Source organism: Candidatus Hodarchaeum mangrovi (genome assembly GCF_975850365.1).
Genome location: NZ_CDLCQJ010000066.1, coordinates 1 through 40,721 on the forward strand (window position 1 = coordinate 1; position 40,721 = coordinate 40,721).

42 protein-coding genes are annotated in these 40,721 nt (G+C 32.4%); 21 read left to right on the forward strand and 21 right to left on the reverse strand.

All coding sequences use genetic code 11. From position 1 onward, the window contains the following. The coding region (locus ACWVCY_RS06500) for a hypothetical protein (protein WP_455141310.1) at positions 1-723 on the reverse strand (723 nt) is incomplete at its 3' end. Between the two features lie 71 nt (positions 724-794). On the opposite strand from ACWVCY_RS06500, the gene ACWVCY_RS06505 reads away from it, so the two are divergent. Beyond that, positions 795-2,201: a hypothetical protein gene (locus ACWVCY_RS06505; RefSeq protein ID WP_455141312.1), complete on the forward strand. Its 1,407-nt coding sequence runs from the start codon at positions 795-797 to the stop codon at positions 2,199-2,201. Positions 2,202-2,222: 21 nt separating this feature from the next. Here ACWVCY_RS06505 and ACWVCY_RS06510 read toward each other — a convergent pair whose 3' ends face one another. The 4 genes from ACWVCY_RS06510 to ACWVCY_RS06525 form a co-directional block, all read right to left on the reverse strand. Then, entirely contained in the window at positions 2,223-2,972 is a 750-nt protein-coding gene (locus ACWVCY_RS06510) for a ParA family protein (RefSeq protein WP_455141314.1), read from the reverse strand. A 23-nt stretch (positions 2,973-2,995) separates the two neighbouring features. Then, entirely contained in the window at positions 2,996-3,529 is a 534-nt protein-coding gene (locus tag ACWVCY_RS06515; RefSeq protein ID WP_455141316.1) for a hypothetical protein, read from the reverse strand. A gap of 330 nt (positions 3,530-3,859) precedes the next feature. Next, complete coding sequence (locus ACWVCY_RS06520; RefSeq protein ID WP_455141318.1) at positions 3,860-4,243, reverse strand: YybH family protein; 384 nt, start codon at positions 4,241-4,243, stop codon at positions 3,860-3,862. A 115-nt stretch (positions 4,244-4,358) separates the two neighbouring features. Continuing rightward, positions 4,359-5,891, reverse strand: coding sequence for a hypothetical protein (locus tag ACWVCY_RS06525; RefSeq protein ID WP_455141319.1), 1,533 nt, complete (start codon positions 5,889-5,891; stop codon positions 4,359-4,361). 438 nt (positions 5,892-6,329) lie between these two features. Here ACWVCY_RS06525 and ACWVCY_RS06530 point away from each other — a divergent pair, with 438 nt between their 5' ends. Beyond that, complete coding sequence (locus ACWVCY_RS06530) at positions 6,330-6,824, forward strand: DinB family protein (RefSeq protein ID WP_455141320.1); 495 nt, start codon at positions 6,330-6,332, stop codon at positions 6,822-6,824. A gap of 121 nt (positions 6,825-6,945) precedes the next feature. On the opposite strand, the gene ACWVCY_RS06535 is transcribed toward ACWVCY_RS06530, so the two are convergent. The 4 genes from ACWVCY_RS06535 to ACWVCY_RS06550 all read right to left on the reverse strand — a co-directional run bounded on the left by ACWVCY_RS06535 (position 6,946) and on the right by ACWVCY_RS06550 (position 11,195). Next, on the reverse strand, positions 6,946-7,758 hold the full coding sequence (locus tag ACWVCY_RS06535; protein WP_455141322.1) for a mechanosensitive ion channel domain-containing protein: 813 nt from the start codon (positions 7,756-7,758) through the stop codon (positions 6,946-6,948). Beyond that, entirely contained in the window at positions 7,755-8,366 is a 612-nt protein-coding gene (locus ACWVCY_RS06540) for a mechanosensitive ion channel family protein (RefSeq protein ID WP_455141384.1), read from the reverse strand. Before ACWVCY_RS06540 ends, ACWVCY_RS06535 begins: the two co-directional genes overlap by 4 nt. A 586-nt stretch (positions 8,367-8,952) precedes the next feature. After that, positions 8,953-10,746, reverse strand: a complete 1,794-nt coding sequence (locus tag ACWVCY_RS06545) for an aldehyde ferredoxin oxidoreductase N-terminal domain-containing protein (RefSeq protein WP_455141323.1) — start codon at positions 10,744-10,746, stop codon at positions 8,953-8,955. A gap of 11 nt (positions 10,747-10,757) precedes the next feature. Further along, a complete protein-coding gene (locus tag ACWVCY_RS06550) occupies positions 10,758-11,195 on the reverse strand; it encodes a 4Fe-4S dicluster domain-containing protein (RefSeq protein ID WP_455141325.1) in 438 nt (145 codons plus the stop codon). Positions 11,196-11,384: 189 nt separating this feature from the next. Here ACWVCY_RS06550 and corA point away from each other — a divergent pair, with 189 nt between their 5' ends. Beyond that, positions 11,385-12,491, forward strand: coding sequence for a magnesium/cobalt transporter CorA (gene corA / locus ACWVCY_RS06555; RefSeq protein WP_455141327.1), 1,107 nt, complete (start codon positions 11,385-11,387; stop codon positions 12,489-12,491). On the opposite strand, the gene ACWVCY_RS06560 is transcribed toward corA, so the two are convergent. Both ACWVCY_RS06560 and ACWVCY_RS06565 read right to left on the reverse strand, forming a co-directional pair. Next, the gene (locus tag ACWVCY_RS06560) at positions 12,488-13,414 is read right to left on the reverse strand and encodes a mechanosensitive ion channel family protein (RefSeq protein WP_455141328.1); all 927 of its coding nucleotides are present in this window, start codon (positions 13,412-13,414) and stop codon (positions 12,488-12,490) included. The genes corA and ACWVCY_RS06560 overlap by 4 nt on opposite strands. A gap of 111 nt (positions 13,415-13,525) precedes the next feature. Next, positions 13,526-14,080 (reverse strand): DUF308 domain-containing protein, encoded by a 555-nt coding sequence (locus ACWVCY_RS06565; protein ID WP_455141330.1) that lies wholly within the window; start codon positions 14,078-14,080, stop codon positions 13,526-13,528. A 155-nt stretch (positions 14,081-14,235) separates the two neighbouring features. Between ACWVCY_RS06565 and ACWVCY_RS06570 the strand changes: the two genes are divergently transcribed. From ACWVCY_RS06570 to ACWVCY_RS06580, 3 genes are all read left to right on the forward strand, one after another. Beyond that, the gene (locus ACWVCY_RS06570) at positions 14,236-14,433 is read left to right on the forward strand and encodes a hypothetical protein (RefSeq protein ID WP_455141331.1); all 198 of its coding nucleotides are present in this window, start codon (positions 14,236-14,238) and stop codon (positions 14,431-14,433) included. A 95-nt stretch (positions 14,434-14,528) separates the two neighbouring features. Beyond that, on the forward strand, positions 14,529-15,557 hold the full coding sequence (locus ACWVCY_RS06575; RefSeq protein ID WP_455141333.1) for a potassium channel family protein: 1,029 nt from the start codon (positions 14,529-14,531) through the stop codon (positions 15,555-15,557). An 86-nt stretch (positions 15,558-15,643) separates the two neighbouring features. After that, on the forward strand, positions 15,644-16,519 hold the full coding sequence (locus ACWVCY_RS06580) for a hypothetical protein (RefSeq protein WP_455141335.1): 876 nt from the start codon (positions 15,644-15,646) through the stop codon (positions 16,517-16,519). Between the two features lie 49 nt (positions 16,520-16,568). Here the strand turns inward: ACWVCY_RS06580 and ACWVCY_RS06585 are convergent, their stop codons facing one another. Together ACWVCY_RS06585 and ACWVCY_RS06590 are read right to left on the reverse strand one after the other, a co-directional pair. Next, complete coding sequence (locus ACWVCY_RS06585; RefSeq protein WP_455141337.1) at positions 16,569-16,898, reverse strand: Hsp20/alpha crystallin family protein; 330 nt, start codon at positions 16,896-16,898, stop codon at positions 16,569-16,571. A 104-nt stretch (positions 16,899-17,002) separates the two neighbouring features. Beyond that, positions 17,003-17,668 (reverse strand): hypothetical protein, encoded by a 666-nt coding sequence (locus tag ACWVCY_RS06590; protein WP_455141338.1) that lies wholly within the window; start codon positions 17,666-17,668, stop codon positions 17,003-17,005. A gap of 90 nt (positions 17,669-17,758) precedes the next feature. Between ACWVCY_RS06590 and ACWVCY_RS06595 the strand changes: the two genes are divergently transcribed. The 3 genes from ACWVCY_RS06595 to ACWVCY_RS06605 are packed head-to-tail and all read left to right on the forward strand — an operon-like array spanning position 17,759 to position 19,509. Continuing rightward, entirely contained in the window at positions 17,759-18,754 is a 996-nt protein-coding gene (locus tag ACWVCY_RS06595) for an NAD-dependent epimerase/dehydratase family protein (protein ID WP_455141340.1), read from the forward strand. Continuing rightward, positions 18,751-18,975, forward strand: coding sequence for a hypothetical protein (locus ACWVCY_RS06600; RefSeq protein WP_455141342.1), 225 nt, complete (start codon positions 18,751-18,753; stop codon positions 18,973-18,975). Before ACWVCY_RS06595 ends, ACWVCY_RS06600 begins: the two co-directional genes overlap by 4 nt. A gap of 39 nt (positions 18,976-19,014) precedes the next feature. After that, complete coding sequence (locus ACWVCY_RS06605) at positions 19,015-19,509, forward strand: DinB family protein (RefSeq protein WP_455141344.1); 495 nt, start codon at positions 19,015-19,017, stop codon at positions 19,507-19,509. Positions 19,510-20,065: 556 nt separating this feature from the next. Here ACWVCY_RS06605 and citF read toward each other — a convergent pair. Then, entirely contained in the window at positions 20,066-21,610 is a 1,545-nt protein-coding gene (gene citF / locus ACWVCY_RS06610) for a citrate lyase subunit alpha (RefSeq protein ID WP_455141346.1), read from the reverse strand. 195 nt (positions 21,611-21,805) lie between these two features. On the opposite strand from citF, the gene ACWVCY_RS06615 reads away from it, so the two are divergent. Genes ACWVCY_RS06615 through ACWVCY_RS06625 form a run of 3 tightly spaced genes read left to right on the forward strand, consistent with a single transcriptional unit; the run spans position 21,806 to position 23,841 of the window. After that, a complete protein-coding gene (locus ACWVCY_RS06615; protein WP_455141348.1) occupies positions 21,806-22,369 on the forward strand; it encodes an HD domain-containing protein in 564 nt (187 codons plus the stop codon). Between the two features lie 21 nt (positions 22,370-22,390). After that, positions 22,391-23,527 (forward strand): isocitrate/isopropylmalate dehydrogenase family protein, encoded by a 1,137-nt coding sequence (locus ACWVCY_RS06620; protein ID WP_455141350.1) that lies wholly within the window; start codon positions 22,391-22,393, stop codon positions 23,525-23,527. 38 nt (positions 23,528-23,565) lie between these two features. Further along, positions 23,566-23,841, forward strand: a complete 276-nt coding sequence (locus ACWVCY_RS06625; protein WP_455141352.1) for a MoaD/ThiS family protein — start codon at positions 23,566-23,568, stop codon at positions 23,839-23,841. A gap of 5 nt (positions 23,842-23,846) precedes the next feature. Here ACWVCY_RS06625 and ACWVCY_RS06630 read toward each other — a convergent pair whose 3' ends face one another. Continuing rightward, a complete protein-coding gene (locus ACWVCY_RS06630) occupies positions 23,847-24,683 on the reverse strand; it encodes a hypothetical protein (RefSeq protein WP_455141354.1) in 837 nt (278 codons plus the stop codon). A 131-nt stretch (positions 24,684-24,814) separates the two neighbouring features. On the opposite strand from ACWVCY_RS06630, the gene ACWVCY_RS06635 reads away from it, so the two are divergent. Both ACWVCY_RS06635 and ACWVCY_RS06640 read left to right on the forward strand, forming a co-directional pair. Then, positions 24,815-26,995 (forward strand): aldehyde ferredoxin oxidoreductase family protein, encoded by a 2,181-nt coding sequence (locus ACWVCY_RS06635; protein ID WP_455141356.1) that lies wholly within the window; start codon positions 24,815-24,817, stop codon positions 26,993-26,995. A gap of 287 nt (positions 26,996-27,282) precedes the next feature. Beyond that, positions 27,283-28,527, forward strand: a complete 1,245-nt coding sequence (locus ACWVCY_RS06640; RefSeq protein ID WP_455141358.1) for a DUF362 domain-containing protein — start codon at positions 27,283-27,285, stop codon at positions 28,525-28,527. A gap of 21 nt (positions 28,528-28,548) precedes the next feature. On the opposite strand, the gene ACWVCY_RS06645 is transcribed toward ACWVCY_RS06640, so the two are convergent. Then, complete coding sequence (locus ACWVCY_RS06645; RefSeq protein ID WP_455141360.1) at positions 28,549-29,016, reverse strand: hypothetical protein; 468 nt, start codon at positions 29,014-29,016, stop codon at positions 28,549-28,551. Positions 29,017-29,191: 175 nt separating this feature from the next. Here ACWVCY_RS06645 and ACWVCY_RS06650 point away from each other — a divergent pair, with 175 nt between their 5' ends. After that, complete coding sequence (locus ACWVCY_RS06650; protein WP_455141362.1) at positions 29,192-30,832, forward strand: sensor histidine kinase; 1,641 nt, start codon at positions 29,192-29,194, stop codon at positions 30,830-30,832. Positions 30,833-30,842: 10 nt separating this feature from the next. Here the strand turns inward: ACWVCY_RS06650 and ACWVCY_RS06655 are convergent, their stop codons facing one another. Both ACWVCY_RS06655 and ACWVCY_RS06660 read right to left on the reverse strand, forming a co-directional pair. Continuing rightward, positions 30,843-31,355, reverse strand: coding sequence for a LeuD/DmdB family oxidoreductase small subunit (locus ACWVCY_RS06655; protein ID WP_455141364.1), 513 nt, complete (start codon positions 31,353-31,355; stop codon positions 30,843-30,845). Between the two features lie 3 nt (positions 31,356-31,358). Next, the gene (locus ACWVCY_RS06660; RefSeq protein ID WP_455141366.1) at positions 31,359-32,621 is read right to left on the reverse strand and encodes a 3-isopropylmalate dehydratase large subunit; all 1,263 of its coding nucleotides are present in this window, start codon (positions 32,619-32,621) and stop codon (positions 31,359-31,361) included. Between the two features lie 208 nt (positions 32,622-32,829). On the opposite strand from ACWVCY_RS06660, the gene ACWVCY_RS06665 reads away from it, so the two are divergent. Both ACWVCY_RS06665 and ACWVCY_RS06670 read left to right on the forward strand, forming a co-directional pair. Next, positions 32,830-34,086, forward strand: a complete 1,257-nt coding sequence (locus ACWVCY_RS06665) for a 3-isopropylmalate dehydratase large subunit (protein WP_455141368.1) — start codon at positions 32,830-32,832, stop codon at positions 34,084-34,086. Between the two features lie 11 nt (positions 34,087-34,097). After that, positions 34,098-34,637, forward strand: a complete 540-nt coding sequence (locus ACWVCY_RS06670; RefSeq protein ID WP_455141370.1) for a LeuD/DmdB family oxidoreductase small subunit — start codon at positions 34,098-34,100, stop codon at positions 34,635-34,637. Positions 34,638-34,703: 66 nt separating this feature from the next. Here ACWVCY_RS06670 and ACWVCY_RS06675 read toward each other — a convergent pair whose 3' ends face one another. Together ACWVCY_RS06675 and ACWVCY_RS06680 are read right to left on the reverse strand one after the other, a co-directional pair. After that, positions 34,704-35,186, reverse strand: coding sequence for a DUF2721 domain-containing protein (locus tag ACWVCY_RS06675; protein ID WP_455141371.1), 483 nt, complete (start codon positions 35,184-35,186; stop codon positions 34,704-34,706). Between the two features lie 125 nt (positions 35,187-35,311). After that, complete coding sequence (locus tag ACWVCY_RS06680) at positions 35,312-36,046, reverse strand: geranylgeranylglyceryl/heptaprenylglyceryl phosphate synthase (RefSeq protein WP_455141373.1); 735 nt, start codon at positions 36,044-36,046, stop codon at positions 35,312-35,314. A gap of 194 nt (positions 36,047-36,240) precedes the next feature. Between ACWVCY_RS06680 and ACWVCY_RS06685 the strand changes: the two genes are divergently transcribed. Continuing rightward, positions 36,241-36,885: a PHP domain-containing protein gene (locus ACWVCY_RS06685; protein ID WP_455141375.1), complete on the forward strand. Its 645-nt coding sequence runs from the start codon at positions 36,241-36,243 to the stop codon at positions 36,883-36,885. Positions 36,886-36,958: 73 nt separating this feature from the next. Then, positions 36,959-38,014 carry a hypothetical protein gene (locus ACWVCY_RS06690; protein ID WP_455141376.1) on the forward strand — a complete coding sequence of 352 codons (1,056 nt, stop codon included), beginning with the start codon at positions 36,959-36,961 and terminating at the stop codon, positions 38,012-38,014. 25 nt (positions 38,015-38,039) lie between these two features. Here the strand turns inward: ACWVCY_RS06690 and ACWVCY_RS06695 are convergent, their stop codons facing one another. Next, on the reverse strand, positions 38,040-38,411 hold the full coding sequence (locus ACWVCY_RS06695; protein WP_455141378.1) for a nucleotide pyrophosphohydrolase: 372 nt from the start codon (positions 38,409-38,411) through the stop codon (positions 38,040-38,042). 121 nt (positions 38,412-38,532) lie between these two features. Here ACWVCY_RS06695 and ACWVCY_RS06700 point away from each other — a divergent pair, with 121 nt between their 5' ends. Next, positions 38,533-39,297 (forward strand): hypothetical protein, encoded by a 765-nt coding sequence (locus ACWVCY_RS06700; RefSeq protein ID WP_455141380.1) that lies wholly within the window; start codon positions 38,533-38,535, stop codon positions 39,295-39,297. Positions 39,298-39,574: 277 nt separating this feature from the next. Then, entirely contained in the window at positions 39,575-40,678 is a 1,104-nt protein-coding gene (locus ACWVCY_RS06705; protein ID WP_455141382.1) for a hypothetical protein, read from the forward strand. The last annotated feature ends 43 nt before the right edge of the window (positions 40,679-40,721 follow it).

The following is a 40,721-nucleotide window of genomic DNA, read 5'->3' on the forward strand; positions in this document are numbered from 1 at the left end:
GAAGTAAGGATTGAATTCATTCTTGTTAACATATTTATTTATATCGATTGTCATATTAAGTAATGATAATGAATAATATGACCATTCTAATAAGTTATCATTCTCATCATATGAATTATAGGCAAGATTGTAGAACAACATAATTCCACTTTGTTTGTCATAATGAAACTCGAAAATATTTGTATAGTATGCTTCATTGAGTAAAAAACTTGATACATTTCTTACTTTGCTATATTGAGCTATCCATATATCTCTCGTTTGATTCATCCAAAGGAATTGCGATGAATTAACTATCTGAAAGGTTTCGCTCATAATATTAACATTTGTATTTAATGCAATTCTTTTTTCACATGAACTGATCCACAGAAAAGAGAAAATTGATCCTATAGTCGCCATTCGTGTTTTGATGTCATATACCCAAAATGAATAAACGTTTATAATAGGATTAAAAGGAGTAGCATTTATTAAACCAATAATTTCCTCAAATTTTGTTTCGAAGATTGAAATATGGGATGAATTTTTATCGATTACAATAAAAGATTGTGTTCCAGTGTTTTTTCCAAAATCAATTGAATTATTCTTTCCCTCCCATTTTCCGTCTATTGAATATGAAAGTTTATCCCCTACTTCGAAAGGACAACAAACACTGTTTCTTATTGTAGGATTAATTGGAATAATTGTCCCTAGCAAGATTATGGTTATTATTTCATTTAATAACTGCATACAGATAAACCATTTAGATTTCGAATTTATAATCTATAAATTTCTATATAAGTTTAAGATAATAAAGTTAAATGAAGAATTCAAATATCACTCTTGTGAAAACTTTTCAAATTTTTAGTAGAATCATTTTATTACAAGTTTTAATTTCATTAGCAATCGTATGCAGCTATTCAAACTTCGTTCATGCATCTATTGAATCAGAGTTTAATTTAAAATGGCAAACAGATTCCAATAAAGGTTTTATGATATCTTGGATGAATTTAATAGGTGCAGAAAACTGGGAAGAGGGAGCTGATCTTCTTTGGGTAGAGGAAAAGATCTATGTAGTTGGCACAATTTATGGTCAAACGACTCAGATAGGCTTATTTGAAGTAAATGCTTCGAGTGGAGGTCTAATAGCTGGAAATACTTTTGAAACGATGAACGGAGAAGAATATACATGGGTTAATAGTATTCAAAAGGATGAAAAGGATATCCTTTATCTTGGAGGAACAATTCAAATTAGTGGAAAGACTTCATCGGATTACAACTTATTACTAGTTACTTACGACATTCAAAATAGAAAATGGATTGACTTTTGGAATTGGGGTACAAAAGAACCCGAATATGGCAGTGAAATGATACTTGGAAATGATAGAATGATCTATTTTTTAGGAACACAACAAAATTATACTGACACAAGTGATATTGTGATTATTAAACTTGATCCTCAGAAATTAGAAAGTAAAAATGAGACCATTTGGGTTAATTTTTATGGAGGAGTGGGAAATCAAGAGGGAAATAGTCTACTCTATGGTACTGATGGATATTTATACGTTTTAGGAACACAATTTGCAGATAACAATGATAATTATTGGATTCTATATAAAATAGATCCCTATACAGGACAAATTGTTTGGAATATATCAGGAGGCACATATACATCCACAAAAGGAGTAAAAATAATACAAGATTCTGCTGATGCTATCTTCTTAGTTGGTAGTATTCAGAGTAAAATTTTAGAAGATGAAGATACATTTGTTTTGAAGATAAATAAAATTACTAAAAAGGTTGAATGGTTTACTACTTGGGGAACAGATAAATTAGATATTGGAAATGATATTTTAATTTTTGATGAAAATTCCCTCGTTGTATTAGCAAACATAAATATTACATCTATAAATGGCGGGGAAATCGCTTTAATAATGTTAGATATAATAACAGGAGAAATTGAATCAAATTTTATCTACGGAGGATCACAAGATGAGCTAGGAAATCGGATATTAATAAATTCTAATAAAAAGGATGAACTGGTTCTGCTAGGAACCATAGATACATCGTCGAAAACAAAATATGACTTAGATATATTTATTGTTAAAATGATTTATTCAAATAATATAACTCATTATTTTGACTCAAATTCTGGGACTTTTTTCGGATTAACACTCCTAATAATAATTTGTGGTCTGCTAATAATAACACATAAAAGAATTTCCTAGTTATGGTTAGGGAATTGAAAGTTAATTTACTGCTACTAATTTATTCAAAGCTCTTTGAAGTGCTTGATTAAATTCATGTTTCAAAGGAAATATCTTTGAATTATGAGCCATTTCATATGCTATATTACACGAACAAGAAATCTGACCAATAAATTTAATCCCTTCTTTCTCTAATTCTCCAACCCAATTATCTAGATCTTCTTTCATTTCCACTTCTGGAACTTGATTGAATAAGGCATAAACATTCCAGCTACTTATAGGCTTTGCTCTTTTATAAAGAATCTCAAGCATTATTTTTGTACCATTTACTTCATAAGAATTCGGACGAAGTAATAGAATCGCTTTATTTGACAAAGCAATAAGATTAACAACAATTAAATGCCATCCTGGGGGTGTATCGAAGATAATAAAATTATAATCTTTTTCAAGGCTTTTGAAGTCTTCTATCATATTTTTAAGAATAGAAAGAAACCATTCTTGATCTGAACTCATAACTTTTTCATTTGGATCAAATTTCTTATTTGTTAATACAATGTCTAAGTTTGGTTTGACTTCATGTTCAATTACATCACCAAAGTTCGCTTTTCCATTTAGATAATCATTGAAATAGGCATTAGGTTCCCGTTTAAAAATATCAAAAAAAGAAGGCATCATAAAATCATTTTCAATAAGCAAAACTTTATTTTCATTTGATAATATATTCGCAATATTTACAGCTACTGTTGTTTTACCTGTTCCTCCCTTAAAACTATGAACAAGTATTTTCTCCATTGTTCAAACACACCTCCTCATATTTAGTGAGCATAATAATAAATTTTGCCTTGTGCCTCTCTGAAATCAAGTAGTGCTTCTCTCATAAATTTCTCAAGATGTTCTCGGATAATTAATGGATCTTTCTTGAGGTAGGTAACCAAATCCTCTATTGTTACCCCTGGTATCTTTTGTAACTGTAATTCGAGTAGTGCAACAGCTGTATCGTTTTCTTCTTGTGAGAGTGTTTCTCGCATACTCCAATTCTTCAAACTCCATTCTTTCTTTAATGTTGATAAAAATTCACTTATTGCTCTCTTAATAAAATCATCAACACTAGCAATAGCGTATCTTATTTTAATATGACGACTAGAAATTATTGTATGGATTTCATTAAATAAATCCTTGTCGATTTCTAAGGTTGTCCCATGATAGACCTTATTAACACAAAAACGAAGAACTTCGGCTTTATTCTTTAACTTAAATTCTTTCTGGACGCTTTTAAACTTTCTAGCATCTTCTTCATCGAGGTCAACCCGAATTGGAAATTTCTTATGTTTTTCACTATCATTAGACACTGATTCCACCAGGATTTTATGATGTGAATAGATATTCTTATAACTTGCGAAAAATAATATTTGTTATTATGATATAATATTCATCATGTTTTTTGATACTTAGTATTCTCTTGGTAAACTATTATATACCTAATCCATAAGATTTCAACTCTTAGCAGTATCTAAGAGTATTTTTTCTTTTCTTTAATTACTAGATTGCTAAATTATGTTATAGATTTGACTTTAGAAACTAAGAATTTATGGGGGAAGAAATCCTAGTAATAAAGATAGAACAAACTATTAGAGCAGAAAGTTCAACCATAGCTCTAGCATAACAAATAACAAATAGTATCATGCGTTAAAATTGAAGATGTCTCTGGCAATCTTCCACGAGCCATCATCCTGTTTTTCAAAAATTGTTAAGAATTTTCCTTCTAGTTTCGTTATTTCCCCTTCTTTGGGAGCTGTCTCAAGCCAGTAATTTCCTCGTGAAAAACCCCAATCACCAGCTTCCCTAACTTCCTCACTATTGATTACCATGTCTGAAGGTGAAATCTCCTTCATACTTTTGAAAAAAGCAGAAATTTTCTCTTTTCCAATGTTAAGAGGAGCATTTGGTGGCATCTGTATCCCATCATCAATCCATAATTTAATCCAACGATCTAAATCTCCTTTCTTGACTGAAGAAGCATATTCTTTCCATATTTTTTCAATTTCATCTTTTAAACTGGTCATAAAATCTCACATCCTCAAAGGATAATTATCCTAATCTTAATGATTTATCATCTATCCTTAAATATTTTTCGTGATAATGATTTGATGATAAGAATAGTACTTCATCTCAGATGATTTAATGTATCATTTTTTGGACTTCTTTAAGATATTCCTCTATTTGAACTTGTTTAATTCTATCTTTTACTGAAATCCCAGCAGCATCCCATTTCATAAATTCTCTATGGATCCATTTAATTTCAGAACCTATCTTTTTTTCCATACGATAAAAGTTATTAGTTTCTGCTACCTTTTTGGCTTTTTCAAGAATAAATAAAGCTTCTTTAATCTCCCCTTCAATAAGAAATAATTTGGCTTTTAATAAGGAAAGCTCAACTAGTTCAGGGGAGAATATTTGGTCATTCAATTTTTGGATATGGTTATCAATTAAATTTCGAACTTCCAACATTATCTGATTGTCTTCTGATAGTTTAAATTCTTCTAGATAAAGTTCCGCAAGATGGATTATTACAAGATAGGAAAAGCTTTTGTCTGAGGTAAGCCAAACATAAGAACCATGTTTTTGGATTTGTCCATCTTCATTTAATAGTTCAAGAAGTATCTTCTGAGCTTGAGCCTTATCACTAAACCGTGAACTAGATTTCAGAAATATAGCTTCAGTAATAAGATTATGTACTTTTACTCGATCACTTGTTGAGTCCTTACAAACTTCTTTCAATTCATCAAGACACTGTTGCGCCTTAGAACGGTTCTCAGAATCGATATATAATAGAATCAGAGGAATAACACAATAAGAGAGTATCATTGGATTTCCTACTTTAATAGATGAACCAAAAGACTTTTCTAGCATAATCTCTGATTTTTTTAATTTTCCTTCTTGATAGAACATCAAACCTATAAGGGAATTAACTAAATTTAGACCTTGGAAATCATTAATTAATTTAAATAACTCTAATGCTTGAGAAAAGTTCTTTTTAGCCTTTTTAAAATCTCCTCTTTGCAAAAAAAATTGGCCCTGCCATGCTTTTACCCAAGCTATACCTTGTTTAGCATCAATTGAATTATATACTTCCATACATTCGTCTAGAAGATTAAAGAAGTTTGAAGTATCACCTTTTTCCAATTTTAAAAATGCCATATAATACAAGGATTTAGCTTTAATTAGAAGATTTAATTGGTTATATTCCAAGCTTTTTTGGAAATAATTCCATGCTAAATCATTTTTAAATTTATAAAAATAAGCAATCCCTATGAAATAATAAAGAAAAGGTTCCCAAAATGACAGGATTTTAGGATCTACTGATACTCTTATTTCGTTTTGTTTTAATAATGTTATTGTATTAATTCCTTCCCTAATAGCCTCGTCAAGTCTCGTCTGAGTTATAAATAAATTAATGCTTGATATTTGATTTATAAAACTCGATGAAATTGAGACTTTGAAATCAATCTTTGAGAACTTGGATATAAGACTTTCAGCTTCACTGACGTCTCCAAGTCGAATCAATGTTCTACTGTGATAGAAAAGATAGATAGCTTTTTCCATATCTGTTAATTTTGATAATGGGCGATTGTACGTAGACTTGGCGATTTCTTCAATAAGCAGTGAATAGTTTCCAGTTACATATAGGTTTTCTAAACCATTTTGATTCATTTATAGGTCCTTTTTCCCCAGAATTTCATATTCAGATTATATTCCTATACTTAACTAATTGTCAAAGTGATAATTTAAATAGATTTTTCTCAATATTAGATCTAGAAATTATATTTTCTACGATTTTATTTGGGAATTAAGAGCATGTTTAACCGATTATCTGAATTATTTATCAGAAATCAGAATTAAATTTCCACAATAGCTTCGTAAAAATTTCTCGGGGAGTTGAGGGGCATCAATAAAAGTCTCAGATAGCGGAGAATTACTTGGTATGTTAGAATGAAATGATAGAATACCTTAAATAGAGGATTTGACATATATTTTCAATCGCTTTAACTTCAAGTTAAAACAGGTATTTTGTTTACGATAATACCAAATGAGATTCTTTTAATTGTGGGACAAGGAAGCATATCTGTATTAACGAAAGGAGGATATTAGATGTCTAGATTAGAATCTGCTAAACAACAATTAGATTATACTCTAAATCATGCTATGAGAACTCTTGACAAAGCTATCATGCTTATCCCTGATGACAAACTTAACTGGAAACCAGTTGATGATGCCAAGAGTGCAGGGGAATTAGGTATACATGTGTATATGGGGACATTAGCTCATTTTACAGGTACTTTGAAAGGAGAATTCTCTGATGACGATTTCTCTATTATTCCATTTGACCCTGAAAAGGTAAGTACTGCTTCTGAAATTGTAAAATATGGTGAAAAGGTAAAAGCATATGTAAAAGACAATTTACCTAAATTAACAGATAAGGATATGGAAAAAATTGTTACATACCACTGTTGGGGTGGTTTAAAATTTGGTAGTTATGAATCATTATTATGCAATTTAGAAGAAACCGTTCATCATAGAGGCCAATTATGTACTTATCTCCGTATGTTAGGAATAAACCCACCATTTATTTATGACATGGAATAAAGATAAAAATTCATTTAATCACAATAATGAGTAATATCTTTCACTTTTAAGACATGAATCTCTTTTATAAAACGAATAGTTATGCAAATATTTTCTCAATAGTCTTAAATTTCTTGGATGATTAATAAAACTCTGTAATAAGATCATTACGGAAATCTTGGATATTCTCAAGTAAAATTGTAGGACTGTGTGTTGTAACAATAATTGTATATTGCATTCGAAATCCAAGACAAGTAAGAAAGAACTCTGGTTTAAAGCCAAAAATTCCAGCATAAATTTCACAAATCTTTAAAATTCTTTTATTGGTTTGATTTAAATCTGCTATTGGTGCTCCCCAAAGGAATGTATATCTAACAACTTTATTTTCAATTAATCTTCTAGCTAACAACCGAAATTCATCAAACTGGGAGTAATTATCTTTTTTTCTAGATCCAATAGGTCCTAAATAGGCATTATAATTAATAATATTTGAACGAAGAAACATTCTATTGGGAACTAAGTGGAATATATTATTTGAGGTTCTAATCTTTGTATAATTTAATGCAATTTCCACGATCTCTCCTTTAATCTCATCACTAATTTTAATAAAATCGCTTACAGCAATTGGTCGAATTAATAAGATATAAAGACCCGCAATAAAGTTACTGATCCATTGAACAGAACTAAAGGAAATTATGGCACCAATGATCGCAGAAAAACCAAATATAGATTCAATAGATAACCTTAAAGTAAAAAATACCAAGTATATTATTGCAAAAAATGTAAAAATTCGTATGCTAATTTTAAAAGTGTTGATTATTTCTTTAGAGCTCTTTTTCTTTGTTCTTAATCGGAATTTTAAGAAAATTATTACAACTTTTTGAAGAAGAACTAATACAAAAATTCCAAGGATCAACATTATTAATCTAAGTTCCAAAGTCTCTAATATGTTCATTCTTGACCCTCCTCTCGCAATGATTGATAAACATGATTAATAATAGATTCCAGGAAGAATGGGAGAGCATTGTAAATTGTATATGCGTCAATCGCAGTAATAACAAGATTTGTTTCTAGTCTAAATTCATATTTAGTAAAATAATAATGAGGACGAAATCCAAAAGGAACTGTAAATTCATCACAAACGATATCTAATTGTTTTTTAGCAAATTCCATGGTAATAGGAGGATCTTGAATGTCTAGTTTCAATTCAATCATGGTTCTATATCTGGTACACTCTTGAGTCTCTTCATTCCACCATAAAGAGGGAGATCGAGATCCTTTTGATGTTGTAACCTGTTTGGACTTTATTTCTGTAGAATAATTGAGTAGAGAGGTATTAATTAGATTTGCATTAGGAATTCTTACTTTAGTTTTATCGATTTGTACAATTTCTGTATAGTTTAATCCAATTTCTTCCACGATTCCCTCAATACCTTGAGTACGTATCATATCTCCTACCACAAAAGGTCGTGTCAAAATGATGTAAAGACCAGCTACTACATTATATGCTACATTGGTAGAAGCTACACCAATTGCTGTTGCAAATATGGCAGCAGACCCGATTAAGAATTCAAAATTTACTCCTACAAAAAAAAAAGAAAATAAATAAAAGGCTTAAGATTACTGTTATTTGTAATAAGCTAGTAAAAATCTTTAAAAGGTTTTTAATCTCATGATGCTTTCTTAAACTAAAATTAATAACTCTTTTAATTATTTTACCTGAAATAAGGGTAATTAAAGTGCCAAATATGAAAATTATAAAAAAAATTAGTGAATCATTTATTAAGGAGTCTGATGTTTGTAAAATAATCATCAACATTCAATTTCTTCTCTTTAAAATGGTGAAAAATAGCTTTGTGATAATTAAATAAGCGTTTAAGATTTTCATTAATAAGCTATCTGGTTAATCCTTTTAAGCTAATACAAAATGATTTATTAAAATTTGTCCTAATTATTAGTTTATGAGTCATAGAATGTTAAAAAAAACCTTTATTCTATATAATGGCCAACTATCTGTCTAAACTCATTTATTCATTAATATAAATCAATATTCTTTATCAGTTTAGTATTTTGAGTACTCAAATCCAATTACGTTTATATTAATATTATAAATAATATTAATTTTTTCCGATTTTCTTCATTATTAGGATTAAATATTGATTGAATAACGAGAAGCCATTAAATTTTGGAATATCGGGAAATAAGTTTCATAAAAAACATTTTCTGGTATAACCCCGTGAGCTGTTGGCATCTGGAAAAACCTAGCTGACAAATTTTCAAAAATAGAACGATATTGTATTCCAAACTTTAATTTAGTTTGAATTCTAGCAATTTGGATTTCTTTTCCAATTGTTAATAGGTCATCATGTGATTTTTCAATCCCAAGATTGGAAAAACACTCAAGAATAGTCGAAGCGGGATAAAGATTTCTAGCAAATAAACAAAGAACTAATGAGTTTAATACATTCCTCCACTCTTCTTCTATCATCAGCTCTTTGACAATTTCTTGAGGAGTAAGTTTTGTACGAAATATTTTTTGATCCAATGCATATCCTGCGTTATCTAAATGAGAATGTCTCCCTCCAATAAGATGTCCTAACACTGTTAATGGTCCTGTACTATATCCTGCAGGAGGATTTGAATTAATTAAGACAGAAAAGTCTTTTCCACCATACTTTGCGACTAGAGAATGTATTCCTTCTCCAGCATACCAAAAAAGATCCTTCTCTTCCTTGTTACGGAATGCAATCAAGTTAATTATTGTTAGAAAGTCTTGAACATTACCAAATCGAATACTATGGCCTTTTGTATCTTCAGAAGTGATCACTCCTTTTTCGTATGCCTCTGCTAACCAACCTAAAACATTTCCAATGGTAATAGCGTCGAAACCAAGACGTTCAGCTTGTTCTATTAATTTTAAAACATCAATTCCATTACCAATCTCTAGATTTGAACCAAGAGCATAAAGAAGTTCAAAATCATAAGGAACTGTAATAGAATGGATATCAGCGGGCGAATCTGTACCGTAACGTTCTCTGAGTATTGCTATATGGATACAACCAACAGGACAGGTATTACATGATACACGTCTCCCTAAATATTCTTCAACAAATTTTTCCCCTGAGATTTCTTGAGCCAACTCAAATTTTCCTTTTTGAAAGTTTCTAGTAGGGAGCCCATTTATTGCATTTAAAGGTAAAATATTTTCTGGTGTTCCTAAAACGTGGTATTTACGCATAGTAGAACTGTTAACAGCTTCGTTCCATATGTTTTTATAGGTTCTAAGATATTCTCTTCTATTGATAGGGGATTTATCTAGTAAAATATCTTTATCTCCGGTAATAACAAGTGCTTTTAACCCTTTTGCGCCCATAACAGAACCTACTCCTAATCTACCAAAATGGCGGAAGGAATCTACTATAATATTTCCATATAAAACACCATTCTCACTTGCAGGACCAATTCGAATCGAAGAACGACGACCAGATCCAACAGGAATTTTCTCTCTAAGAATTTGTCCAATTGTTGTTGTATACATATAAGCAAGGGGACCTGATTTATTTATTTGAACATCGTCTCCAGTAATTGTAATATAACATGATTTCTCCGACTGTCCCTTGATTATAATAGCACCTAAACCTGCGAAACGCATTGCTAGAGATAATCTTCCTCCTGCATATGATTCTCCTAAATCTCCTGTCAGAGGGCTTCGAAATACAACTGCAGTTTTTGAGATGATTGGATAGAACGTTGATAATAAGCCAATACTAAAGATCAGCGCATTATCTGGACCAAGCGGATCAGTGTTAGCAGGGACGACTCTATTTAAAAGATTTATACCAACTCCGACTCCTCCAATCCACTTTTCAAATAATTCAGGATTTGAATAACGTTTAATTTCTGCAGTGGTCAAATCAATCTCTAAAATATCTAAATCTGTCATTTTTTTATCCCTCAAAAACCTAGTCTTGGTTCCTCCATAATTAAGACTCCTGTCGGACAGAATTGAGTACAAATGCTACATTGCCGGCAAACGATAGCTTTTCCGAGATCTCTATCAATATGAATCGCACCTGGTATAGGACATGCGTCAACACACTCTCCCTTACATTTATTTATGTCACAAATTTCTCGATCAACTAATACTCCTCCTGATTCTTTAGGACGAGCCTTTATTGCATTTGGAACAGGACATACAGGAACACAAGGAGGATCCGTGCATCCACGGCATACTATAACAGCAAAAGATCCTTCATAACCACCTATGGTTCGTATTCGAATCGAAGATCTATCAACGCTTAATACTCTTTCATTTGTTCTTGCACATGCAAAAACACATTGATAACAGCCTACACATCTTTGTAAATAAGCAACGCGCAACCGTTTACCCATTTATTAGACCTTCCTTGAATTGATTAATAAAAATAATCATGACTTTTTTATATAGCTAGTTATCCCATAAATTTTATTGAGAATATGTTACTTACTATAGATGGAGAACAAACTATATAGAGTTTTAAGCTATACTGTAACAAATCTGTTAATTATAAAAAGAATTTCAAAATTTTTTAGGTGATAATAGTGACAGAAATCATTAAAAAAACGATAGGAAGAGCTGGAGGAAGACCAAAAATAACCAAGAAAAGAGAAAGAAAAATTGGGCTTCCTCCCGGAACACCAATCTTTATAGGCCGCAAAAAAATTGAGAAAGTTAGAATATTTCTTATCGAATATAATGAGGAATTTTATAATGAAGCTGAATTTCAATCAGCAACAGAATGTTTTCCAATTAAAGAAAAGAAAACCATTTCATGGATAAACATCACAGGGTTACATGATGTTTCAATTCTGGAAGAAGTCGCAAAAAATTTTGATTTACACCCTTTACTTCTAGAGGATGTATTGAATACAGATCAAAGGCCGAAAATGGATGATTATGATAACCACATTTACTCTGTTTTGAAAATGCTAGACTTTGATGATGAAAGACAATCAATTGTGATTGAACAGGTTAGTTTGATCTTAGGCTCAAATTATGTAATATCATTCCAGGAACAACCAGAAGATGTCTTCGATCCTGTGAGAGATCGTATAAAAAGTAAGAAAGGAAAAATTCGGAGTTATGGAGCTGATCATCTGTTTTATGCTCTATTAGATGTAATAATAGATCATTATTTTACTATTCTAGAAAAATTAAGTGATCATATTGAATTGTTAGAAGAAGAAGTTGTTACTGATCCTACAATTAGAACCTTACAAGCAATTCATATGTTAAAAACAAATATTATATTTTTAAGAAAAGCTGTCTGGCCTTTAAGAGAGCTAATTAGTCTTTTAGAGCGAAGTGGCTCAAAAATGATTACTACTAATACCCAAAAATATTTACGTGATGTATACGATCATACAATACAGGTGATTGATACAGTCGAAACTTTACGTGATATAGTTTCAGGAATGCTTGATATTTACCTATCCAGTTTAAGTAATAAGATGAATGAGGTTATGAAGGTCTTAACCATAATATCAACAATTGTGATCCCGATGACAGTAATATCAGGAATTTATGGAATGAATTTTGCTTCAATGCCCGAATTGAGTTGGCCATTAGGCTACCCAATGGCACTATTCTTCATGTTAATAATTGCGATTGTTATGATAACATTTTTTTGGAGAAAAAACTGGCTTTAGAGATTTTCTTGTCGTTTGATTATATGATAATTGGCTGATAATGAGGTCAAAAAGTCACCTGTAATATTTAAAAGTTTTGTTGCACTATCAGAGACCAGATTTATTTGAAATGTTGTATCTAAACGATTACGTGAATAAACAAACCATGTAACTGGCTCTGTTAATTTATTATTAAACTCTTCAGCAGTTTTTTCAATTGCTCTTACTGACCAAATATGTTGATCATCAGAGTTAGCTCCCCACATTAAAGGATATACAAAACGTCTCTTAAAATCCTTACGAAATAAAAATTGATCTTCAGTCGTTCTTGTATTTATAATAGATTGGCCTAAAAACCTCGCATTGGAGACTAAGATTGTGTTTCCTGTAGGTAATGTAATCTTTGTATAATTTATTGTAATTTCCTTAACTCGACCCTCAACTCCTTTTGAATCAGGGAGAATAATATAATCTCCTATTAAAAACGGACGAGTTCCCATGATATAGAGACCTGCAAGAAAATTTCCAACAGTTGTGGTGGATGCGAACCCAATAGCAGCTCCTAAAATAGCTGAAACACTTAATAGGGTTCCCTCGAAAGCTGGGAAGTTATTTAGAAAGCCAATTATTGTTAAAGGAATTATTAGCATTCTTCCTAAAACTCTTAATGTGTTAATAACCGTTTTAGTCATTTTAGGCTCTAATTGAGAAATTATTAGACCCCAGATTGTGAATAAAAAGATCCCAATTAAAATCCAAAGTAAAAATTGTGTAATAACATCATATAATCCATTATAAGCAGAAATAATTTCAGTAAACTCTGCTAAATTAGGATCCCATCCAAAAAATTGGATATCTAGTTTTGAATTATGAATGACTCCAAATATTGCCAATATTAATAGAATAATTGCCCCAATAAATAGATTTTTTTTGTTTACTCTCATAGATATCACCTCTTAGTTAATTAATGTAATTTTCTATCCTAATGCTTGTCTAATGATTTTTTAGAAAAAATTTATGATCTTTCTGGTTCTTTCTCATCTATATTCTTTCGATTATGTTTGCCTTACCACATAACAAGAAAATCCAGTAATCATCCGTCCAATTCCAGAGCTTATAAAGCCTATTGCAAGGAGAAAAATCAAGGTTACGATTCCTAATTCTGGGAATAATATCACTAAGATCGAAATAAAAATTGAGACTCCTCCAAATAGGATCAATATAAATCTAAACCATCTAGGAATGAGAAAATCAGTTAAACTAACTAGAATCCTAGCTAATCCTTGTGTTAAAAGGCTAAGAGCTAAAAGGAATATTAAAAACTGTTCTCCTAGGACTTGGAACAATAAGATACAAACTCCTAAGACTATCCCAAATCCTCCGATTAACATATTAAAGATACGTGTTGGTCTAGTAAGATGCTGATCAAATAGTCCATTAATACTTCGACTTAATCCTGCAAAAATCACGATAATGGAGAGGATAAGGATTAAGGAACTAATGGCTAGTTCAATATTTGTAATGACAAAAATAGAAAGAAAAAGAAAAACTAAGCCAACTGCTATATTATAAATGCGTAACCAGATAGGAATTTCAACAGTTAATTGCATTGCAAGCACCAATAACTAAATTAAAAGAATGTAGAGAAAATACCATAGATTTCATGATTTGTGAAAGATTGAAATTTAAAATCGTTTATTTGTACTAATTCTTTTATATGTTAATATTAGAAAAATGAATAATGAATTTTGGAGGTTTAATTACATTGAGTGATAAATTAAAGGAGAAAGCACAAAAAAAAGTTAAAGAAGCTAAAGAGAAGATGAAAGAGGCTAATAAACTTGAAGTAAAAGCCATCGGAAAGAAAAAAGAGGCTATTATGAAATATAAAGATGCTAATAGGATTAAAAAAGAATTAAAAACAAAATTGGATAAAAATTCAAAAATGAAGAACAAAAAATAGAATTTACTATTCAATTAAAGTATTGCATCGAAGCCAAAAGCCTTGTATTCAAATCCTTAGATGAATGGAAACGTATTTTCTGGAGAAATATAAATATGAAGATATTCCTCCGATCATTTGTTATAGTTTTTAGTAGGCTAAAGTTCGTTTTATTATATCTACTACTATCAATTTTAATTGGAACAATTATTTTTCAGTATTATTATTCTTCTGAATACGATCTACAGTTTAATGGAAATATTATTGATTCTTCGCTTGCTACAATAGCTTTAATGTTTGCAATGGACATCTATTCATTCCCATATGAAGGATCAATCATTTTAAAACTTATTTATGTACTATATCCTTTTCTGGGGTTGATAATAGTTGGAATTGGTATTATTGAGTTTAGTGTTGTTGCATTTACATTTCGAAACCGAATGACTGAATGGAATAAATGGATGGCAAAAACAATGAATAATCATACAATTTTGGTAGGTTTAGGGAATGTAGGCACTCGAATTTTAGAGGAGCTCATTTCCCAAAACATTTCAACAACTATAGTAACCTTGGAGTCAGAAAAGCACACCGAATTTGTAGAGCAATTATTAGAAAATAGGGAAGTTGCAATAATATTTGGTGATGCATCTCGGAAGAAAACTCTACAAGGTGCTGGTATTACGAAAGCTAGAGCATTGATTGTTGTAACTAATGATGATTTGGAAAATTTTAGGATTGCAATCAAAGCAAAAGAGCTGAATCCAAAGCTACGGACTGTCATCAGAGTTTTTGACCAAGTCTTTGCCCAAAAAGTGACAGCTATCTTTGGAATAGATGCTGCAATAAGTACTTCTGCTATCACTGCCAGAACATTTGTTGCTCGGTCATTTGAAGATGGAATTATTCAAACTTTTCAATCAAAGAAAACAGGGAGAGATTTTCATCTATTGGAATTGACCCTAAATGCAAATTTTACACCTGTAACAATTGAATCTCTTGAAGCTGAATATGAAATAACTATTCTTGCTATTAATAATATAGCTCATCCAGATTATGATGATAAAGTCGAGAGTGGTGCAAAAATATTATTGCTAGGAGATTTAACTGCATTAAGACGTTTAAAAGAACAATTTTGCTATCAATAATAATCTTTTATTCGTATCGTGTTAGGAAAGTTAATAAGGAAAAAAATTAGTAACTTATAGGCTGTCTGCTTGGAGAGGAAACTTGGATGGAAATTGAATTTAATGGCATTTCAGGAGTTGAATTACGGACTATTTGTGATAATAATGGTTTAAGTAATGCAGAGATTCTTCCTCTTTCACGAAGGGACACAATTTGTCCTAAAGAGGAAATTCAGGAGTTTGGAGACGGAGAGAGTTATTATTTAATAGAAGAATCATGTTGGCGAGGTTATTATTTTTGTGGTGATGTTCAATGTGGTAGGACTCCAACGCATCGTCCAGCTGGAACTGCAGCTTCTCATCCAATTAGTCAAGGAAGAGTAGGTAGAAAATATCGCGGACGAAGTTCAAGTAGTCCTGGTTGCGATTGTTCAGGAACAGATTGTTCTAGTACATCTACTGATTGTGAAGGAAGCAATAGCGATTCTTTAGGAGCAATTGCCATCTTTCTTCTAATAATTGCTATTATTGTAATAATTATTTGGTTACTGCCTTTTTTAATTCCTATCTTTATCGGATTAGCAAATCTTGGTTTAGCAATATTGTTTGCTTTATTTGATCTTTTAAGTTTTGGCATTTTTCGTAAAAGATACAAACGCGTATTAGTTCATTTTCCCCAAGAGCCCTCAAGGGATCAATTAAAGAAAGTTATTGCCGATTCTGCAAGTATGGGGGGATTACCAAGACGTAATGTCCCCTATTTAAACAAATCTTTCTATTCAAATGGATTTTGGTTATTAAGAACTGGTACATATTTAGTTATTCCAGCAATGTTCGCTACTATACTAGTTATAATAATCCATCCGAGCAATAACTTTATCTTCTTCGCTCCAATTGTTTCTTTTTGTGTAGCATTATTCCTTGTTTTATTTGGGAATTTTTTGGTAGGCCGTAAAGCTAAAGCGGTTACTCAACTCAGCTAGAAAAAATGAGCTATAAAAAAGAAAAAAAGATAATTAAATGTAAATTGTCTTAACTGACTGCTATTTGCTTTGCTTCTGCGAAAGGATCAGGACAATCCATAGGAACTTCTACAGTCAACATTCCACTATCATAATTGGCAGAAACCTCGTCGATGAACGCTTCACAACAAAATGAGACTTCACTATAATAGTCTACAGCATCACTACGTGGAGCAATCAAACGAATACCATCTTTTATAACTTTAAGGTCAATTTTTTCTTTTTTTGCACCAGGAATCTCAAACTTGAATGTATAAACAGCATTACCGTCATCGGAGCAACCACATTCAAAATCTGTGTCTGGTCGTACAAAAACACGTTTTTTTTCTTCATTTGTCATCATATATCACATTCAGAGCAATTTTGCTTGAATAGCTATAATTATTTAGTAGCAAATATCATTAACTATAGTTAATTTCGTAATTTTATCTATAAATATCAGAATTAGTGTAAATGAAATGCCTCTTTATGAGCATTTTTCCCAAGATAGACTCGTGTTATTAGAAATAAAATCCATGAAGGTAACATTAGTAACATAAACATTGTAGAAGTAAAATAAACATCTATCGTTATTACTAAAAACGCTATTCCTAAAAAAAGACTCGCATGCTGGATTAATCGAATTAAGTTTGGCAATTTTACAAGATATCGACTGTAGGATATAACTATTAATAATAATCCAATAATAAAAAATTCTCTAGTATTTTGGAATAGAAAAGAGTTAATGCTAATAAAATAAAATAGGAAAATAAATTCACTAAGTAAGAGACCAATAAAACTTCCCAAACAACCTACACAGAAGCTCATATTCTTTACTTTTAATTCATGAAATGCTCGGATCTCCAGAGGGTGATGAGTAAAATTAATGTAGACTTTAGGTTTATTATTTATCCAAGCAATTTCAAGTTGAGCAAGTCGTGGGAATATCAAAAGTCCTGAGAACATAAAAATTCCTAAAATAAACTGTCTAGTATCCCACATTTGATCAAGAGGGTTGATATAAATGGAATTAATTATATTTAATACATGTATTGAGAATAAAAGAAGAATAAAAGGAGAGAGAGAAAGGACGACCTTTTTTACTGAAGATCTCTTCAAAATATTAGTCAAGATTATCACTGTTTTTAATATAATATTTAAGATAAGGTCAAAAAGAGTATTAAATGCCTTTTTCTAAAACTTTCGACTGGGATGAAATATTTGAAAGTCTTTGTAACTGGAGGAACAGGGTTCATTGGGAGTCATATTATTGAGTGTTTAGAAAAAGAGTACACTCCAGCAGACATTGGGTTGTTAGTTAGGAGAAAAGAGAAAGTTAAGGATTTAATTTCAAAGGGGATGACAATCTATGAAGGAGACATAACCAATCTTGATAATTTATTTAAAATTCTAAACGATTTTAATCCGCAATTCATCATACACGCAGCTGCCATAGCTGACGACTGGGCTCCTCTCTCTGAATTAATGAAGGTTAATGCTGAGGGGACATCTAATATTATTGAAGTAATGATAAAATCTCAAAGTGGGAACCATTTGATTCATATTTCTTCCTCTGGTGTTTACCCCAGGATTGAAGGAGTCTATATATCTGAAGAAATGCGGTATGGTCCTCAAGGTAATTATCATAAAAGTAAAGTTGCTGCTGAAAAATATATTAAGCAAGCATTACTTGCAAAAAAGATCAGGGCCACCATTCTTCGTCCTCCTAATGTCATGGGACCTCGGGATACTACTCAAATGACAAAAATCGTTAATGCAATCCAAAATAATAAATTTCCACTTATTCGCAAAGGAAGAGCCTTACAAACTTGGGTTAATGTTGAAGATCTTGCACATGCTATTATTCTTATTATAAAAAATCCCGATGTGGCTAATGGTCAAATCTATAACCTAAAATCATTTGAAATTTCGGTAAAAGAACTTTATGATCAGATTGTTACATCCTTAAATATTAAAAGTTCCCCTAAAGAATATCCGTATAAACTTGCATATTCTATTGGATATCTTAGTGAGATTCTCAGTAAAATAACTAAGAAAAAGTCTACTTTAAACCGTTACCGCATTATTAAATTTGGTAAAGATCGTTTATTTGATGATTCCAAGATCCGCAACGAATTAGGATATTCTCCTCGAATTTCCGCAGAAGAAAGTATAAAACGAACTCTAGAGTGGATGGCACAGATGGATCTTTTATGAGTTATTATCAGTTAAGATCAAAATTTATTGTATCAACATTATTATTTGTGATTTGGCTAGCATGTATGTTACCTTTAATAATTTTACTAGTTTTAATCAAATATGAAGTGGAAAACCAGAGTGCATATTATCTTTTCTTCTTCTATCTTATTTTGGGTATAATTTTTGGATGTTTTGGAATATATTATTATTGGCAAGTGAAGAATTATCCTCAACAATAATTCTATAAACATACCAATATGCTCTAATCAAGGATAGCAATGCAGGTCAAAGATGTAATTAAAACTTTCAACTATGCATTAGAAAACCAAATCCGTTTTATCATAAAAGATTTATCAGTTGAAGATTTTTCTTGGAGACCTGAGAATTCAGCACCAAGTATTGGATGGACAATTGGTCACATTTTAGTGAATCATGATTTTACAATTAATCATCGTGTTTGTGGAAACCAGATTGCATTTTCTAACCTTATTCCCGTTTTTGGCTTTAATACAGAAGGAGATTTACCAAAAGATCAAACAATTGATCAGCTACTTGAGAAATTAAAGATTCTCAATGTTACTATTACAAAAGTTATTTTGTTAAAAGAAAATGAGTGGTTTGAACAGATCGCTAATACAGAAGGGTTTCCACCGAATTGGCAAGGAAAAAATATTATGAAAGTGTTCGTGCTTCATTTTAACCATTGTTTTACCCACTGTGGCCAAATTTTAGAAATTAAAAGGCAATTAGGTAAGGGTGCTTGGGGATTTTGAAATTTGCTTGATGGTCTAATGCTAAAACAGTGATAGAAGTATTTTAAGTAAAAAAATGGTAGATTATACAAATTTTCAATAGTAATCATGCTTTAAAGACAGGTAGCAATTTGTATATATTCTAAAAACTGAAAATAATTAAATGAGGATTTTATAATTATACTGGTGGAAATAAATAGTTCCATTATTAGATTTTATAACAACAAATATTCATCTTTTTGTTTCATTAGGATTAGGGTTGCTTATTCTTTTAGTTGCAATATTTTCATATCAGCAAACTAGACATAATGGTTTTCTATTAATAGGTATTGGTGAATTTTTGTCAATAATCTGAGTACTTTTTTATCTTTTTGTGCTCCAAGGGGCATTTTTAATACCAAATTTGTCTTCTATGGGCTTTTCATTTTCAGAGATTGGAAAAATTTCAGCTGTGCTTGGATTCATTTCTTTAATTCTTTATATATTACAGACCAGGTTATTTGTGATTGCCTTAGAATTATTTTCTGATAAAATTAAGCGAAGCTCATAGATGTCCTGAATAAAAATTTTCGAAAAATTACGTATTAACCTGATAAACAACATCAAGAAGAGTTCCATCACGATATTCAACAGCTGTCACGATTTTATCAGTAAATTCTGGTTCCATAGGAGACGCAAGACTATAAGCCTCATCACGTAAATCGTTAATCGACCTTACAGGTATTCCAGCTTTTTCTAATTGCTTGATCAAATCCTTTCTTCGGGGATTAACAGCAATACCATTATCAGTTACAATTACATCTATTAATTCTGAAGGTGTGGAAATCGTGGTTACCTTATCAAGAATAATTGGACTTTTACGAGCTAATGGAACAGTAATAATGGTTAAACGTGCAGCTGCTGCATCTGTATGTCCTCCTATTCCATGAAGGAGAAGGCCATCAGAATGAGTATTGACATTCACGTTGAAATCAACATCCACTTCGGTTGCTCCAAGTGCTACTACATCAACATGGTTTGCCAAAGGGCCTCCAGGCGCCCAAATATTATAGCTATTATGTGCACTACTTTCAATGTGTCTTGGATTATCTCTTAGCGATTTTATGGCATCCAAGTCGAAACTTTGTCCATCGTAGATACAACGGAAAAGATCATCTTCGAGTAAATCAACTGCCGCTTTTGTAGTCCCCCCATGAACAAAACTACCCTCTATTTTTTCTTCTGCCATTATCTCTCGTAAAAATTGTGTTGTCGCCAAACTTACTCCGCCTGCCCCTGCTTGGAAACTAAATCCATTTTTCACATAACCAGCAGCTTTCGCTATATCAATGACTTGTTCTGCAATCTTCAAGTGAGATTCTGTTACATTTTGAGCTAAGCTACCAGCTATAATTTTTTTAGGATCACCTATTTTATCTATTGTCAATATATAATCAACATTTGAACCTTGAATACTTACAGGATATACAGGTTCTTCAGTAAGGTTATCTGTAACTAGAACGACACAATCCGCATACACAGAATCTGTATCATTCGCAAAACCATTTGCACCAAATGCAGAGGGACCTTGAACCCCATTCATATTTCCTGTAATAACATCAACCGCTGAGGCTGCAATGAACGCAATATTTAAATGTAATTCTCCATATTCAACAGCTCGTGCACGTCCTCCATGACTCCTCAAACTTGTAGGAATATTTATTTCTCCTGTTGAGACAGCTTGACCAATAGGTCCATTCATCGAACCACTAATGGCACCAATGACACCTGAATGTATATGTTCAATAAGAGGTTCATGGTTTGGAAATAAAGCCGTAGCTGCTAATGTAAGGTTCTTAAGACTCATTGTTGCTATTGTATCCATTATGTGATTAATAACAAGATCACCATATCGAAGACAATGATGAAAACTTATTGTCATTCCGTCTTGTAATTTAATTTCGTGGATAAGACCTTCTAGATCGTCGAATATACGTTTCTTAATAGGAGTGGTAATTGTAGAAGCAAATTTCCTTCCTTGTTTGAATCCCATAGGATTAGTTGCATAAGCTCCTTTATAAGGGTTATATTCTCGCTCAAAAAGAATACCAGGAACTTTTCGACCTACAGCATTAATATGCATAATTAAAAACCTCTCTTTCATGATCATTGAGTTAACTGATAAAAAAGGAGAACATAACATAAACTTTTGTAAAAATCTATCAACAAATCAATGAACATCGATTATGAAAAAATTTTATTTTCATTTCTAAATTTAGAGTTTTTCAGATGCAAAGGATGATTAGTATGGAATATCATCTATAGGGTTAAGATCAATATGGAAAAAAAGGAATCTTATATTGAAGAAAAGTTTGGTACATTATTAGCTCAAGTAAAGGATCAGTTATTAGTATCAAAGGCAAAATTGATTATTTTAGATCTAATGGAAAACGGAAATGGAGGTAAGGGGTGGGATAATTGGGAAATGCCTTTTACATTAAATATGCAATTCGATGCACGATATACATTAGCTCATCACACCTATTGGGTTACTAAAATTGCGTTATCGGTAGCACAAATGTTTGAAGAAGCTATGAACATTCCTATTAATTATGATTTTCTTATTATTGGAGGATTACTACATGATGTTGGTAAGCTTGCTGAATCAGAGGAAAAAGAAACTTCTTTTACTCGAGACACGGATATATTTAAGCAATTTCGTCATCCTGCTTATGGAGCAATGGTAGCAAAACAACATGGACTCCCTGATGAAATATGTCATATTATTCTAGCTCATGCACACGAAGGTGATGAACTCTATAGGAGTAAAGAAGCTCAAATCATTCATAGAGCTGATTTCATATATTATGGTACATTACGTAGTCATTTAGGCCTTAAATAATTAAACATGAGGAAGAAATTAATGACCAGAAAGTATAAAATTGCATTTATGCCTGGGGATGGAATCGGTGTTGATGTTTTGGCAGCAGCAAAGGTTGTTCTAGATGTATCAGATTTCAATGCTGAAATAATCCCTTTAGACATTGGATTTACAATATTTGAAAAGGAAGGTGAACCTCTTCCCGAACGTACGATAGAGGGATTGAAAGAATGTGATGCAGCATTCTTTGGTGCGATAACAAGTAAACCTCGTACAGATCCAGATGTTCAACGAATCGAAAGAAAATATGGGACCATTTACAGATCACCAATAGTAAGACTTCGCCAAATTTTTGATCTCTACTCAAATATGCGTCCATCAAAAAGCTATGAAGGAAACCCTTTAAATTTCCGAAAAATAGATGGATCTATACCGATGATTGACATCGTAACTTTCAGAGAAAATACAGAAGGATTGTATTCGGGGATTGAATTTGATAGTTTAATTCCTGAATTAAAAGTATTACCAAAATTTAAAGAATTTCAACACCGTACTGGTGCTGAAGATTCAGATATTAGAATAAGTTGTCGTGTTTTCACTCGAAATGGATGTGAACGGATAATTCGGAAAGCTTTCGAATATGCAGAGATTACAAAAAGAAATAAGGTTACTGTAGTCCATAAAGCTAATGTTATTAGAGCAACTGATGGAATGTTTCTAGAGATAGCAAAAAAAGTAGCAGAAGAGTACCCTGAAGTAAAGTGGTGGGATGAAAATATTGATGCAACAGCTATGTGGCTAATGAAAAGACCTGAGGAATATTCAGTGATTGTCTCTACAAATATGTTTGGAGACATTATTACTGATCAAGCAGCAATGTTAACAGGTGGATTAGGCTTTGCTGCCTCAGCTTCAACATCAAATGATTTTGGAGTTTTTGAGCCCAATCATGGATCAGCTCCTAAATATGCTGGCCAGAATAAAGTAAATCCAATCGCTGCACTAAAATCCATGGGATTAATGTGGGAATGGTTAGGAGAAACAGAATTAGCTGATAAATTAGAAATGGCGATCTCACAAAATATCAAAGAAGGAAAGATTAGGACATATGATATGGGTGGGACCAGTAGCACAACTGATGTTGCCAAGGATATTGCACAAAAATTCACTACAGATTAAACTAATTCTATTTATCTAAAAAGACTCTGGGTATCTTAATGAATGTTAATATCAATTTTTATGGTCCATTAGAAACATGGGCTGGAAAAAAATCATTCATCGCAAAAGGAAATACTGTTTATGAAGTATTGGCATCTCTTGAGACCCAAATTGGTAAATCTGTTCTAGAACATCTTCTTACCGATAAAGGTGATTTAAAAAGCCATTTTCACATTTTATTAAACGGTTTAGATATTGAAGCATTGAATGGATTAAAAACAGAAGTTAAAGATGGCGATGTTATTACCTGTGTCCCCCCTGTCGGAGGTGGATAAGATTTTCATTCTTTTAGCATCGCCAGACAGTTTTGGACTTCTTTTGGGAAATTTTTAACCAAACGATTTTTTGTAAGATTCTGTTTTAGGATCCAGTACACATCCTTATCTGATTTTTTGATCGTCTCTGTGATAAAAGGCCATCCTTTATCGGGATTGAAGTACACAATAACGCTTAGAGTATAAGCTAATCCTTTTTTTAATGTTTTAAATTCTTCTGATTTCCTTTGGTCGTCATCTAAGTTATAAATGGAAGTGATAATTATTTTATGAAGTTCAAACGCTTGATTACTTTGTAGTTCTTGATTTAAATATGATGATTCAGCTAAACTTGCCACAATTGCCCTCTGAACTAGGAATTTCTGAGATTTATTTAATGGTTTGATCCACGCAAGATATAATTGGTATATTTTTAGAGGAAACGTATCATAAAGCATCGATAACCCTTTAGCTGCAGCTTCACGAATCCGCCATCGAACATCTGAACAAGATTCATGCAGAACTTGCACACATTTGGAAAAATACTGAGTACAAGAGGTACCAATTGATCCTAATGCCCAAATGCCACAAAAAGGAAGAAATTCTTTAGGATTATTTGTTGGAGCTACTTCAGAAGAATTTGATATTAAATCCAAGAGGAGATGGATAGTTCTTTCAGGATTTAGGATTGAAAGTTCTCCAATAAGATCTTTAAACGCACTTGCTAATTCTAAATTTGCACGTCGTCCTGGAAGAGCGCTATTTTTTACAAGATACAATGAAAGTTCTTGAGATGACCCTGTACTAATGAATTTATTGTATAAAGGACGTAATTCCAGAAAATATTGTTCTTTTTTACCCAAAATGAGTAACCTCGTAAAAAATTCTTTCTTGAAATAAAAATAATTCTGTTTGATTTAATGAAAAAGAAAATAAATTAAATTTTGGAAGGGGTATCGAAAAATTAGATTCAAATTTTAATGGAGGAAATTGGATGACTATTATTGCTGAGTTAAAATATGATCTGACACCAGTTGAGAGAGGTTATCAGAACAGAACATTATATATAAATTTATCAACTAATGAAATTAAGATTAAACCTGTTTCAGAGGAAATGAAAAAGCTATTCACAGGAGGAAAAGGATTCGATTTATGGCTAATGTGGAATGGGCTTCCCAAAAGGTCAGTTAAATGGAATGAACCTGAAAATGAGATTTGTATTGCCTCAGGTCCCCTTGGTGGGACTACCTATTATTCTGGATCTGGAAAATCGATATGTACAACAATTTCTCCATTAACCAATCAACCTATTGACTCAAATGTAGGTGGATATTTTGGGCCTTATCTAAAGTTTTCAGGTTTTGATGCACTTGAAATTCAAGGGAAAGCTACCAAAGAAGTTCTTATTTTTATCAATAGTGATGATGGAAAAATTACCATAGAGGATGCTGAAGAATTTTCGGATCATGCTCATCTATTAACACAAGAACTAACAAAAAAATATTCCACAGATGAGTCTGATCGTGAAAAATTCCGTGTTTCTGTGGTTTCATCAGGCCAAGCTGCAAAATACACAAAATGGGGTGTATTGAACTTTTCATGGTATAACAAAAAACGCCAGTGGGCTTCTTATAAACAAGCAGGACGTGGAGGTGTCGGAACGGTATTTAAAGACAAAAAATTAAAAGCAATTATATGTAGAAGTCCACGGGTCAATCAGACAATAAATAATCCAGCAGATATTGAACGAGGGAAAGAAGCAGGAAAGGATCACAATCTAGAAATTATCAAAAATGACCCGTTACAGAATGAAATGCGAGTAGTTGGAACAGCACACCTACCAGAAATAATGAACGATTTTGATCTATTACCAACAGAAAATTTTAGATATGGAGCCCACAAAACATTAAAGGGAGAGAAATTTCCCTATACACGGGAAGTATGGCGAAAAATATATACCGATGTTGGGCAAGGTGTAGATGGATGCTGGATTGCCTGCCAAATTTCCTGTAGTCATTTTGTACAACAACATACAGTATTAACTGGTCCCTATAGAGGCCAAAAAGTTATTGTTGATGGACCAGAATATGAAACAATAGCAGGATGTGGGAGTAATTGGGGAGTTTGGGATCCCAAGTGGGTATTAGAAGTTAATTTCTATTGTGATACGTATGGGTTAGACACGATATCTGTTGGTACAGGGATTGCTTTTGTTATGGAATGTTACGAGGCAGGCATTCTGAATGAAAATATTACAGGTGGATTAGAATTAAAATTTGGAAATGCAGAAGCAGCAATGAATTTAATACATCAAATGGCACAAAATAAAGGCTTTGGTGTGATTGTTGGACAAGGAATTGTTTCCATGAAGAAAACTTTTGCTCAAAAATATGGAGCTGATCCCCAGTTTTTACAAGATATTGGTATGGAACATAAAGGTTTGGAATTCAGTGAGTACGTCACCAAAGAATCATTAGCACAACAAGGAGGTTATGGATTCACATTGAAAGGGCCTCAACATGATGAAGCATGGTTAATTTTTGAAGATATGGTTCGAAATAACCTCCCTACTTTTGAAGATAAGGCAGAAGCCTTAGCTTGGTTTCCCTTTTGGCGTACTTGGTTTAGTTTGAATGGTTTATGTAAATTACCTTGGAATGATGTTATCCCTCCTGATAATAATGAAAATCCTCAGAAACCACTTACTCTTCCCAATGCTCGAGCAAAAATTCCAAAACATGTTCAATGGTATGCTGAATACTTTAGTGGTGTTACTGGATTTGCCTCTACTCCTGAGGATCTTGTTAAGATGTCTGAACGTGTATATAATTTTCAACGGATATTTAACATTCGTCAAGGGAAAGGATTAAAAGAACACGATTCAAAGCTTCCATATCGTGCAATGGGTCCTGTTACTAAGGAAGAGTATGAAAGTCGTTTGGAGAGATATGATGGTCAGTTAAAAGATCTAGTCGGAGTAGATCCAGAAGGAAAGACAACTGAAGAAAAAATGGCGATTCTTCGATCATTTCGTGAAGAACAATATTCAAAACTTCAAGATGCTGTATATAATCGTAGAGGTTGGACTACCAAAGGATGTCCATCGATAAAAAAAGTGAAAGAACTCAACCTCGATATCCAAGAGGTTATTGATGTCATCAGTCCTCATCAATAAACCTTCTTGTTTACATTCCAAGAAAGTGATAGACTTTTATCTATAATAAAAAAATTTTATTAGACTAATCATTACTCTATAAAGATTTTCAACCAATTAAGCAGTTTACAAGTTTGATAAATTGAATAATGAGTCTTTACACTTATTTTCTTTTATTATAGCAATGATTAACAATAGTAATTGATGCATCTTGGGGTATTTTAATTAAAACTTATAAGAAATGCATCATTACCTTATTTAACATCTAAAATAAAATAATTCAACGTTTATTGGATTTGATGATTATTATGACTAAATCAAAAGTATATATGATAAATACAAACGAATTAAAAATGGGAGATTCTTTAATTGATCGTCTTGAAAAATTATGGAATCATACGGATGTCAAATTAGTAGAATGGATTAAGAAGGGAGAAATTGTGGCAATTAAAACTCATTTCGGGTCAAGGAATCAAACTCGTCATCTTCGTTCTATGTATATTAGAAAAATAGTCGATTTAGTCCATTCAGCAGGTGGTATTCCATGGGTTGTTGAAGGAGTTGGTTTAGGATGGGATTCAGGAAATCCTGAATTAACTATGTCAAATGGTCCTGGATTTATCAATTTAGCAAACCGTCATGGATTTAGTACAGGAACAATGAATGCACCAGTGGTTATGGGAGATGGAATTGTCGGAACTGAAGTCTTTCATGTTCAAAATGATAAAGGAAAGTATATTAAGAACGTTGCCATGGCAATGGGATTAAGAACAGCTGATAAGGTGATAATTGTATCACGATTTAAAGGCCACGATGGTGCAGGATTCGGAGGAGCGTTAAAACAGCTTGGAATAGGTTGTGTTGGCAATGAAGGGAAAGGAGGAGCTCATTGGGGTGGTGGACAAAATATTTACGTTAAACACCCTGAAAATTGTACAGGTTGTGGAAATTGTCTACGAATATGCCCTTATGGGTGTCTATCATTAGATGAGAACAATAGAATAGTTTTTGATCCAACTAATTGCATAGCTTGTACCATGTGCTTTAGTAAATGTCATCACGAGAAAAATCTTGAAAAAGAAAGAGTATTTGCCGCTAAAAGACGAATTCCTAATGTTGAACAAGTAGAACGCATGATGGATAATGCTGGTGGAGTTATGAAAGGTATAAGTCCTGATCGCATTCGTTTCATTAATATTGCAATAGATATCACTTCACATTGTGATTGTATGTCCGCAGGAGGGTCTATTCTTGTCCCTGATCAAGGAATTTTTTATTCCCCTGATCCAGTAGCTATTGATCAAGCATGTGTTGATCAAGTTACAAAAGCGCGTGGAGTTCCCATGTCGCCTGCAGAAACAGGAATTGATTCGCCTTCTGGTCGTATTGAACCTATTTTTGATGCAATGGAACCCGATGAACCAAAATTAGGACTTTTTAGTAGATTTGTAGATCCTGAGTCGCGACCAATAATTACGGAGACTCAGTTAGCCGCAGCTGTTGCTCAGGGAATCGGATCTCGCGAATATGAATTAATTGATATTACTCAATAGAATCTACGAATCAAAATGGGATTAAGAACTCCTTATTCGCTCAATCTTCACTTTTCCCTCATTAATAAGTTCTAACACTTTTTCATCAACTAATCCTTTCTTAATAGTGTTACGAAAAAAATTTTTCCAGTCGTCATTGAGTTCTTGTGCTATTGATACGTTCTCTTCTTCAATAATACAAAGTCGTTCCCATTCTTCATTGTCTAATCCATTTTTTAACAGAAGATAGGGCAAAATTCCTTTTATCCAGATTTCTAAAGCCACACCTGGGTCTTCAAGAGAGAGCATTGTTAGTTTATAATAATGACTAATAATAAAAAAAGCCTTTTTTTCAGTGCGAAGAAGGTATTCTTTTTTCATGGAATTTGGGACAATAGATCGATGTTGTAGAGAGATATTGGATGTTTTGGGTATTATATTAGATTTTTCTTCTTCTAACCTTTTAATTTCTTCTAAAAGGTCATCCAATTTTGATTTGTCAATTGGCACAGATGTTCGCTCTCTCTGATTTTATTTCATAGGTTATTGAAATAAGTATGATTATATACTTCACTGGTATTATAAAATTATTATTGTCTAGATTCGAATCTTATTTCGTATATAGGAGCTGAAATATTCATAGAATTTAGACTAAACTATTTTAAATTTATTGTGTTGGTTTTCGATGTCAGCAAATGATCTTGAGGCCCAATACCGTTTATTGTTTGAGGGGTCGCCAATTTGCCAATTCATAGAGGATTATTCAGAGATTAAGAAATATCTTGACAAATTACCTGTTAAAAAGACACGTAAAGAATTTGAAAAATATTTTCAAGAAAATCCTGAGGAGATTGAACATGTTATTAAAATGGCAAAAATTATTGATCTAAATAGAGGTGCTGTTGACCTTTTCGAAGCACCTTCCAAAAATGAATTAAAAGGGAGCTTAGGAGCAATTACGGGAGAGGCTACTTATGATGTCTTCAAAGACGAAATTTTAGCTTTCTATTTCGGAAAAAAAGTTTTTCAAGCCGAAGCAATTAATTATACATTAAGTGGTAAAGAATTGCAAATTTTGTTTAGAGCAGCAATTGTTCCAGGATTTGAAAATAGCTTAAAACGAATAATCGTAAGCATAATTGATTTAACTGATTTAAAAACAACAAAAAAAGCTTTAAAATCGAGTGAAGAAAGATATCAGGCTCTTTTCAATTCAGTACCAATTGGTATTGGTATTGCAACATATGATGGTCGTTTACTAGAGTATAACAAATCAATGCTTGATATAATGGGATTAGATGCAAATAGTGTCAAAACTGTTAATGTGAAAGAATTTTATATCAATCCTACCGATCGAGAGAATATTTTAGATAAGCTTCAGAAAACTGGCAAAATCAGAAATGAGGAGTATATGCTAAAAAGAAATGATGGTCAAATTATCCCAGTATTAGTGAATATGGATCTTTTTCGTTTAGAAGATGAAGATGTAGTTTTTAGTGCCTTTATTAATAATACAGAAATTCATAATTACAGACAAGAATTAGAACACAGAGTAAGAACTAGGACACTCGATCTTGAGCAGTCAAATCTGGAATTAAAGATAATAAACGAAAAATTACTTCAGAAATCATCGGAACTGGAAGAATTTGTTTACACGATTTCACATGATCTAAAATCCCCTCTTCTATCAATTGCTGGATTTACTTATTTAATTCGGACTAAAATCCAAGAGGAATTGGATGAGGAATTAAATGAGTTCTTTGAGCGAATAAGGCATAATACAACAAGGATGGAAAAGATTATCGAGGAAATTCTTGAATACTCTCGTATAGGAAGAATTGTAGAATCAAAAAGCTATTATCCTTTAATAGAAATAATAGAAGAGGTTCTAAAGACCTTTACACCACGTTTAAAGGCAGATAACATTAAATTAGATATTCAAGATAATCTTCCTAAAGTCTATGCTGTAAGAAAGCAACTACTTCTCGTTTTTCAAAATTTAATTGATAATGCAATCAAATTTATGGATCCAGAGAAACCCGAGAAAGAGATTAGAATTGGTATAGAGGAAGAAAATGAGAAATATATCACATTATTTGTTGCTGACAATGGAATTGGAATTCGTGAAGAAGATTTCTCCAAATTATTCAGACTTTTCACAAGAATTTCAGATCCAAGAACCGAACACATAACAGGGAGTGGTATAGGCTTAGCTAATGTTAAGAAAATCGTAGAAACTTGTGGTGGGGATGTATGGGTGGAAAGTAAACTAAATGAAGGATCAACATTTTATCTAAAGTTACCAAAATATGATTTTGAACTATAAAGGCTTTTAATTATTCTTTAAGTCGTTCTTTTGTGTAATTCACTAAACCTCCAGCTTTAAAAATTTTTAAAGCTTGATGATCGAGTTTAGGGAATGAAAAAACTTGATCTTTAATTTTAATTTTACCTTCGTTCATATCTACTGAAATCATTTCTTGAGCAAGGTTTGAAGCGTTATCTCGGATATATTTTGAGCAATCCGGAGAAATTATAAGTGGTAATGCTTGATTAATTGCATTACGATAGTATATCCGAGCGAATGACATTGCTATGATACAACTAATTCCTGCTGCTTTTAAACAGGTAACAGCTTGCTCTCGACTAGAACCTGCTCCAAAATTATTACCTGAAACAATGATATCTCCTTTTGAGACCTGCTTTGCGAATTCAGGTAAATAATCCTCCATAGCATGTTGAGCCATTTGCTCTGGAGTTAGAGGGTCATAAGTATATCGTCCTGGGAAAATAATATCAGTATTAATATTATCTTCTGGAAAGATCCACATTTTACCTTTAAACTTCACTTCTTACATCTCCTCATTGGTGATATATCCAGCTATTGCGGATTTGGCAACCACAGCTGGGTTAGCAAGATAAATCTCTGCCTCCCTTGTTCCCATACGGCCTTTGAAATTACGATTAGCTGTTGAAATTGCTATCTCACCCGGAGCTAGACATCCACCATATTCACCTAGACAAGGCCCACATGCTGGAACTCCAATTTGCCCTCCTGCTGCAATGAAGATTTCAATTAATCCCTCTTGAGTTGCTTTCATCAAAATATCACGAGATGCTGGGTAAATTAATAACCGAACATTGGGATTTATCTGTTTATCTTTTAATATTTCAGCAGCAACTCGTAAATCTTCTAGGCGACCATTTGTACAGGTTCCAATTAAAGCTGTATCAATGGATACATGAGGTAATCTTTCTATAGGAACAATATTGTCAACAGAATGAGGTTGTGCTATTTGAGGACTGAGTTCTGCCAGATCAATTAGTATTTCCTGCTCATAAATTGTATCTTCATCAGCTATCATTTTTTTGTATTTAAAACTAAACTGACGAAACCATTCTTCCGTAATTCGGTCAACAGGAAAGATTCCTGCTTTAGCTCCAGCCTCTGCTGTCATATTACAAATTGTCATACGATCCCCTATTGACAGTTTTTCAACTGCCTTCCCATAGAACTCCATTGATTTATAGGTAGCTCCATCAGCTGAAATCATACCAATTAGATTCAAAATGATATCTTTTGCATAGACGCCAGCTTTAATTGGTAAATAATTCTCAAATATCACTTTAATCGTTTCAGGGACTTTTAGATATGTTTCCCCAATTGCCCAAACTGAGGCTGTTTCGGTTCTGCCAATTGGAATCCCTGCAGCACCAAAAGCTCCATGAGTAGTTGTGTGAGAATCTGATCCCAAGATAATAACATTAGGGGGAACTAATCCTTTTTCAGGAAGAACTTGATGGCATATCCCTGTTCCTGCATCGTAAAAATGTTTGATCTTCTGGATTTTGACAAATTCCCTAATTATTTTATGGTTTTCAGCTTTTTTTGAGTCTGGTGGTGGAACTGCATGATCTAAAGCAATAAAAATTCTATCTGGATCCCATACTTTGCCGTTGGGCCCAACTATTTCATAAAAAGTTTTTGAAATAGCAGCTGAATTATCATGACTAAGGATCATATGAGGTGAGGCGAAAATGATTTCATTTTCTTCGACTTCCTCTTTTTTTGCAGCTTTAGCAAATATTTTCTGGATTAATGATTGAGAAGGCATTTTCATGAACCTTTATGACACTATTGATACATAACTTCAAATTCCTTAAGTTATATTTGAGATTTTTTGCATCGCTTGAAATAAATCTTGTGCAGAAAAGAATTGTTTTTCAGGCGAAACTTTTTTCATCGGGAGAGAAATTTAAGTTCATGGGATATTAGCTATCCTAAAGCAATAATTTCAGTTTTTACAGAGGATATGAGGTGTTATGAGTAAAACTATTATTGAAAAGATATTAACAGATCACACTTCCGATAATGTAGCCCCAAGCCAGATTATTTGGTTAAATATTGATGTACGTTCAGCCCGTGATTTTGGAGGAGCGAATGTGGTTAAAAATCTTGAGGAACATTATCCAAAGGAGTCAAAGATCGCTGATCCTGAAAAAACATTCTTTACATTTGATTGTGTTGTACCTGCCAATAATTTAGGTTATGCAGAAAATCAACAGATTACACGGATGTTTGCTAGAAAATACCTTGATCGAAAGAATTTATATGATGTAGATGCTGGGATAGGCTCTCATGTGATGATAGAAAAGGGAATTGCAACACCAAATAGTACTGTTGTTGGAACTGATTCTCATCTAAATATTTTGGGAGCAATTGGAGCCTTTGGTCAAGGTATGGGAGACCAAGATATTGCATTTACCTTTAAAACAGGAAAAACTTGGTTTGAAGTTCCTGAGAGTATGAAAATCACAATTACAGGAGAACCAGCACCAAATTCATATGCTAAGGATATTACTTTAGGCATTCTAGAGCAGATCGGGTCGAAAGGAGCTCTAGGGCGATCTATTGAATTCTATGGGTCTACAATAGATTCTCTCAAATTAGCAGGAAGAATTACTCTTGCTTCTATGGTGACCGAAATGGGGGGAATAATTGGATTGATTGTTCCAAATAATGAAGTAATTAATTATTGTCGTGAACGTGGCAACAAGGAATTTAAAGTACAGAATGCTGATGCCGACTGTGAGTATTCTCAAAAATTAACCCTTGATTTTTCAGACCTTGAACCTCGAATTGCTCTTCCTCCTTCCCCCTCTAATGTAAAACCTGTTTCTGAAGTTACCGGTGTTAAAATCGATTCAGTTGTTATTGCTTCATGTACCAATGGACGCTATGAGGATTTTGAGATTGTTGCCAAAATATTGAGAGGAAAAAAGATTCATAGAGATGTGATGATGAAAATAGTTCCTGCAACGCAAGAGGTTTATGGTCAATTATTAGAAGCTGGATTAATCAAAATATTTTATGAGGCAGGAGCTATAATAAGTAATCCAGGTTGCGGAGGATGCGCTTCAGGACAAATAGGTATGACTGGAGCAGGTGAAGTTCAAATTTCTACTGGAAACCGAAATTTTGCTGGTAAACAAGGAAAAGGAGACACATATCTAACAAGTCCTGCTACTGCAGCAGCTTCTGCGATAAAAGGGGAGATAGTTGTTCCTGGAGTTATATAGGAGTTGTTAAGATGACTAAATCAACTATAATTAAAGGTAATGCTATTATTATCAAAGACAGGGATGGAAATGCCATTGATGATATTGATACAGATATGATTTTTCATAATAAACATTTGCATATCACTAATATAGAAGAAATGGGGAAGTATACGTTCGGAAATCTTCCTGGTTGGGAAAAATTCCCTGAGATAGCTACTAAAGGTGATATTTTAATAGTTGGGAAAAATTTTGGTGCAGGTTCATCCCGTCAACAAGCTGTCGACTGTTTTACAGCTTTGGGTATCAATCTTATTATCGGAGAATCATTTGGGGCAATTTATAAACGAAACGCTATCAATTCTGGCATACCACTTATGATTGCTCCTAAAATAATGAATGAATCTCTCAAAACAGGTGATTCTCTTAAAGTAAATTTAAAAACTGGAGAAATAATAAATCTTACAGTAGATAAGTCATTAGCATTAGCTGAACCTTTATCAAAGGTCCAGATTGATATCTATTTAGCTGGAAATCTATTTGCATATGGAAGCAGAATTTTCCAAGGATAAAAGCCGATTTCTCCCTGTTTGAATTTAATATTATAGAGTATAGTAATCTAAACTTAATAGGGAATTTTATTCTCTAAATTTTATGATTTGTATATCTATCTCATAGGTCATTTTCTCAATTTCATATTCAACTGTTGAGACAGACATAGTAAGCGAAATCGCCATTATTAGAATAGTGATTAATATAGTAACAAGTGCAAGAATAAAACTAAACATAATAAGAGAAGATAAATCTAATGTCAAGACTTCTTGTGAAAGAATACTAATACATGTTACAATCACAAACACTATTGCTGTAAAGGCAAAGATCATTGCATTTTTAACTAGTCTTGTTTCATTCAGATACATATTCCTGATCTTAGTTACTACTTCTAAATGCTCTTCTGGGGATTCTATACTTTTTAAAATATTATAATAGCGATCATAGAGTAAAGTTCGATCTTTTAGACGCGCATATCGATTTTGCATCATGAGGAGGACTAATCCTACTGCACTCATCATGACTATAGGTGATAATGTTGCTGTAATTATTTCTAAGGCAAATTCCATTCCTTTCACCATCATTTTTTAGAATATTTTTGTCTTTTTAATGCACCCCAAATGAATTCTCTCTAAAGTATTTCACAAAAACCTTTAAATATAGATTACGTAAAAATAAATTCGTTAAACTGATCCTATTCTTTAGTTATTTTATTTTCAGAAAATTGAACTGCTTTAATGAATTGGCTCATTAATTCTTTTGGATTATTTGACTTTTCAAGGACTGAAGAAACAACTATAATATCCGAACCTGCTTTAACAAGATCAATTATTTGTTCTTGTCTACTTATTCCTCCTCCTGTTATTAAAACAGCTTTAGGATTTATCTGGTTCATGTAATGTCTAACACGTCCCACAAGATCTAATCGATTGGCGATAGAGCGTTCAAAATTTCCAGATCCTGCCTCAAGATATAATCCCCACCAATATTTTCTCCACTTCCTTTCAACTTCTTCATAAGCCTCATCATCGGTTAGGTTTCTTGCTTTTAACTTTCTTCCAACGGTTGAATCGGAACTTAATACTAAATAGCCATATTTTCGATCTTTAGGCCAATGGCGTCCGATCAAGCGTCGTGCCCATTTTGATACCCAATGATATTTTTTACCTAATTTAACTAACACCTTAATTGCAAATCTATAAGTATTCAATAACGTTGGCATTTGAATATAGTCTGCGAAAGACGAAATTTGAAGTGGATGCCCTGGAAAAATAACTACTGGAGGTAAATCAATATCTAATTGGTGTAAACGTTTTAAATAACCATGAACACCTCGATAGATTTCATGAGAATCCCCTACCCAGATTTCCAAAGGTAAAAGGGAAGGATCCTTGGTTTCTGTAAGGATCGTTTTCAAAGCATTAAACATACGTTCTGTTGCTTCTCCTTTGTTTGGATCAATCAGGATAGCGAATTTTGAAATTCTGATTCAACTCCTAAAAAGTATAAATGCTTTTTAACCGATTCTAGCTCAAATCCCCCCCTTCAAATGAAATAATAAAAAGATTGTCATTATGTCATCTAATCATTAGGAAAGAACAGGAAAAAGGATTTGAAAAATTTTTGCGAAGGAATATTGATTATCACATTCATAGCACTTTTTCAGATGGTGAATTACATCCTACAGAGATTTTAAAAGCTGCTGAAGGTAAAAATTTGAAAAGCATTTGTATAACAGATCATTTCTCATTGACAAAGCTTGCTCTAAACGAGGAAGAACTTGATATATATTTTAATACCTTAGAAAATCAAAATAATTCAGCGTTGTCAATCTTTATGGGACTAGAGGTTGATTTATCTTCCATTAAGGACTTTATTTCTTTGACAAAGCATTCTTGGGATTTAATTCTCTTTGAATATGTTTTCTTCTGGCCTGATTGGGAAAAAAAACTACATGAAGTAATTAGATTCAAAAAAGATTATTTTGACTATAATATAGGTCTGGCACATACTAGATTTACCCGACTTCCAGAATCAAGGATTAATTATGTGCTTTCAAAGCTTTCTAAATATGAGATCATTATTGAGCTAAATACAGGGTATAAGAATTATTTGGACCCTTGGTTTGGCTACCTAGATGAAACTTTTCTTTTTTCATTAGGCTCAGATGCGCATATGGAATATCAACTTGGAGAAGTTACAGCTGCATGGACTTACCTTGAGTCTAGGGAAATTCCTTCAACTTGTGTTATAGATCTAAAAAAATAAAAGAAAAGAACATAATCTTTATTCATTTCTTAAATAAAGGATAAATAAAGGATTAAAATGGTTTGAAAAGACTTTGAAAGAATTTCACATTATTCAGAATATTTTAGCAGATATACCTGATGATTTAATGCGAGAAAACATCCAATTCATTCATTCATTAGCTTTAATTCCTAAAGAAAAAATAGCTTTTCATGCAGCAGATGCAGATGGAATTATTTCAGCTGCGATCCTAAAATCATTGCCTAAATATCGTGAAGCCGTTTTTGTTCCTTTACATTATTCTCAATTAAAACATCCCGAGTATGGTGCTTTTTTAAGTGGATTAAATTGGCTCGCAATAGTAGATCTGCCACCATTTAATAATCATACCCTCGAGCTATATTGTGATCACCATATTTCAAATATTTCTACAATAAAAAACGCCTCTCTGGTTTTATTTAATCACGAGGCTCCAAGTGCAGCGAGTATTTTATTATCTTACTTTGATAAGTCTTTAGACATACTAAACGACCTCAGATTATTAGCTAACTTGACTGAGATTACTGACACATATGGATATACTACTTCTCCACCAATTAACCTTCCTGCTCGATTTTTGGAGTCCTCAAAGGAGGAACAAGCATGGTTACTGGATGACCTATGCCGCTCTTTAGATTCTACAATAGAAATTCTAGCATTAGTGGAGGGTTTTGTTTGTAATGGAACACAAATTTTTGAACAAGAAATATATCTAAATAAAATAAGGTCTTTACGAAAGAGACGTGAAAAGGCAAAAGAAGCTAGTAATAAAATACCAGTAAAGGATGCTATAATCATAATTCAAGGTAAGGAAAAAGTGCAATCACCTACTCTAATCCACTATTTATTTGAAAAAGGGGTCAAATTTACCTGTCTATTATACCCTGGAAAACGTTTCGTGGGTGTATCATTAAGACTTGGACCATTAATTCCAGATGAAAGCCTAAATAAATATCGTGTTGATAAAATTGCCGAGATATTTGAGGGTGGAGGGCATCCGCGCGCTGCAGGGGGACGAGGGAGTAACCTCGAAAAAACTCTTGATATAATAATTCATTACATGAATAAAAATAAATTCTCTTATGATATAGTAGATTTTAGGGAGAAATAAAGAATTATGATAAGAATTCTTACAATTATTTTTCAGATGAAGGGTAAGGACCTAATTTACCTGAAACGATCTCAACTGGAAATCTATTCTCATTCCTGTCTAATTTTTTCTTGATAATCATTTCTAGATTGAGATTAGCTCGTTCTGAAAGGCTTATACAATAAATTAATATATCAGCTATCTCATCCTCAAGTTTAATCCTTAAATCAGGGTTGGAAGCTACCATTGAAACTGATTCTTCTATTGTATACCATTGAAACAATTCCATCAACTCTGCAGCTTCAATTGCAATCGACATAGCCAAATTCTTGGGAGTATGATATTGAGTCCAATTTCTTCGTTGAATAAAGGATTTTACTAAAAATTTAAGGTCTTTAAAGCAATCATTATCTGTCATTGTCATCACCAAAACAAAATAACATTCAAAAAATAGGATAAATTTAAAATATGTATAATTTGTAAAAATTTAAGTATATCTCGATAACAATTTTAAAGACAAAAGTTGGATCTATTTTTTCTTGGTATTTAAAGTGAATCTTCAGAATAAGAATTTTTCAAAAAATCAAACGCGATTGCATCAGCAACTAAAAGAAATTTATCGTAACGAGCTGAATGGTCAGGAAGAAGTAACTTTAACTATCGATGATTCTGTTTATCGTGTTGATGTTATTAGTCAAGATAATTCTATAGTATGTGAAATCCATCGGTCAAATTTTGACAAACGATTCTCAAAGAAAATTCAAGCTTTGCTTTCAATCCCCAAAATATATTTAATTATCGTATGTCCGCTTGTATCTGCACAAAAAGTGTTTCGAATGGATAAAGAGAGCGTAATTAACACTAGTTACTATAAAAAACCTTATGCACTATATTCTCTTTTTGATCTGCTAGTGAGAATAAAAACTCCATTAATAGAAAATCGAATGGAATTTCGTGTTCATCTAATATCCGAAATTGTAACAAAGCAGTTTCAAGGATTTTTTGGTCGAACACTCCGAAGAAGATACAAGACCGTTGATCGTGAATTAAATTCAATTGAAAAAACACGAGTTTTTAAGAACCGAAATGACTTTATTGAACTACTTCCTTCTAATCTTCCTCCTAAATTTACAAGAAAAGAGTTAGGGCAGGCGCTAAGACTTCCTAAAATTTCAGAGAGGTCTGTTCAACGATTAGCTGGAAGGATGACATACTCCCTATGGAGACTAGGAATACTTGAGCGAATTGGTAAGCAAAAACAGGCATATTTATATGAATATTCTACTATTAAAAGAGATAATTAGAAAATTCTGGGCATTTAACTTAATTTAAAGGATTATAGCTATTCAGGATCATATTCTATCACTTCTTATCATAGGAACTGACACTCTAATACTAATAAATATAAATCTGAATATTACAAGGATGATTTAAGGAATTATTCTCTTCTATATTTATAAAAATAAAATTCTTTTTAAAAAACAACATCGAAAAAAATAATCCATTAATTAGAACTGGATTATCAAAAATTTTAATTCATTTGGAAATATTAAATAAACTAGGTTGCAGAATTTGAGTTAAATGTCTAGTTTAAATGCAATGCAATATACTTTAATTGCATTCCTTTCTGTAATTCTCACTTTAATTGGATTAATTTTATCTTTTCGGGTCTATTACAAAGGAAAATCAAAACCCTTATGGTATCTTATAATTATTCATCTTTTACTCCTCCCATTCTTCCTTTCTCACAGCCTTCTTTATCTAATTGGTTTGGAACAGAAATTAATTATGACTTTAATATTTCAATTAACAATTATTCTCTTATGTTTAATATTATTCTTTCTGATATTCTTTATAGAATCATTGCGGGTTGAATCACCTTCAAATTACATTATTCTTTTTGCTGCATTAGGGGTTGGTAATGGGATATTACTGACATTGTTTCCTGAGACTTTAGAATGGGATGAACTTATCGGTCCATACTTATCTGATTTTAGTAGAATTATTTTTGCCATAGACCTATTATTAGCTGCAATAATAATCAGCTGGCAAATTTATCAATTTATTCCATTTATCCGATCTGAATATCGCAAATCATCAATTTTACTCTTTGCAGGTTGTTTATTACCAATCCTTGGTCCAATGGTAATCATCAGTACAAAACTTTCTTTGGTTTTTTGGGGTTCAGAGTTAATCCCTATTCCAATTGGTATTCTAATGATGATAATTTCAATAGTGATCGATGACCGAGTTCTCAGAATGGTACCTTTTAATGTATATCGCCTTTCAGTAATGAATATGAACATAGGCCTTTCTATTTTCGACATACTATTTGATGCAAAAAAAAGTGGCCCAGATAGCAATACTCTTATACCTCATTTGATGACCGCAAACCTTCAATTTGTCCAAAGTGTTATTTCTTCAACTGAAAGAATCCAATTCATCCGTACCGATAATTTTATCTTCATATTTGAGGCACTTAATGATGTTGTATGTTTTGTAATCGCTGATAGAGCATCTATGTTAATTAAGTCAGCATTGAAGGAATTTACTCGTGAATTTGTAAAAGAATTTGGTTTAATTCTTGATTCATGTGACATAAGCCATTTTGCTGATGCAGAAAGAATTGTCAAGAAATATTTTTCATTTTTACCATCATCCCGCGTAGTATCTTTTTGTCCCTAAATTGCTTAATTCGTAGAGTAAACTTCTTCCTTTTTTTCTTAGA

Excerpts from the sequence above, each read along its gene's own strand:
- ACWVCY_RS06560 (WP_455141328.1), bottom strand. The coding sequence starts at position 13,414 with ATGAGAGTAAACAAAAAAAATCTATTTATTGGGGCAATTATTCTATTA.
- ACWVCY_RS06615 (WP_455141348.1), top strand. The coding sequence starts at position 21,806 with ATGGAAAAAAAGGAATCTTATATTGAAGAAAAGTTTGGTACATTATTA.
- ACWVCY_RS06535 (WP_455141322.1), bottom strand. The coding sequence starts at position 7,758 with ATGAACATATTAGAGACTTTGGAACTTAGATTAATAATGTTGATCCTT.
- ACWVCY_RS06665 (WP_455141368.1), top strand. The coding sequence starts at position 32,830 with ATGAGTAAAACTATTATTGAAAAGATATTAACAGATCACACTTCCGAT.
- ACWVCY_RS06510 (WP_455141314.1), bottom strand. The coding sequence starts at position 2,972 with ATGGAGAAAATACTTGTTCATAGTTTTAAGGGAGGAACAGGTAAAACA.
- citF (WP_455141346.1), bottom strand. The coding sequence starts at position 21,610 with ATGCATATTAATGCTGTAGGTCGAAAAGTTCCTGGTATTCTTTTTGAG.
- ACWVCY_RS06600 (WP_455141342.1), top strand. The coding sequence starts at position 18,751 with ATGAGTTATTATCAGTTAAGATCAAAATTTATTGTATCAACATTATTA.
- ACWVCY_RS06580 (WP_455141335.1), top strand. The coding sequence starts at position 15,644 with ATGGAAATTGAATTTAATGGCATTTCAGGAGTTGAATTACGGACTATT.
- ACWVCY_RS06640 (WP_455141358.1), top strand. The coding sequence starts at position 27,283 with ATGACTAAATCAAAAGTATATATGATAAATACAAACGAATTAAAAATG.
- ACWVCY_RS06670 (WP_455141370.1), top strand. The coding sequence starts at position 34,098 with ATGACTAAATCAACTATAATTAAAGGTAATGCTATTATTATCAAAGAC.
- ACWVCY_RS06695 (WP_455141378.1), bottom strand. The coding sequence starts at position 38,411 with ATGACAGATAATGATTGCTTTAAAGACCTTAAATTTTTAGTAAAATCC.
- ACWVCY_RS06505 (WP_455141312.1), top strand. The coding sequence starts at position 795 with ATGAAGAATTCAAATATCACTCTTGTGAAAACTTTTCAAATTTTTAGT.
- ACWVCY_RS06575 (WP_455141333.1), top strand. The coding sequence starts at position 14,529 with ATGAAGATATTCCTCCGATCATTTGTTATAGTTTTTAGTAGGCTAAAG.
- ACWVCY_RS06545 (WP_455141323.1), bottom strand. The coding sequence starts at position 10,746 with ATGACAGATTTAGATATTTTAGAGATTGATTTGACCACTGCAGAAATT.
- ACWVCY_RS06565 (WP_455141330.1), bottom strand. The coding sequence starts at position 14,080 with ATGCAATTAACTGTTGAAATTCCTATCTGGTTACGCATTTATAATATA.
- ACWVCY_RS06705 (WP_455141382.1), top strand. The coding sequence starts at position 39,575 with ATGTCTAGTTTAAATGCAATGCAATATACTTTAATTGCATTCCTTTCT.
- ACWVCY_RS06605 (WP_455141344.1), top strand. The coding sequence starts at position 19,015 with ATGCAGGTCAAAGATGTAATTAAAACTTTCAACTATGCATTAGAAAAC.
- ACWVCY_RS06675 (WP_455141371.1), bottom strand. The coding sequence starts at position 35,186 with ATGGAATTTGCCTTAGAAATAATTACAGCAACATTATCACCTATAGTC.
- ACWVCY_RS06620 (WP_455141350.1), top strand. The coding sequence starts at position 22,391 with ATGACCAGAAAGTATAAAATTGCATTTATGCCTGGGGATGGAATCGGT.
- ACWVCY_RS06530 (WP_455141320.1), top strand. The coding sequence starts at position 6,330 with ATGTCTAGATTAGAATCTGCTAAACAACAATTAGATTATACTCTAAAT.
- ACWVCY_RS06680 (WP_455141373.1), bottom strand. The coding sequence starts at position 36,046 with ATGTTTAATGCTTTGAAAACGATCCTTACAGAAACCAAGGATCCTTCC.
- ACWVCY_RS06550 (WP_455141325.1), bottom strand. The coding sequence starts at position 11,195 with ATGGGTAAACGGTTGCGCGTTGCTTATTTACAAAGATGTGTAGGCTGT.
- ACWVCY_RS06650 (WP_455141362.1), top strand. The coding sequence starts at position 29,192 with ATGTCAGCAAATGATCTTGAGGCCCAATACCGTTTATTGTTTGAGGGG.
- ACWVCY_RS06520 (WP_455141318.1), bottom strand. The coding sequence starts at position 4,243 with ATGACCAGTTTAAAAGATGAAATTGAAAAAATATGGAAAGAATATGCT.
- ACWVCY_RS06625 (WP_455141352.1), top strand. The coding sequence starts at position 23,566 with ATGAATGTTAATATCAATTTTTATGGTCCATTAGAAACATGGGCTGGA.
- ACWVCY_RS06660 (WP_455141366.1), bottom strand. The coding sequence starts at position 32,621 with ATGCCTTCTCAATCATTAATCCAGAAAATATTTGCTAAAGCTGCAAAA.
- ACWVCY_RS06525 (WP_455141319.1), bottom strand. The coding sequence starts at position 5,891 with ATGAATCAAAATGGTTTAGAAAACCTATATGTAACTGGAAACTATTCA.
- ACWVCY_RS06585 (WP_455141337.1), bottom strand. The coding sequence starts at position 16,898 with ATGACAAATGAAGAAAAAAAACGTGTTTTTGTACGACCAGACACAGAT.
- ACWVCY_RS06635 (WP_455141356.1), top strand. The coding sequence starts at position 24,815 with ATGACTATTATTGCTGAGTTAAAATATGATCTGACACCAGTTGAGAGA.